Source organism: Streptococcus sp. SP1 (assembly GCF_030440005.1).
In the GTDB taxonomy this organism is placed as follows: domain Bacteria; phylum Bacillota; class Bacilli; order Lactobacillales; family Streptococcaceae; genus Streptococcus; species Streptococcus parasanguinis.
Map to the genome: position 1 here is coordinate 1 of NZ_JAQFJJ010000010.1, position 57,671 is coordinate 57,671.

The 57,671-nt window shown below is 42.1% G+C and carries 53 protein-coding genes, 1 pseudogene and 1 riboswitch (1 of these 55 running past the window's edge); of the genes and pseudogenes, 43 read left to right on the forward strand and 11 right to left on the reverse strand.

The window, feature by feature from the left end:
• Window positions 1-210 precede the first annotated feature (210 nt).
• Window positions 211-924 carry a 16S rRNA (guanine(527)-N(7))-methyltransferase RsmG gene (gene rsmG / locus PCY07_RS06300; RefSeq protein WP_301355572.1) on the reverse strand — a complete coding sequence of 238 codons (714 nt, stop codon included), beginning with the start codon at window positions 922-924 and terminating at the stop codon, window positions 211-213.
• A gap of 70 nt (window positions 925-994) precedes the next feature.
• Here rsmG and PCY07_RS06305 point away from each other — a divergent pair, with 70 nt between their 5' ends.
• Together PCY07_RS06305 and htpX are read left to right on the forward strand one after the other, a co-directional pair.
• Window positions 995-1,555: a LemA family protein gene (locus tag PCY07_RS06305; protein ID WP_301355573.1), complete on the forward strand. Its 561-nt coding sequence runs from the start codon at window positions 995-997 to the stop codon at window positions 1,553-1,555.
• 1 nt (window position 1,556) lies between these two features.
• Window positions 1,557-2,453, forward strand: a complete 897-nt coding sequence (htpX, locus tag PCY07_RS06310) for a zinc metalloprotease HtpX (RefSeq protein WP_301355574.1) — start codon at window positions 1,557-1,559, stop codon at window positions 2,451-2,453.
• 25 nt (window positions 2,454-2,478) lie between these two features.
• Here htpX and PCY07_RS06315 read toward each other — a convergent pair whose 3' ends face one another.
• The 4 genes from PCY07_RS06315 to PCY07_RS06330 all read right to left on the reverse strand — a co-directional run bounded on the left by PCY07_RS06315 (window position 2,479) and on the right by PCY07_RS06330 (window position 5,208).
• Window positions 2,479-3,696, reverse strand: coding sequence for a transporter (locus PCY07_RS06315; RefSeq protein WP_301355575.1), 1,218 nt, complete (start codon window positions 3,694-3,696; stop codon window positions 2,479-2,481).
• A complete protein-coding gene (locus tag PCY07_RS06320) occupies window positions 3,693-3,869 on the reverse strand; it encodes a hypothetical protein (protein ID WP_013904044.1) in 177 nt (58 codons plus the stop codon). Before PCY07_RS06320 ends, PCY07_RS06315 begins: the two co-directional genes overlap by 4 nt.
• Before the next feature lie 110 nt (window positions 3,870-3,979).
• Window positions 3,980-4,840 (reverse strand): helix-turn-helix domain-containing protein, encoded by an 861-nt coding sequence (locus PCY07_RS06325; protein ID WP_195412165.1) that lies wholly within the window; start codon window positions 4,838-4,840, stop codon window positions 3,980-3,982.
• Window positions 4,837-5,208 carry a DUF2200 family protein gene (locus PCY07_RS06330; protein ID WP_301355651.1) on the reverse strand — a complete coding sequence of 124 codons (372 nt, stop codon included), beginning with the start codon at window positions 5,206-5,208 and terminating at the stop codon, window positions 4,837-4,839. The genes PCY07_RS06325 and PCY07_RS06330 overlap by 4 nt, the downstream gene beginning before the upstream one ends.
• A 109-nt stretch (window positions 5,209-5,317) precedes the next feature.
• Between PCY07_RS06330 and PCY07_RS06335 the strand changes: the two genes are divergently transcribed.
• The 18 genes from PCY07_RS06335 to greA all read left to right on the forward strand — a co-directional run bounded on the left by PCY07_RS06335 (window position 5,318) and on the right by greA (window position 26,743).
• The gene (locus PCY07_RS06335; protein WP_195412166.1) at window positions 5,318-5,857 is read left to right on the forward strand and encodes a DUF177 domain-containing protein; all 540 of its coding nucleotides are present in this window, start codon (window positions 5,318-5,320) and stop codon (window positions 5,855-5,857) included.
• A gap of 124 nt (window positions 5,858-5,981) precedes the next feature.
• Window positions 5,982-7,460 (forward strand): flotillin family protein, encoded by a 1,479-nt coding sequence (locus PCY07_RS06340; RefSeq protein WP_049498391.1) that lies wholly within the window; start codon window positions 5,982-5,984, stop codon window positions 7,458-7,460.
• Between the two features lie 169 nt (window positions 7,461-7,629).
• Complete coding sequence (gene gndA / locus PCY07_RS06345) at window positions 7,630-9,054, forward strand: NADP-dependent phosphogluconate dehydrogenase (RefSeq protein WP_003017375.1); 1,425 nt, start codon at window positions 7,630-7,632, stop codon at window positions 9,052-9,054.
• Between the two features lie 9 nt (window positions 9,055-9,063).
• Window positions 9,064-9,762, forward strand: coding sequence for a response regulator transcription factor (locus PCY07_RS06350; protein ID WP_003017362.1), 699 nt, complete (start codon window positions 9,064-9,066; stop codon window positions 9,760-9,762).
• Between the two features lie 235 nt (window positions 9,763-9,997).
• Window positions 9,998-12,190: a PTS transporter subunit IIBC gene (locus PCY07_RS06355; RefSeq protein WP_041818497.1), complete on the forward strand. Its 2,193-nt coding sequence runs from the start codon at window positions 9,998-10,000 to the stop codon at window positions 12,188-12,190.
• An 85-nt stretch (window positions 12,191-12,275) separates the two neighbouring features.
• A complete protein-coding gene (locus PCY07_RS06360) occupies window positions 12,276-13,088 on the forward strand; it encodes an endonuclease/exonuclease/phosphatase family protein (RefSeq protein ID WP_301355581.1) in 813 nt (270 codons plus the stop codon).
• A gap of 162 nt (window positions 13,089-13,250) precedes the next feature.
• Complete coding sequence (gene nrdR / locus PCY07_RS06365; RefSeq protein WP_003017391.1) at window positions 13,251-13,724, forward strand: transcriptional regulator NrdR; 474 nt, start codon at window positions 13,251-13,253, stop codon at window positions 13,722-13,724.
• On the forward strand, window positions 13,725-14,903 hold the full coding sequence (locus tag PCY07_RS06370; RefSeq protein ID WP_301355584.1) for a DnaD domain protein: 1,179 nt from the start codon (window positions 13,725-13,727) through the stop codon (window positions 14,901-14,903). It abuts the gene before it with no gap.
• Window positions 14,904-15,803 carry a primosomal protein DnaI gene (dnaI, locus tag PCY07_RS06375; protein ID WP_003017387.1) on the forward strand — a complete coding sequence of 300 codons (900 nt, stop codon included), beginning with the start codon at window positions 14,904-14,906 and terminating at the stop codon, window positions 15,801-15,803.
• The gene (locus PCY07_RS06380) at window positions 15,800-16,513 is read left to right on the forward strand and encodes a nitroreductase family protein (protein WP_041826426.1); all 714 of its coding nucleotides are present in this window, start codon (window positions 15,800-15,802) and stop codon (window positions 16,511-16,513) included. The genes dnaI and PCY07_RS06380 overlap by 4 nt, the downstream gene beginning before the upstream one ends.
• A 57-nt stretch (window positions 16,514-16,570) precedes the next feature.
• Window positions 16,571-17,881 carry a ribosome biogenesis GTPase Der gene (gene der / locus PCY07_RS06385; RefSeq protein ID WP_003005632.1) on the forward strand — a complete coding sequence of 437 codons (1,311 nt, stop codon included), beginning with the start codon at window positions 16,571-16,573 and terminating at the stop codon, window positions 17,879-17,881.
• A 564-nt stretch (window positions 17,882-18,445) separates the two neighbouring features.
• Entirely contained in the window at window positions 18,446-21,544 is a 3,099-nt protein-coding gene (locus tag PCY07_RS06390) for a DEAD/DEAH box helicase (RefSeq protein WP_301355587.1), read from the forward strand.
• A 55-nt stretch (window positions 21,545-21,599) separates the two neighbouring features.
• Complete coding sequence (locus PCY07_RS06395) at window positions 21,600-22,250, forward strand: hypothetical protein (RefSeq protein WP_003017389.1); 651 nt, start codon at window positions 21,600-21,602, stop codon at window positions 22,248-22,250.
• Between the two features lie 9 nt (window positions 22,251-22,259).
• Window positions 22,260-23,594: a UDP-N-acetylmuramate--L-alanine ligase gene (gene murC, locus PCY07_RS06400; protein WP_049498395.1), complete on the forward strand. Its 1,335-nt coding sequence runs from the start codon at window positions 22,260-22,262 to the stop codon at window positions 23,592-23,594.
• 81 nt (window positions 23,595-23,675) lie between these two features.
• Window positions 23,676-24,092 (forward strand): GNAT family N-acetyltransferase, encoded by a 417-nt coding sequence (locus PCY07_RS06405; RefSeq protein WP_003017379.1) that lies wholly within the window; start codon window positions 23,676-23,678, stop codon window positions 24,090-24,092.
• A gap of 12 nt (window positions 24,093-24,104) precedes the next feature.
• Window positions 24,105-24,614 carry a GNAT family N-acetyltransferase gene (locus tag PCY07_RS06410; RefSeq protein ID WP_301355590.1) on the forward strand — a complete coding sequence of 170 codons (510 nt, stop codon included), beginning with the start codon at window positions 24,105-24,107 and terminating at the stop codon, window positions 24,612-24,614.
• Window positions 24,615-24,688: 74 nt separating this feature from the next.
• Window positions 24,689-26,203 carry an endolytic transglycosylase MltG gene (gene mltG, locus PCY07_RS06415; protein ID WP_061604296.1) on the forward strand — a complete coding sequence of 505 codons (1,515 nt, stop codon included), beginning with the start codon at window positions 24,689-24,691 and terminating at the stop codon, window positions 26,201-26,203.
• 57 nt (window positions 26,204-26,260) lie between these two features.
• Complete coding sequence (greA, locus tag PCY07_RS06420; RefSeq protein WP_003017372.1) at window positions 26,261-26,743, forward strand: transcription elongation factor GreA; 483 nt, start codon at window positions 26,261-26,263, stop codon at window positions 26,741-26,743.
• Window positions 26,744-26,903: 160 nt separating this feature from the next.
• Here the strand turns inward: greA and yidC are convergent, their stop codons facing one another.
• Window positions 26,904-27,821, reverse strand: a complete 918-nt coding sequence (gene yidC, locus PCY07_RS06425; RefSeq protein ID WP_003008377.1) for a membrane protein insertase YidC — start codon at window positions 27,819-27,821, stop codon at window positions 26,904-26,906.
• A gap of 77 nt (window positions 27,822-27,898) precedes the next feature.
• Entirely contained in the window at window positions 27,899-28,177 is a 279-nt protein-coding gene (locus PCY07_RS06430; RefSeq protein ID WP_049488447.1) for an acylphosphatase, read from the reverse strand.
• A gap of 73 nt (window positions 28,178-28,250) precedes the next feature.
• Here PCY07_RS06430 and PCY07_RS06435 point away from each other — a divergent pair, with 73 nt between their 5' ends.
• The 14 genes from PCY07_RS06435 (at window position 28,251) to yidD (ending at window position 37,694) form a co-directional block, all read left to right on the forward strand.
• Window positions 28,251-28,997 carry an RNA methyltransferase gene (locus PCY07_RS06435; protein WP_156671857.1) on the forward strand — a complete coding sequence of 249 codons (747 nt, stop codon included), beginning with the start codon at window positions 28,251-28,253 and terminating at the stop codon, window positions 28,995-28,997.
• 82 nt (window positions 28,998-29,079) lie between these two features.
• Window positions 29,080-29,571 carry an HD domain-containing protein gene (locus tag PCY07_RS06440; protein WP_049488449.1) on the forward strand — a complete coding sequence of 164 codons (492 nt, stop codon included), beginning with the start codon at window positions 29,080-29,082 and terminating at the stop codon, window positions 29,569-29,571.
• 28 nt (window positions 29,572-29,599) lie between these two features.
• Window positions 29,600-30,286, forward strand: coding sequence for a Bax inhibitor-1/YccA family protein (locus PCY07_RS06445; RefSeq protein ID WP_003008369.1), 687 nt, complete (start codon window positions 29,600-29,602; stop codon window positions 30,284-30,286).
• Between the two features lie 95 nt (window positions 30,287-30,381).
• A complete protein-coding gene (locus PCY07_RS06450; protein WP_301355594.1) occupies window positions 30,382-31,632 on the forward strand; it encodes a diaminopimelate decarboxylase in 1,251 nt (416 codons plus the stop codon).
• 55 nt (window positions 31,633-31,687) lie between these two features.
• The gene (locus tag PCY07_RS06455; RefSeq protein ID WP_003005109.1) at window positions 31,688-31,933 is read left to right on the forward strand and encodes a YneF family protein; all 246 of its coding nucleotides are present in this window, start codon (window positions 31,688-31,690) and stop codon (window positions 31,931-31,933) included.
• A gap of 77 nt (window positions 31,934-32,010) precedes the next feature.
• Window positions 32,011-32,805: a glutamate racemase gene (gene racE / locus PCY07_RS06460; RefSeq protein ID WP_301355596.1), complete on the forward strand. Its 795-nt coding sequence runs from the start codon at window positions 32,011-32,013 to the stop codon at window positions 32,803-32,805.
• The gene (locus PCY07_RS06465) at window positions 32,802-33,782 is read left to right on the forward strand and encodes a nucleoside-triphosphate diphosphatase (protein WP_301355597.1); all 981 of its coding nucleotides are present in this window, start codon (window positions 32,802-32,804) and stop codon (window positions 33,780-33,782) included. Before racE ends, PCY07_RS06465 begins: the two co-directional genes overlap by 4 nt.
• Entirely contained in the window at window positions 33,755-34,276 is a 522-nt protein-coding gene (locus tag PCY07_RS06470; RefSeq protein WP_227197673.1) for a metallophosphoesterase, read from the forward strand. The genes PCY07_RS06465 and PCY07_RS06470 overlap by 28 nt, the downstream gene beginning before the upstream one ends.
• Window positions 34,273-34,734, forward strand: coding sequence for a cyclic-di-AMP-binding protein CbpB (gene cbpB, locus PCY07_RS06475; RefSeq protein ID WP_003017357.1), 462 nt, complete (start codon window positions 34,273-34,275; stop codon window positions 34,732-34,734). The genes PCY07_RS06470 and cbpB overlap by 4 nt, the downstream gene beginning before the upstream one ends.
• The gene (gene xerD, locus PCY07_RS06480; RefSeq protein ID WP_003017353.1) at window positions 34,731-35,462 is read left to right on the forward strand and encodes a site-specific tyrosine recombinase XerD; all 732 of its coding nucleotides are present in this window, start codon (window positions 34,731-34,733) and stop codon (window positions 35,460-35,462) included. Before cbpB ends, xerD begins: the two co-directional genes overlap by 4 nt.
• Complete coding sequence (locus PCY07_RS06485; RefSeq protein WP_227197674.1) at window positions 35,462-36,181, forward strand: segregation/condensation protein A; 720 nt, start codon at window positions 35,462-35,464, stop codon at window positions 36,179-36,181. Before xerD ends, PCY07_RS06485 begins: the two co-directional genes overlap by 1 nt.
• Window positions 36,165-36,734 (forward strand): SMC-Scp complex subunit ScpB, encoded by a 570-nt coding sequence (scpB, locus tag PCY07_RS06490; RefSeq protein WP_003017403.1) that lies wholly within the window; start codon window positions 36,165-36,167, stop codon window positions 36,732-36,734. Before PCY07_RS06485 ends, scpB begins: the two co-directional genes overlap by 17 nt.
• Window positions 36,724-37,455: a pseudouridine synthase gene (locus PCY07_RS06495; RefSeq protein ID WP_003005375.1), complete on the forward strand. Its 732-nt coding sequence runs from the start codon at window positions 36,724-36,726 to the stop codon at window positions 37,453-37,455. The genes scpB and PCY07_RS06495 overlap by 11 nt, the downstream gene beginning before the upstream one ends.
• Window positions 37,452-37,694: a membrane protein insertion efficiency factor YidD gene (yidD, locus tag PCY07_RS06500; RefSeq protein ID WP_049517784.1), complete on the forward strand. Its 243-nt coding sequence runs from the start codon at window positions 37,452-37,454 to the stop codon at window positions 37,692-37,694. Before PCY07_RS06495 ends, yidD begins: the two co-directional genes overlap by 4 nt.
• A gap of 223 nt (window positions 37,695-37,917) precedes the next feature.
• On the opposite strand, the gene PCY07_RS06505 is transcribed toward yidD, so the two are convergent.
• Together PCY07_RS06505 and trkA are read right to left on the reverse strand one after the other, a co-directional pair.
• Complete coding sequence (locus PCY07_RS06505; RefSeq protein ID WP_301355602.1) at window positions 37,918-39,357, reverse strand: TrkH family potassium uptake protein; 1,440 nt, start codon at window positions 39,355-39,357, stop codon at window positions 37,918-37,920.
• 5 nt (window positions 39,358-39,362) lie between these two features.
• Window positions 39,363-40,718 (reverse strand): Trk system potassium transporter TrkA, encoded by a 1,356-nt coding sequence (gene trkA, locus PCY07_RS06510; RefSeq protein ID WP_049488467.1) that lies wholly within the window; start codon window positions 40,716-40,718, stop codon window positions 39,363-39,365.
• 333 nt (window positions 40,719-41,051) lie between these two features.
• On the opposite strand from trkA, the gene trmL reads away from it, so the two are divergent.
• From trmL to PCY07_RS06550, 8 genes are all read left to right on the forward strand, one after another.
• The gene (gene trmL / locus PCY07_RS06515; RefSeq protein ID WP_301355603.1) at window positions 41,052-41,594 is read left to right on the forward strand and encodes a tRNA (uridine(34)/cytosine(34)/5-carboxymethylaminomethyluridine(34)-2'-O)-methyltransferase TrmL; all 543 of its coding nucleotides are present in this window, start codon (window positions 41,052-41,054) and stop codon (window positions 41,592-41,594) included.
• A gap of 81 nt (window positions 41,595-41,675) precedes the next feature.
• A riboswitch (FMN riboswitch) is annotated at window positions 41,676-41,825 on the forward strand.
• 202 nt (window positions 41,826-42,027) lie between these two features.
• The gene (locus PCY07_RS06520) at window positions 42,028-42,600 is read left to right on the forward strand and encodes an ECF transporter S component (RefSeq protein ID WP_324252899.1); all 573 of its coding nucleotides are present in this window, start codon (window positions 42,028-42,030) and stop codon (window positions 42,598-42,600) included.
• Complete coding sequence (locus PCY07_RS06525) at window positions 42,590-43,240, forward strand: phosphatase PAP2 family protein (protein WP_227197989.1); 651 nt, start codon at window positions 42,590-42,592, stop codon at window positions 43,238-43,240. Before PCY07_RS06520 ends, PCY07_RS06525 begins: the two co-directional genes overlap by 11 nt.
• 53 nt (window positions 43,241-43,293) lie before the next feature.
• Entirely contained in the window at window positions 43,294-44,253 is a 960-nt protein-coding gene (locus PCY07_RS06530; RefSeq protein WP_227197990.1) for a TIGR01212 family radical SAM protein, read from the forward strand.
• Window positions 44,237-44,794, forward strand: coding sequence for a class I SAM-dependent methyltransferase (locus PCY07_RS06535; protein WP_301355607.1), 558 nt, complete (start codon window positions 44,237-44,239; stop codon window positions 44,792-44,794). Before PCY07_RS06530 ends, PCY07_RS06535 begins: the two co-directional genes overlap by 17 nt.
• The gene (locus PCY07_RS06540) at window positions 44,787-45,041 is read left to right on the forward strand and encodes a hypothetical protein (RefSeq protein WP_023918874.1); all 255 of its coding nucleotides are present in this window, start codon (window positions 44,787-44,789) and stop codon (window positions 45,039-45,041) included. Before PCY07_RS06535 ends, PCY07_RS06540 begins: the two co-directional genes overlap by 8 nt.
• Before the next feature lie 12 nt (window positions 45,042-45,053).
• Window positions 45,054-47,108, forward strand: a complete 2,055-nt coding sequence (locus PCY07_RS06545) for a sodium:proton antiporter (protein ID WP_227197994.1) — start codon at window positions 45,054-45,056, stop codon at window positions 47,106-47,108.
• A gap of 575 nt (window positions 47,109-47,683) precedes the next feature.
• A complete protein-coding gene (locus PCY07_RS06550) occupies window positions 47,684-52,477 on the forward strand; it encodes an FctA domain-containing protein (RefSeq protein ID WP_301355613.1) in 4,794 nt (1,597 codons plus the stop codon).
• Window positions 52,478-52,516: 39 nt separating this feature from the next.
• Here PCY07_RS06550 and PCY07_RS06555 read toward each other — a convergent pair.
• Window positions 52,517-53,823, reverse strand: a pseudogene (locus PCY07_RS06555) (transposase).
• Window positions 53,824-54,119: 296 nt separating this feature from the next.
• Here PCY07_RS06555 and PCY07_RS06560 point away from each other — a divergent pair.
• Complete coding sequence (locus PCY07_RS06560; RefSeq protein ID WP_301355615.1) at window positions 54,120-56,996, forward strand: Cna B-type domain-containing protein; 2,877 nt, start codon at window positions 54,120-54,122, stop codon at window positions 56,994-56,996.
• Window positions 56,997-57,047: 51 nt separating this feature from the next.
• Here the strand turns inward: PCY07_RS06560 and PCY07_RS06565 are convergent, their stop codons facing one another.
• Window positions 57,048-57,671, reverse strand: the 3' portion of a protein-coding gene (locus tag PCY07_RS06565) for an ABC transporter ATP-binding protein (RefSeq protein WP_301355617.1). It continues 189 nt past the right edge of the window; the window shows 624 of its 813 coding nt (coding positions 190-813); its start codon lies off the right edge, out of view; its stop codon occupies window positions 57,048-57,050.

Genomic DNA, 57,671 nt, shown 5'->3' on the forward strand with positions numbered 1-57,671 from the left:
AGAGTGGGACAGAAATCGGTAATTCGTTAGAATTCGATTTCGTCGTCCCACCTCCGCACAGTTGAGTAGGGCTGTAAAAGCTGATGAAATCAGCGTAGTAGAGCCCACTCAACCACTGCGTCTTGCTTGACAATCCAAAAATAATTGAGAGGCTAGGACTTTTGTCCCAGCCTCTTATTTGACTTTATCCTCTTGGCCCTTTGTATCTTACTACAATGGCCGCTTATTGGGCATGCCTGCTTTTCTTGGATATTTATTTGGGGTTTCTTTTTTCTTTTCGACAAGAGTGATATAGCGTGGATCCCCGTTTGGCAATTCATACTGTAGATTGTCTTCAACCTTACTAAATAGCAGGTTGAGGGCATTTTTTGCTTCTTCCAACTCTTCTGGAGCATTGCTGGCCTTGAGAGCGAGGAGCCGTCCTCCTACTTTCAGGTAAGGGATAGTCAGCTCAGAAAGGACCTGCATGCGAGCAACAGCGCGCGCTGTTACGAGGTCAAATTGGGCACGAAAGGCCTTGTCTTGCGCAAAGTCCTCGGCACGTCCATGGTAGAAATGAACCCCACTTAAGCCCAACTCTTCAGCCAGCAAGTGAAGGAAATTGATCCGCTTATTGAGGGAATCAATGATGGTCACATCTAGCTCAGGGAAAAGAATCTTCATAGGAAGGCTGGGGAAGCCAGCACCAGCTCCGATATCCAAGAGACGGATGGGTTGGTTTTCGATCAAACCTTGTAAAATGGGTGCGATAGAATCATAAAAATGCTTGAGATAGACTTCTTCTTTTGCAGTGATGGCAGTGAGATTAATCTTCTCATTCCATTCAACGAGGAGCTCAAAATACCGTTCGTATTGCTCTTTTTGGCGATCAGTTAATGGGAAGCCGAGATCGGCTAAACGGACATAAAATTCTTCTGGTTTCATGCTATTATTTTACCACAAAATAAGGGAAATTTGATATACTGGTAGAAAGAAATGAAAGGAATTCAATAAAATGATTTGGATTATTCTTGGGATCATTGTGGTCCTTGTGTTAATTGTAGTAGGAGTTTACAACGGTTTGGTAAAAAGCCGGATGCAAACTCGCGAAGCTTGGAGTCAAATTGACGTGCAATTGAAACGTCGGAATGACTTGATTCCAAACTTGATCGAAACAGTAAAAGGCTATGCCAAGTACGAAGGGGATACCCTTGCTAAGGTCACTCAACTTCGCCAACAAGTGGCTCAAGCTTCTTCACCTGCAGAAGCAATGGTGGCCAGTGATGCTCTTTCCCGTCAAGTGGCAGGTATCTTTGCGGTGGCTGAAAATTACCCAGACTTGAAAGCTAACACTAACTTCATGCAATTGCAAGAAGAATTGACCAACACAGAAAATAAAATTTCTTATGCTCGTCAATTGTACAACAGTGTCACAAGCAACTATAATGTGAAATTGGAAACTTTCCCAACAAACGTGATTGCTGGAATGTTTGGCTTCAAACAGGCTGAATTCCTTCAAGTGCCTGAAGAAGAAAAAGCAGTACCAAAGGTGGACTTTAGCGGATTAGGAGACTAATATGCTGTTTGACCAAATTGCAAGCAATAAAAGGAGAACCTGGATTCTCCTTATTGCTTTTTTCATACTCTTGGCTCTCATCGGAGCAGCCGTTGGCTACCTCTGGTTAGGCTCTTCCCTTGGTGGCGTCATCCTAGCTTTGATTATTGGTGGAATCTATGCCTTTAGCATGATTTTCCAATCAACTGAAGTTGTCATGCGAATGAACGGGGCGCGTGAGGTGACGGAAGAGCAAGCCCCTCAACTCTACCATATTGTACAAGATATGGCCATGGTAGCTCAAATCCCTATGCCTCGAGTTTATATTGTAGATGATCCATCCATGAATGCATTTGCGACAGGGTCTAATCCTCAAAATGCAGCCGTTGCAGCGACAACAGGTCTACTGGCTGTGATGAACCGTGAGGAATTGGAGGGAGTTATCGGACATGAAGTCAGCCATATTCGCAATTACGATATCCGCATCTCCACGATTGCAGTTGCCCTTGCCAGTGCCATTACGATGCTTTCTAGTATTGGAGGACGGTTGATGTGGTGGGGCGGTGGCCGTAGCCGGGATGATGATCGAGAAGGTAGCGGTGGTTTGGAGATTGTTATGTTGATCCTTTCCTTGCTTGCCATCGTTTTAGCGCCATTAGCAGCGACCTTGGTCCAGTTAGCCATTTCTCGTCAACGGGAGTTCCTAGCAGACGCTTCAAGTGTTGAATTGACGCGGAATCCTCAAGGGATGATCAATGCTTTGTTAAAACTAGACAATAGCGAACCAATGCAACGACATGTCGATGATGCGAGCAGTGCTCTTTTTATCAACGATCCCAAAAAAGAATCCGGTTTGCAAAAACTCTTTTATACCCACCCACCCATTGCTGAGCGGGTGGCACGTTTAAGAAAAATGTAAAAAAATCCATCCAATGGTGGATTTTTTATTTGGTTGTTAAGAGGAGGGTAGTGAAACCAAGGATGGCAAAGATCCCCCAAGCTAAGGGAAGGCTCCAGATAGCTAGACTAGAAAAGAGAGCTGTCCCAAGTGGCATGGCAAAGCTGACCATCAGTCCCAAAAAGCTAGAGGTAGAAGCTAATTTTTCAGCGGGCAATTTACTCATTAAAAGACTGGAAACTTTTGGGTTGATTTTTGCTACAAGATAACCAAGGAAAGTGATGAGTAGAAGGGAAAGGAAATCCCAGTGTACCAGAATATTTGTGAGCCCAAGCATAGTCAGCCCACCTGCTATCCACAGGAGGATATGGTGGAGCGATTGCTTGGAAAAATAGTCATGGGGTGTCAAACTAGCCCAGACCATGCTTAAAATAGTCACTGCCTCTAAAATCAAGAGCGACTGGCTAAAACTCAACTGAAAGAAGGGGGAGAGAAGCAGTTGCAGATTGTAGATACCTGAGATGGATCCCCCTAGGGCATTGATAAGAACCAATGAGAAGAGCAACTTGCCAAAGTGGTGGACCTCCTCATCTGCAAAAATACTTTTGGCGTTCTGGTACATCTCTTGGCATTCGTGTACCAAAGAATTCTTACTTTGGGGCTCAATGACTGGGTCATGTGTCAGCTGTTTTTTTCTCATCAGGAGACAAGTGGAAGACAGGAGAAAAGTCACTGCATTGATCGAAGCGACCAGAGCAAAATTTTGATGGCTGATAGCTAGCAGCCAAACTCCTAGAGCTTGTCCAGAAATCGAACAGACCATACTTAGCAGTTGGTTGAAGGAATAGGCTTCCATCAAGTCCTCATCAGCGATATTCTTTTTCATGATGGGGAGTTGCAAGCCTCCTCGATAATCGCTCAAACAATCTGAAACAATGTTTAAGAAGCAAACAATCGAAAAGGCTAGGTAACCCGGAATCTTGGTCATGAGAGCAATAAGGATGAAGAGGATGGCTTGAAGATAGCCAATGCGGATCAACCAGTTAGCTTTTTTCTTCGTGCGGTCAGCCTTCATCCCGACAAAAATGGTAAAGAGGCTAGGAATAAATACAATGAGATTGGCAATGCCAACTGCTAGGCTCGGTTGTGGCATACTGGCAGCAAAGACCACAAAGACCAGATTGTAGATGGCAGCGCCAAGGGTATTCAAAAAGCGAGAAAGACTAAGTAAGGCAAAAATTTTATTACGAGCTAAGAGTTTCATGAGCCTTCCTCCTTCACGTGATTAGTTTGTAGGACTTGTTTGATGGATCGAAAGATCTGTTTGAAGAGGTCTAGTTTCTCATCATCAGAGAGAAGAAGTTCCTGATCCTTCAGATAAACGCTGGTATGTGAGAGAAGAAAGCGGAGGAAGTGGTTTTTTAGTTTGGTCATCATGGGAAGAACCTTCTTTCTTTACTTGATGGTCCTATTGTAAACCTAAAAAGCAAGAAAAAATTAATGTTGCATATTTTCAACAAAAACTCACAGAGTAGATCTGTGAGTTTTTAGGATTTATTGATCAGTTCTTGCAGGCCCTGTTTGTAGTAGTTGGCACTGTCCTTACAATCCAGAATAGAGAGAACCTGGATGGCCTGTTCCATCTTTTCAAGACCGATTTCTTTTTCTCCCTTTCGATAGAGAAATTCTCCTTTGGCGTAGAGATAAACCGTCCGAAGGTAGGCTTCGTTCTCAGAGTAAAAGTGGTCCTTGATCAGCTGATCAAAATAGGTTGCATCTTCAAATTCATTTGAACTAATGGCGAGAAAAAAGCCATTAAGGAAAATAGAATTGATGGCAGGACGAGAGGAATCTAGGAGAAGCTTGAAATCCTCCCGTTGGACCAACTCCTCTGTGTATTGTTGATAGAGCTGACTAGAGAAAAGAGGAGAGGTCAGTGAAAATAGGCTTAACTCAAAATTTCCCCAGACCATGACAGAGAAGAGGTAGTCATAGAGGAAATCTAGTTCCTCTTGGCTAGCGGTGAGCTCTACCTCAGGATATAAGCCAAGTATTTTGGCCTTGAGAATAATGCTGGCTAAGAAGTCTTCTTTTTTCTGATGTTTCTGGTAGGCTTGCTGGTAGCTTTGGTACAAGGCTTGATCGTGTTCCAAGCTCATGTTTTCATAGTGCTCTTTCAACAATTTGGGGATAAAAGAGTGCTGATCGATCCCTGCTAGATGAGAGAACTCACTGAGACTTGTTTTGATCTGTTGAAGGGCCTGAAAAAACCGTTGCGTCGTCAGGTCATTTTCTCCTCTTTCAAATCGCGACAGCATAGAGCGCGAAAATTCGCCACCCGTAGCTTCCTCTAAAGAGATGTGGCGACTTTCACGTATTTGCCGAAAAATAGCTCCGATTTCTTTCATGAATTCTCCTTTTTTAGCTGGTATTTTTCAACCAATTTCTCAACAGTCTTTCCTTTGCTTAACCAATCAGCCAGACGATCTAAGCGGCGGATTTCCTGCATCAAAGGATCCTGAATCGTTTCAATTTGCACGCCACAAATTTTCCCAGTAATCAATGTCCGGTTGGGGTGATAGGCGGGAGCTTGTCGAAAGAAATCTTCATAACTTCCGTCACTCTTTTTCCATTCTTTTAGTTCCGCCAGAGAATAGCCTGTTAATCGCGAGGTGATTTGGTCAAGGCTTATCTCTTTTCCACCCTTTCGTAAGACTTTTTGGACTAAAGCTGTGTATACAGTTGAAAATGGTAAATCGTAAACTCTTGCCATCAGATCTCCTTCATCTTTTTTCATGATTATAACAAATTTTTGAGGAGACTTCTTGGTTGAGGGGCAGCTTCATGATATACTAGTAGTATCTAGAAGATTTGAGGACAAAAGAATGAACTTATATACACAAGAAATCCGTAAAAATCCTGAAGGACTAGCATTTGATCAAGGGTTGGATTTGTTAAAGGATCTGCAAAAGCGTAATCCAGAAATTCTTGATTTAAAGAATGTGACAGCGACAGGACGAGTAGCCTATGATACAGGCCTCTATGTCTTGGATTACCAGTTGGCCTACACCATCGTTTTGGCATCTAGCCGCAGCATGGAGCCTGTTGAGCTTCAAGAGAGCTATCCTGTAACAGAGGTGTTTGCTGAGGATGTACAGTCTGATGCAGATATCGAGGCCCTAGAGGAAGACTTGATCCTTCCAATCGAAGGTGGGAAGATTGACCTGAGTGAAAGTGTAGCGGATAATATTCTGCTCAATATTCCCCTCAAGGTTCTCACTCCAGAAGAAGAGGCTGGACAAGGTTTTATCGAAGGCAATGATTGGAAAATCCTATCCGAAGAAGAATACCAAGCCGCTCAAGCGATCAAGAAAGAAGAGAACAGTCCTTTCGCTGGTCTTCAAGGATTATTTGACGAAGAATAAGCTAGAGATTGCATTTGATAAATTTAGACATAAATACAGGTCTTTTCTTTGAGGAAAGGCCTTCTTTTGATATACTAGGATTAATAAACAACAGAGGGGAGACCTCTAAAAAAGGAGAAAAAGTATGGATACTTTATTTATTCCAGGTTGGTTGATTACTTTTGTAATCGTAGCCATTCTTGTATTGATCTTGTTGGTCAAAGGGTATGTCAACGCTAAACCCAACGAAGTCGTGGTCATTACAGGTCTTCGGAAACAACGTCACTTACGTGGGAAAGCTGGCTTTATGATTCCCTTTGTCGAACAACGCTCTTATCTTGATATTGAGCAATTCTCGACAGATGTTCGGACTTCTGAGTCTGTTCCAACACTGGACTTCATTAACGTCCGTGCCGATGCAGCTGTTAAATTAAAAATCGGTACAACCGATGAAATGATTGCCCGGGCTGCAGAAAACTTCTTGAACTGGAATACGACAGATATTTCCAATTCTGTCCAAGATGTCTTGGAAGGAAACTTGCGGGAAGTGATCGGTCAGATGGAGCTCCGTAAGATGGTCAATGACCGTCAAGAATTTGCCTCAAAAGTGCAGGACAACGTAGCACCAGACTTGGCTAAAATGGGTCTAGAAGTCATCGCCTTTACGGTTCAATCTTTCTCTGATGAAGGGGGAGTCATCGATAACCTCGGGATTGAAAATGTTGAAACCATTAAGAAAGATGCCTTGATTGCCAAAGCCAAAGCAGAACGTGAACGCAAGGAAGTTGAAGCAGAACAAGATAAATTGGCTAACGACAAACGGGTCGCTGCCGATCTTGAAATCGCGCAAAAACAAAATGAATTAAAACTCAAACAAGCAGCCCTCAAGCAAGAAGCAGATATTGCCCAAGCAAAAGCAGATGCCGCTAAAGGGATTGAGGCAGAAGTGCAACGTCGTGAACAAGAGCGCGTGGCAGCCGAAGCTAATATCATGAAACAGGAAAAAGAAGCGGAAGTCAAAGAGCGCGAAGTTAAGGTTCGTGAACAGGAATTGGATGCCAACATCCGCAAACAAGCTGAAGCTGAAAAATATGCTCGTCAACAAGCTGCAGAAGCAGAATTGATTGAACGCCAACGCAAGGCAGAAGCAGAACTCTTCGAAACACAAAAAGAAGCCGAAGCTCGGAAAGCCCAAGCCGAAGCTGAGAAATTTGCCCAATTGCAAGAGGCTGAAGCTATTGAAGCCAAAGGTCGTGCCGAGGCCGAAGCCATTCGCTTGAAACTGGAAGCCGAAGCCAAAGGTTTGGACCAAAAGGCCGAAGCGATGAAGAAAATGCAAGAAGCAGCCATTACTGAAATGGTCGTTGACAAGTTGCCTGAAATTGCGCGTGCTGTCGCAGAACCATTAACCAAGGTTGATAAGATCACCATGTACGGGGAAGGCAATGCTTCTAAGATGGTGGGCGATATCATGCAAAGTATCGACCAAGTCTCTCAAGGAGCTGGATTTGATATTCGTCAATTGCTAGCAGGAGCTCTTGGAGTTAATATGACGGTCAATAAACTCAAAGAAGGAGAACAACCGGTCATTGAAGCAGAGGAGTTAGCTTCTAAAGAAGATTAATGTCATTCATCAGGAAGTGTCTGAGAACTGTTTCTCGGGCACTTTTGTTTTTAAGATCAAATGACTTGCATGATCTTCTCCCTCTTAGAGAAGGCGGGAAGCTATTTTCTGCTTTCTTTTGAGGAGGAAAAATGGTAGAATAAAGGCAAACTATAAAGAGGAGTGTCACATGACTAAAGCAAACTTTGGTGTTGTTGGTATGGCCGTAATGGGTCGTAACCTTGCCCTTAATATCGAATCTCGTGGCTACACAGTTGCCATTTATAACCGTAGTAAAGAAAAAACAGAAGATGTAATTGCTTGCCATCCTGATAAAAACTTTGTGCCAAGCTATGATATCGAAAGCTTCGTAAACTCAATCGAAAAACCACGTCGTATCATGCTTATGGTTCAAGCAGGACCTGGTACAGACGCAACCATCCAAGCCCTTCTTCCACATTTGGATAAAGGCGATATCTTGATCGACGGAGGAAATACTTTCTATAAAGATACCATCCGTCGTAACGAAGAGTTGGCGAACTCTGGTATCAACTTTATCGGTACTGGTGTATCTGGTGGTGAAAAAGGTGCCCTTGAAGGTCCTTCTATCATGCCTGGTGGACAAAAAGAAGCATATGACTTGGTAGCTGACGTCCTTGAAGAAATCTCTGCAAAAGCGCCTGAAGATGGAAAACCATGTGTGACTTACATCGGTCCTGATGGAGCTGGTCACTACGTAAAAATGGTCCATAACGGGATCGAGTATGGTGATATGCAATTGATCGCAGAAAGCTATGACCTCATGCAACACTTGCTTGGACTTTCTGCAGAAGACATGGCTGAAATCTTTACTGAATGGAACAAGGGTGAATTGGACAGCTACTTGATCGAAATCACTGCTGATATCCTTGGACGCAAAGACGACGAAGGTCAAGATGGACCTATCGTAGACTACATCTTGGATGCTGCAGGAAACAAAGGAACTGGTAAATGGACTAGTCAATCAGCGCTTGACCTTGGTGTGCCATTGTCACTCATTACTGAGTCAGTATTTGCTCGTTACATCTCTACTTACAAAGAAGAACGTGTTCATGCAAGCAAGGTTCTTCCAAAACCAGCTGCATTCAAATTTGAAGGAGATAAGGCTGAATTGATTGAAAAAATCCGTCAAGCCCTTTACTTCTCAAAAATCATCTCATACGCACAAGGTTTTGCTCAATTGCGCGTCGCTTCTAAAGAAAACAATTGGAACTTGCCATTTGCGGACATCGCATCTATCTGGCGCGATGGATGTATCATCCGTTCTCGTTTCTTGCAAAAGATCACAGATGCATACAACCGCGATGCAGATCTTGCTAACCTTCTATTGGATGAGTACTTCTTGGATGTCACTGCTAAGTACCAACAATCAGTTCGTGATATCGTAGCTCTTGCTGTTCAAGCTGGTGTACCAGTACCAACCTTCTCAGCAGCGATTACTTATTTTGATAGCTACCGTTCAGCGGATCTTCCCGCGAACTTGATCCAAGCACAACGTGACTACTTTGGTGCTCACACATACCAACGTAAAGACAAAGAAGGTACCTTCCACTATTCTTGGTACGACGAAAAATAATCTTGCCCTATGGTCAAACGAGTTCTACTAGTAGAAAATGAGAAGCAAATCGCTCGCTTCATTGATTTGGAACTTCAAAAAGAGGGGTATCAAGTTGATGTGGTCGAAGATGGAAAAGCAGGTCTGGCGTTGATTGCTGCGACCAAATATGATCTGATCTTGTTTAATTACGATCTGTCAGATATGTCTGGTGAAAGATTCGCAGAGGAAATCAGTCGGATTCGCCCAGCTTCTGTTTTGATTGTTTTGGATAGTCGCGAAAAAATTGCTGAGCACAAAGAGAGTATTCAGCGCTTTGCCGTTTCCTATATGGTCAAACCCTTTATTATCAGCGATTTGGTAGATAAGATCACAGCCATTTTTAGAGGACGTGATTATATTGACCAACATTGTAGCCAGATGAAAATCCCAACGTCATACCGCAATTTGCGCATTGATGTGGAACACCATACCGTCTATCGTGGGAAGGACATGATTAGTTTGACCCGCAGAGAATATGACCTCCTAGCGACCCTGATGGGAAGCAAGGGAGCGGTAACACGTGAGCAGTTATTGGAGAGTGTCTGGAAGTATGAAAGTACGGGTGAAACCAATATTGTTGACGTCTATATCCGTTATCTCCGTGGGAAGATTGATCTCCCGGGCCAAAAAAGCTATATTAAAACAGTTCGTGGTATTGGCTATGCCATGCAAGATGAGTTAGAATGAAACATTCGAATCCTTTAAGGATTCGAATGTTTTTTAGTTTCAAAGAAATCGTTTGCGTTGAAAAAAGAATGAGTTTTAAAAAGAATTTGGCTTAAAAAAGATAAAAAAAGATAAAATTTGGAGAAAAAAATGAATGTAAGGCTTTACAAATTTTTAAAATATGGTATACTAGAAACAAATTAAGCGCAAACGTTTTCTTAAAACAGAGCCTTAAACAATATAAGGAGGTTGAATGATGAACAAAGGATCATTCAAAAGTTTATTTAGCTTTGAATTCTGGCAGAAGTTTGGTAAGGCCTTGATGGTCGTTATCGCTGTCATGCCAGCGGCTGGGTTGATGATTTCAATCGGGAAATCAATCCCTATGATCAACCCGAATTTATCTCCACTTGTTATTACAGGTGGGATTCTCGAACAAATCGGTTGGGGGGTTATCGGTAACCTTCACATCCTTTTTGCACTCGCTATCGGTGGTAGCTGGGCCAAAGAGCGTGCAGGGGGTGCCTTTGCAGCTGGTCTCTCTTTCATCTTGATTAACCGTATTACCGGTGCAGTTTTCGGAGTCACATCAGCAATGTTGACTGATAAGGCTGCTACAGTACACACAATTTTCGGTGGATCGATTAAAGTTGCGGACTACTTTATCAGTGTTCTTGAAGCTCCAGCTCTTAATATGGGGGTATTTGTAGGGATTATCTCAGGTTTCGTTGGAGCAACAGCCTTCAATAAATACTACAACTACCGTAAACTCCCAGAAGCCCTTTCTTTCTTCAACGGGAAACGCTTTGTACCATTCGTTGTTATCGTTCGTTCAGCCATTACAGCCTTGCTTTTAGCAGCTTTGTGGCCAGTAGTTCAATCAGGAATTAATGGATTCGGTATTTGGATTGCCAACTCACAATCAACAGCTCCAGTTTTGGCACCTTTCTTGTTCGGTACTTTGGAACGTCTTCTTTTGCCGTTTGGTCTTCACCATATGTTGACCATTCCAATCAACTATACTCAATTGGGTGGTAGTTACCAAGTTCTTACAGGTGCTGCCAAAGGAACAACTGTATTTGGACAAGATCCACTTTGGTTAGCTTGGGTAACAGACCTTGTTAACTTGAAGAAGGCAGACCCTAGCCAATATCAACACTTGCTTCATGCGTACACACCAGCTCGTTTCAAAGTTGGTCAAATGATCGGATCCTTCGGTATCTTGATGGGGGTTGTAGTTGCTATCTATCGCAATGTGGACCCAGATAAGAAAGAAAAATACAAAGGGATGCTTTTTGCAACTGCCCTTGCTACATTCTTGACAGGTGTTACGGAACCAATTGAATACATGTTCATGTTCATTGCAACACCTTTATACCTAATCTATGCCTTTGTTCAAGGAGCTGCCTTTGCAATGGCTGACTTGGTTCACCTTCGTGTCCACTCATTCGGTTCAATCGAGTTCTTGACACGTACCCCAATGGCCATCAACGCTGGTTTGGCATTAGATATCTTTAACTTTGTATGGGTAACAGTCCTATTTGCCTTTATCATGTACTTCATTGCTAACTTCATGATTAAGAAATTCAATTATGCAACTCCAGGACGTAACGGTAACTATGAACAAAATGATGATGCCCCTGCAGGAGATGGTGCAGCAGCAGGTGCTGCTACAAGCTCAGCAAGCTCACAAGTCATTAACATCATCAACCTTCTTGGTGGACGTGCCAATATCGTAGACGTTGACGCATGTATGACTCGTCTTCGTGTAACCGTTAAGGACGCTGAAAAAGTCGGAACAGAAGAACAATGGAAAGCTGAAGGTGCTATGGGTCTTGTCATGAAAGGACAAGGTGTCCAAGCGATCTACGGACCTAAAGCTGACGTATTGAAATCTGATATCCAAGACGTTCTTGATTCAGGTGAAGTCATTCCTGAAACACTTCCTAGCCAAATGACAGCAGTTCAAAAGGCTGAAGCAACCTTTAAAGGGGTAACAGATGAAGTTCACTCCGTTGCAGATGGTGAAGTGATTAACATCGAAGATGTGAAAGATCCTGTATTCTCACAAAAAATGATGGGTGACGGATTTGCGGTTGAGCCTGAAAATGGCCATATCGTTTCACCAGTTGCTGGTAAAGTTACTAGCGTCTTCCCAACCAAACATGCCCTTGGTTTGGTAACAGATAATGGTTTGGAAGTCTTGGTTCATATCGGTCTAGATACAGTTAGTCTTGAAGGAAAACCATTTGAAGTTAAAGTTACTGAAGGTCAAACAGTGGCTGCTGGAGACCTCTTGGTAGAAGCAGACCTTGATGCGATCCGTGAAGCAGGTCGTGAAACTTCAACAATTGTTGTCTTCACAAATGCAGATGCGATTAAATCTGTTAAGGTCGAACATACTGGTAAATTGGCAGCAAATGCTCCAGTTGCAACAGTAGAATTATAAGAGACGTCGGCAAAGAAAATGAGGTTGGGGCAGTGCACCCGGCCTCTTGCCGTTTCTTGATTTGGAAAGAAGGAGAAATCAGGGGATGAAATTTTTAACATTAAATTCCCATAGTTGGATGGAAGAGAATGCCCAGCAAAAATTTGAAACCCTCAAGGAACAAATTTTAGAAGCACAATATGATGTGATCTGTTTCCAAGAGGTCAATCAAGAGATGGCCTCAGAAACAGTTGAAACAGATGAGTATTATCAAGCCGCGCCATCAGCCGTGGCTATTCACAAGGATCACTTTGTTCACGTATTGGTTGAAGAGTTGGCTGCCCAAGGGCTTCACTACTATTGGACTTGGGCCTACAACCATATCGGCTATGATCACCTCAATGAAGGGGTGGCAGTTCTTTCACGTCAACCCTTGAAGGCAGATGAGATTTTGGTATCCAATATGGATGATCCAACGGACTACCATACCCGTCGAGTGGCCGTTGCTCATACGAGTGTGGATGGAAAAGAGATCGTTGTTGGCAGTGTTCATCTTTCTTGGTGGGACAAAGGTTTCCAATTTGAGTGGCCACGAATTGAAAAGTATTTTAACCAAGTAGAAAAACCCTTTATTTTAGCGGGTGATTTCAATAATCCTGCTGGCCAAGAGGGGTATGAAACGATTTTATCAAGTTCCCTAAAGCTCCAAGATAGCTTTATTGAAGCCAAAGAAACAAAGGGGACCTATACTGTTGGTCCTGGAATCGACGGTTGGACGGATAATCAGGTACCACTGCGAATTGATTACATCTTTGCAAGTCCAGAATGGGAAATTAAGCGTCTACATGTCATTTTTGATGGTCAAAATAAACCGCTTGTGAGTGATCACTATGGCTTAGAAGCTGAATTATCTCTTTAAAATCAAATGAGAGTTCTAGAATGATTTTAGTTTTAAATTGTTTTAGGACTTTTTTAATTTGTAAAAGAGGAGTGGGGACAAGGAGATCTCCTGTTCTTCTGCTTTCTTTACGATTCATTTTATGGTAAAATGAAGTGTTAAAACAGTTTAAGGAGGTAGCAAATGCGTTGTCCAAAATGTGGTGGAAGTAAGTCTAGTGTGGTGGATAGTCGACAAGCTGAAGACGGGAACACCATTCGTCGTCGTCGTGAATGCGAAGAATGCCATTATCGCTTTACTACCTACGAACGAGTGGAAGAACGGACCCTAGTGGTTGTTAAAAAGGATGGAACACGTGAGCAATTTTCTCGTGATAAAATCTTTAATGGTATTATCCGATCGGCACAAAAACGACCTGTATCCAGTGATGAAATCGAAGAAATTGTAAACCGGATCGAGCAAAAGGTTCGCAGCCAAAGTGATAATGAAATTAATAGTGAGTGTATTGGTTCTTTAGTTATGGATGAGTTAGCGGACCTTGATGAGATTACCTATGTCCGTTTTGCTAGTGTTTACCGGAGTTTCAAGGATGTCGGTGAATTAGAGACCCTCTTGAAACAAATCACGAAGGGAACCAAGAAGAAAAAGGAAAAATAGATGAAGCCCAATACTCCGTTCTCATTTTTAAAAAATAACATTCTTCCACCGGCAGGGCCTGCATTAGAGCAGTATTACCTGCCTATTTTAGAGATGGAAACCGTGACGGTCTATCGCTTTCTGCTCGCATCTTATGATCAAGGTGAAAAGAAACATCTACTTGCCCAAATCTTAAACCACATTGATATGGGGTTTCCTCAATTGTTACTTGCTTTTGATCGTTTGATTGCTATGGGATTGATCGATATCTTTGAGGAGGAAGCTGGCATCGCGATCCAGTTGCACGCTCCTCTTGAGGCGGAGCAATTCTTTTCCAATGCCGTCTATAAACGCTTGCTTGAAAAGAAAATCGGGGAAAAGGCCGTAGAGGATTTGCTCCCAGCGCGCTCTTTAGGGAGTAGAAGGCAAGTTTCCTTCTCGCAAGTCTTTGGACTAGATGCTGGGGAAGCGACTGTTGTTCCAAGTAAGAAACAGCAGTTTGATATGGAGATGTTTAAGCGAATGATGGGGCGTGATGGACTTCGTTTTGCGGATGAAGGAGAAGCAACCCTAGCCCTCTTTGCCATCGCAGAAGAGCAGCAATGGACCTGGTATGAAACCTATCTTTTAGCCAAAGAAACAGCTGTAGACCGGATTGTCTCTCCAAAGAGAATGAAGCAAAAGTTGGCTCAGGCTAGCCAGGAACGACCACGTATGTCCTATAGCCGTCAGGAAGAAACTATTCTGAGGGAAGCTAAGGCAAAATCCAGCTTACAATTTCTAGCGGAGATTAAGAAGGCGCGCAATGCGACCATTACGCAGAGCGAACGCAAGACTTTATCCAAGTTAGCTGATCTAGGCTTACTAGATGAGGTGATCAATATTATCTTATTGTTGACCTTTAACAAGACCCAGTCTGCTAATCTCAATGAAAAGTATGCTTTGAAGGTAGGAAATGATTTTTCTTATCAAGGGGTCAACAGTGCAGAACTAGCGATTTTAAAAGTTCGAGAACGCCAGGAGCAAGCTAAGGCTCAAGGAAACAAGGGGACGAGTCCTACATCAGCCAATGGCAAGCACAGCAATGTTCCCAAGTGGAGTCAACCAAATTATCAAAATCAGACCAGTCAAGCAGAAAAGGTGGATCTTGCTAAAGAGAAACAACGCCTGTTAGAAAAACTGAATCAAGGAGGTGAGTAGATGGAAAGTGTAGGTCAAACCATGTCTCACATGAACCGTGCACGTCAATTTAACTATGAGGATTTGGTCGCACAGATCTTGGCAGATCAAGAAGTTGCTGCCTTTATTAAGGACCAGTCTTTGTCTGAGCAAGAAATTCGACGTAGTATTTCAAAATTTAATCAATACATTAGTGAACGCAATCGTTTCTTATTGGGAGATTCGGATTATATTGCCAAAGGTTATAAGCCCATCCTCACCATGAATGAAGGCTATGCGGATGTCGCTTATGAGGAAACGCCAGAGTTAATCGAAGCCCAAAAACGAGCTGCAATCAACCAACGTCTTAACTTGATCAATCTCCCTTCGACCTTGAAAGAAGCGAGTCTAGCCAAGGTAGAGCTCGATGATAAAGGACGTTTCGAGGCTTTTGAAGAATTAGCCAATTTTGTGGCCAACTATCCTGAATATCAAAAGGGGATCTACCTCTATGGTGATTTCGGAGTAGGAAAGAGCTACATGATGGCAGCTTTGGCTCATGATTTATCCGAAAAGCGCCAGGCCTCAACTACCCTACTTCATTTCCCAAGTTTTGCTATCGATGTCAAAAATGCAATCAGTTCGGGCTTGGTCAAAGAAACCGTCGATCAGGTGAAAAAAGCCGAAATTTTAATTCTTGATGATATCGGTGCGGAACAGATGTCAGCCTGGGTGCGAGATGAAATTTTACAGGTGATTCTGCAACACCGGATGCAGGAAAATCTCCCAACCTTCTTTACTTCTAACTTTAATTTTGAAGAGTTGGAGCGTCATTTTGCGGTTTCGCGCAATGGAGATGAAACATGGCAGGCCAAACGTGTCATGGAGCGCGTGAAATTTTTAGCCAAGGAAATCCATTTGGAAGGAGTGAATCGCCGATGAATGAAACCATCCGTTTAATGAAATCTCATTTTTCTGTTCGCCGTTTTAAGGAAGAAGCCATCAAAGAAGCTGACCTCAAGGAAATCTTATCAGCTGGGCAGATGGCATCAAGTTGGAAAAACTTTCAGTCTTATTCTGTGATTGTGGTCAAAAGCAAGGAAAAGAAAGAAGCTCTTTACGACTTGCTTCCTCAAGAAGCGATTCGCCAATCAGACGTCTTTCTTCTCTTTGTTGGTGATTTAAACCGCGCTGAAAAAGCTGTCAAACTCCATGAGCAGGATTTCCATCCTGAAGGGGTGGACAACTTACTGATCACCTCAGTGGATGCGGCTCTAGCAGCTCAAAATACGCTATTGGCAGCTGAAAGTCTCGGCTATGGTGGAGTGATTATCGGCATGTTGCGCTACTGTTCAGAAGAAGTCTCAGAACTCTTCCGTCTGCCAGACTATACCTACCCTGTTTTTGGGATTGCTCTCGGAGTACCCAACCAGCAACATGCAGTGAAACCACGCTTGCCATTGGAGCAGGTTGCTTTTGAAGAAGAATACCAAGAACAAGACCTATCAGTTGTGACTGCCTATGACAAGGTTCAGGCAGATTATGCTGGAGCGCGTGTAACAGACAGCTGGAGCGAGCGCCTTGCAGCTCAATTTGGTCAACCTGAACAAGAAGAGACCAAAAAACTACTAGAAAAACACAAACTATTATGAAATGAAGAGAGGCGTTCTTGAACCGAAATCTCGCCTTTCATTAGAAAAGAGGAAATCATGGCCCTACCAACTATTGCGATTGTAGGCCGTCCCAATGTCGGAAAATCTACACTCTTTAACCGGATTGCCGGTGAGCGGATTTCCATCGTTGAGGATGTAGAAGGAGTCACTCGTGACCGCATTTATGCAACAGCTGAGTGGTTGAATCGAAAATTTAGTATCATTGATACAGGGGGGATTGATGACGTAGATGCCCCATTTATGGAGCAAATCAAGCATCAGGCAGAAATTGCCATGGACGAAGCAGATGTGATCGTCTTTGTTGTTTCTGGAAAAGAAGGGATCACGGATGCGGATGAATATGTCACTCGTATCTTGTATAAGACTCATAAACCGGTCATTCTTGCAGTCAACAAGGTGGATAACCCAGAGATGCGCAATGATATCTATGACTTTTATGCCTTGGGACTGGGTGAACCATTACCGGTATCCTCTGTCCACGGGATCGGAACTGGGGATGTACTTGATGCCATCATTGAAAATCTTCCGAATGAAACAGAAGAAGAAAATCCAGATATCATCAAATTTAGCTTGATTGGTCGCCCAAATGTTGGGAAATCAAGCTTGATCAATGCGATCCTAGGAGAAGACCGGGTCATCGCAAGCCCTGTTGCTGGAACCACACGGGATGCCATCGATACCCATTTTACCGATGCAGATGGCCAAGAATTTACCATGATCGATACAGCTGGTATGCGCAAATCTGGTAAAATCTATGAAAACACTGAGAAATATTCTGTCATGCGTGCCATGCGTGCCATCGACCGTTCAGATGTGGTTTTGATGGTCATTAATGCCGAAGAAGGGATTCGGGAGTATGACAAGCGGATCGCTGGCTTTGCTCATGAAGCTGGTAAAGGTATGATCATTGTTGTCAACAAATGGGATACCATTGAAAAAGACAACCATACCATGAAGCAGTGGGAAGATGACATTCGTGATCAATTCCAATACCTTTCATATGCGCCGATTGTCTTTGTCTCTGCCTTGACCAAACAACGCTTGCACAAGTTGCCAGAGATGATCAAACAGATTAGTGAGAGTCAAAATACACGGATTCCTTCAGCTGTCTTGAACGATGTGATTATGGATGCCATTGCCATTAATCCAACGCCGACCGACAAAGGAAAACGCCTCAAGATCTTCTATGCGACACAAGTGGCAACCAAGCCGCCAACTTTTGTGGTCTTTGTTAACGAAGAAGAACTGATGCACTTCTCATACCTCCGTTTCTTGGAGAACCAAATTCGCAAGGCCTTTGTTTTTGAAGGAACTCCAATCCATTTGATTGCGCGAAAACGGAAGTAGGGAATACGAGACAAATGGATCAAAGTGGAGAAGGATATTTCAAATGATAAAATGCTCATTCTTCCATCTATGAAAACAACTAAAAGTAGCGCATAAGCGTTGCTTTTTTTAATAAGCTGGTAAAATGAAGTAGAGGATAGTCAGATGCGTAGTATCATCGTCCGGATATGCTTTATTCCTTAGCTTTTTTTAAGGTTGAGAAGAGTAAACTCATGAACATCATGAGAGCTTTAGGTTTGTGTACTTATTATTTAAAATCTATCTGTATCTCTTGTTTCTCGGTTCGATCGTAAGCTTGGAGCTCTTGATCCTATTGCTGGGGATTTTATTAAAAAATAAGGTCATGTTTTTTCTTTTCTCTATGAGCAATCGGGATTTTGCTATTCCCTTTGTTTAGCTATTTGATCAAACAGTTAACAGATAAATATTAGGGATAGCTGTTTGAACTGAGAGTGTTACGAAATCAGGTGAAAAACGGGCTAAAATCCTTTCAAGATGATAACTATTTTTTCTAATTTATTCTTAAATATGGTATAATAAAGGGATTAATCTAAGGTGGTAAACATGGCAAAATTAATTCCTGGGAAGGTTCGTTCACAAGGGAGCCTTCTCTATGAAGCTGGGAAAGTTTCCCTTCAGGAAGTAAAAGAAAAATACCTATATTTTCGGGTGGAAGAAGAAAGCTTGCGTTACAGTTTGGATGACGATGCCGTTTTTTGTAGCTGTGCTTTCTTTCAAAAGAAAAAATTCTGTACGCATCTGGCAGCTGTGGAAGCTTTTTTGAAGAATGATGACAGTGGGAAAGCAGCTCTTGCAAGTCTTGAAGAAGATGCCACTGTGACAGAGGAAACTCAGGAGAAGGTATCTTTTGGAAGTTTGTTTTTAGACCAGGTCCTTCCAAAAATCGAAAAGAAAGAAACTCGCTATGTCTTATCAACTGTTGGGCAGGAGGATGAATACTCTGGTCAATTCTTGTGGACTCTTCGCATTCGTCGCTTGCCAGACGAGCGCTCTTATGTGATCAGAGATGTGCTAGCTTTTTTGCAGACTCTTCAGAAAGAAGGACACTTTGCAATTGGCAAAAGTTATTATGAACCCATTTCTTACTTAGAATTTGATGAGGCTAGTCAGGATGTGATTAATTTCCTACAAGGCTTGGTCACAGATGGTGGATCGAAAGAGCAAGATTTCTTTCCCAATGCTGGGCGCCATCTTTATTTTCCACCGACTCTCTTTGAAGAAGCTGTGGAATTACTGATGAATTTGGATTCCTTCCTCTTGCAATATAGCTTGTATGATTTTCAAGAAGTCCATTTTCGGGATGTCCATGAGGAGGAAGAGCTCTTTCATTTTCAGGTGGAAGACCATGGTGATTTTTACGAATTGATCATTACGGAGCCACAAGTGAAGGTTGTCGAGTCTGCTGTTTACCTGTTTCGAAATGGTGTCTTCTATCACCTGACGCCCCAACAGCGGACCCTATGGAAGGCCATCCAAGATCTTCCGATGGATCAGGATCGCAAAAAACGTCTGCATTTTGATCCAACGGACCAAACAAAGCTTTCTTATAGTTTAAATGAGTTCAAAAAACTGGGGAAAATAACGGCTCCGACCAGCTTTTTAATCCACGATTTCACTCCAGAATTTCATTTTGATCTAGCACAGGACCAGACTGTTCTACTGGACGTGGTCTTTCAATACCAGGATCGTGCGGTGACCACGCGTGAGGAACTCCTCAATCTTCCTTATTCCAGTGATTTCGATAAGGAGCAAGAAGTCTTTTCAACCATGCTAGCAGCAGGTTTTACAGACGACTTTTCTTCCCAAAGAAGTCCTTTATCAAGTGAGCAAATCTATCCATTCTTTCACCAACAGATCCCGACTTTTGAAGCCTTAGGAGAGGTTACCCTCTCTGATAGCCTTTTAGATCTTTATCAAGTGGAGCGTCCAAAAATTGATGTTAAAACCAATGGCAGTCTACTGGAGATCGGTTTTGACTTTGAAAGTGTGGATCCAGCTGAAGTGGACCAGGTTCTCAAAGCTTTGGTGGGGCAAGAAGATTATTTTGTCAGCCATACAGGGAAGGTCCTTGTTTTTGATGAAGAAACCAAGAAGATCAGTCGGGCCTTGGCAGATCTGCGAGCTAAAATGAGCAAGGGTGGGAAACTACATGCTCGCCGGATTGCTGCTTATCAGCTATCTGATTTGTTGGCAGATCAAGACAATGTTCATTTTTCAGATGAATTTCGAAATTTGGCTCATGATCTGACTCATCCAGAAGATTACCACCTCCCTCAGATGACAATCCAAGCGACCCTGAGGGATTACCAAGAAATAGGGGTCAAATGGTTCTCCATGCTAAATCATTATGGTTTTGGCGGTATTTTAGCGGATGATATGGGGCTTGGGAAAACCCTGCAGACTATTTCATTTTTAACGAGTGTCTCTAAAACTGAAACTAAAATCTTGATTCTAGCACCGTCCAGTCTCATCTACAACTGGAAACAAGAATTTTCAAAATTCGCTCCTCAGATGGAAGTGGCAGTCGTCTACGGTCTCAAGCAACACCGAGATGAACTCATCGCAACCAATCCACAGGTGGTTATCACTAGTTACGCTTCTTTCCGGCAAGATGTGGAGGAATACCAGAAAAATCAGTATGAGTACTTGATTTTAGATGAAGCCCAGGTCATGAAAAATGCCCAAACCAAGATTGCCCAACACTTACGTGGCTTTGAAGTTCCGCATGTGTTTGCCCTATCTGGAACACCGATTGAAAATCATGTGGGAGAACTCTGGTCTATTTTTCAAATTGTACTTCCAGGGCTGTTTCCGGCTAAAAAAGAATTTCTAAAATTGAGTCCTGAGACCATTGCGCGTTTTGTCAAACCTTTCGTCATGAGACGGAAAAAAGATGAAGTGCTCCAAGAATTACCGGACTTAATTGAAACAACCTACCACAATGAGTTGGATGAAAGTCAAAAAACGATCTATTTGGCTCAATTAAAACAAATTCAAGATCGGGTTCGAACCTCTAGTGAGGAAGAACTAAATCGGAGCAAGGTGGAAATTCTCTCGGGTCTCATGCGTCTTCGCCAAATCTGTGATACCCCCGCCCTCTTTATGGAAGACTATCAGGGAGATAGTGGGAAATTGGAGAGTCTTCGAGATCTTTTGGGTCAAATCAAGGATGGCGAACACCGGGTTTTGATCTTCTCTCAATTTAGAGGCATGCTGGATATCCTAGAGCAGGAAATTGACCAGCTTGGCATGACCTCCTTTAAAATTACGGGTTCCACTCCCGCTAAAGATCGTCAAGAAATGACCAATGCCTTTAATGCAGGTGAGCGCCATGCTTTTCTCATTTCTCTGAAGGCTGGAGGGGTCGGATTAAACCTCACTGGTGCCGATACGGTCATCTTAGTCGATTTGTGGTGGAATCCTGCAGTGGAAGACCAGGCTATTGGACGTGCCCATCGAATGGGACAGGAACAAAATGTTGAAGTTTACCGCATGATTACTCGTGGTACGATTGAAGAGAAAATCCAAGAACTGCAAGCTTCCAAAAGACACTTGGTCTCAACGATTTTAGATGGAACGGAAACACGATCCAGCTTATCGGTTGAGGAAATTCGTGAGATTCTTGGAATTCCGTCAGAATAGCTTGAAAAATTCTGTGAATAGTTTATAATTAATGGAGTGTCGAAAGGAAGAAAGCATGACAGAAAAATATTTTCCTCAAGTAGGGGATAATGAGTTGATGTTAACAGAGATGCCCCACATGAACCTGTATGATGAAACAGATTTGATTAGTAACATTACAGGCGACTATGTGGATAAAAATTATTTGGAATGGCAACCGATTGCTGAAAACACCAAACCTAAGCATCCTTACCATCAACCACTAGAAGAGCCCCTACCGAAAAGACGGCCAGTAAGAAAACCTGATTTTAAAGAGCCGATTGATAAAAAAAGCCCTGCCAATCGTTATGCAGAGGAAGCGAGAGAGCGTGCGCGTGAGGATCTGAAAAAGAAACGCACAGCACCCTATCTGACAACGGATCCAGCAGCTACTACAAGTAAGCGGAAAAAACCGTTTATTTCAGAACGGAAACCTGGTCAGCCAACGGCTCCCTTCCAAAAGGAAAACCCGGGTGAATTATTGAAATACAGCAAACGATTGCGACAAGATCAGTTGATCCTTGCAGAGTTCGAATCTGCAGGAGAACCAGAAGTGGCAGAACCGACTGAAAAGAAAAACAATTATGATTTCTTAAAGACTAGCCAAATATACAATAAAGATCAGCACAAGTTGAAACCACAGCCAATCAAACAAGAATTGGATTTAACCCATCTAGATCAAGAATAAGGAGAAAACATGTCTAATACATACCATTTTATTGGAATTAAAGGAGCTGGGATGAGTGCTTTAGCTCTCATGCTTCATCAAATGGGACATACGGTTCAAGGGTCAGATGTTGAGAAGTATTACTTTACGCAACGTGGCTTGGAACAGGCAGGAATTCAAATTTATCCATTTGATGTGAAAAATTTGGAAGGCGACAAGGTCCTCATTGCCGGGAATGCTTTCCGTCCAGATAACAATGTGGAAATCGCTTATGCAGATGAGCATGGCCTAACCTATAAACGCTACCATGAATTCCTTGGTGAATTTATGCGTGACTTCGTCAGTATGGGGGTTGCCGGAGCACACGGAAAAACCTCTACAACAGGGATGCTTTCGCACGTCTTATCAAATATCACTGATACCAGTTATTTGATTGGTGACGGGACAGGTCGTGGCTCTGCGGCAGCCAAATACTTTGTCTTTGAATCAGATGAGTATGAACGCCACTTTATGCCTTACCATCCTGAATACAGCATCATCACCAATATTGACTTCGACCATCCAGACTATTTCACGAGCTTGGAAGATGTCTTTAATGCCTTTAACGATTATGCTAAACAAATCAGCAAAGGACTCTTCATTTATGGAGAAGACAAAGAATTGCGTCGGATTACCTCATCAGCACCAATTTATTACTATGGTTTTGATAAGGAGACGAACGATTTTGTGGCAAGCAACCTGCTTCGTTCAACGACTGGTTCAACCTTCAACGTTCATTTCCGTGGAGAAGACTTGGGGCAATTCCATATCCCAACATTTGGTCGTCACAACATCATGAATGCCACAGCTGTTATTGGCTTGCTTTACATTGCAGGATTTGACTTAGATTTGGTCCGCGAGCATTTGAAGACCTTTGCCGGCGTAAAACGTCGCTTCACTGAAAAAGTAGTCAATGGAACAGTCATCATCGATGACTTTGCGCACCATCCAACGGAAATTATTGCAACCTTGGATGCGGCCCGTCAAAAATACCCAAGTAAAGAGATTGTGGCTATTTTCCAACCACATACCTTTACACGGACCATTGCCTTGTTAGATGAATTTGCAGAAGCCTTGAATCAAGCAGATGCTGTTTACTTGGCACAGATCTATGGTTCTGCACGGGAAGTCGATCACGGCGATGTGAAAGTTGAAGATTTGGAAGCAAAAATTGTCAAACGTTCAGCGATTATTACAGCTGAGAATGTTTCTCCTCTTCTTGACCATGATAATGCGGTCTATGTCTTTATGGGAGCTGGAGATATTCAAACCTATGAATACTCATTTGAGCGATTATTATCTAGTTTGACACATAGTGTACAATAAGAGATGATTGAGTCTGGAATCGATTGGTTCCAGACTCAAATTTATCTGTCCACTGAAGGAGTATGAGATGAGGAAAGCAGGATGATAATTCGATCAATCACCCCAGCTGATCAAGAACAGTTGCTGTTGCTAGAAGAAGAACTTCATGACAATGAAGGAAAGGAGCACAGAGCCATTCTTGAGGAAGCGCTAGGTTCGAAGGAAGCCATTTCTTTGCTTGCAGAGCAGGCGGGGGATGCTGTGGCTTACTTGTTGGCGACAGAAGACCAGCCTTTAAAAGGAAACCTAATCGTATTGCGATTAGCAGTGAGACCGGCCTTTCAAGGTCAAGGTTATGGTTCTATTTTAATCGCTGCTTTAAAGGATCTAGCTGTTCAAAAGGAAAAGGAAGCCATTTGGATCGATTGTTCAGAAGACTTACTATCTTATTTTTCCCAGCAAGGATTTCGAGATGAAGCTGAGTCTGATCGAGGTATCCATATGGTTTGGGAACGATAGAAGGAGTAAATGATGAAAGAAAAGATTCACATTAGACAGGCAGAGCTGCAGGATTTGGATGCCATCGAGCGCATTGAGCTTGAAAATTTCTCAGAAGAAGAAGCGATTGCGCGTGAGATTTTAAAAGATCACATTGAAAAGATCCAAACGACTTTTCTAGTAGCCGAGTGCGAGGGTCAGATTTTAGGCTATTTAGAAGGACCTGTTAGACCGGAGCGCTATTTGATCGATTCCTCTTTTTCAGAGGTTGAAGATCTAAGTCATTTAGAAAAGGGCTTTATTTCCATTACGAGTCTATCCATTGCTAAAGAAGCCCAAGGACTTGGAGTGGGAACCCTTTTGCTTGAAGCGATGAAAGCGATTGTGATTAAGGAGGGCCGTCAAGGAATCAATTTGACCTGTCATGATTATTTGATTCCTTATTATGAAAAGCAAGGATTTACCAATGAGGGTCTTTCAGAATCCCAATATGCGGGCGAAGTTTGGTACAATCTGGTCTGGGAAAATGAAAACCTTAATTAAATAGGTGTTTTGAAGAAGAAGGGCGATTTGTATTGCTTTTCTAAATCTTTTAAGATATAATATTAAGGATTATGATGAGGGAGGTCAATTATTTGACTGATAAATCACAAGACAGTGAGAAGTTATTAAGCTTCAAAGAGCAGATCCTCAGAGACTTAGAAGAGGCCAATGAGCAACTTCTAAAGATCGAAAAAGAGTATGATCTACCTGATCGAAGCATTGAAACCCCTTCTTCACTGAAAGAGGAGGAGGAAGCAACATCACCTCCAAAAGTAGAAGAATCTGTGTTGGCTCCCAAAGAAGAACCAGTGGAGCCAGTAAAGGCGACTCCTGCTGTGGAAGAACAGAGCGAGCTTACAAAGCCTGCTAAAAAAGAACCAAGTCAGGAACCAGTAGAGAAAAGCTTATCGCGCTCTTCTCGTAACCAACGTCAACAAAAACAAAAGAAACAAAATAAAATCGCTAAACGAATTGTGCAGACAGTAGTCAGCCTTTTGTTGATTGTGATCGTTGCTACTGGGATCTTTGCAGTAACCTATATCCATTCAGCTGTCAAACCAATGGATAAAAATGCAACAGAATTCGTAACGGTTGAGATTCCGGCAGGTTCAAGTAATCGTGAGATTGGCGCGATCCTTGAGAAAAAAGGGCTCGTGAAAAATGGCCAGTTCTTTAACTACTATACCAAGTTCAAGAATTATAGCAATTTCAAATCCGGTTATTTCAACTTGCAAAAGAGCATGGATCTAGAAACCATCATCCAAAAACTGCAAGAAGAGGGAACCAAAACTCCTCAGGCTCCAGTTCTTGGAAAGGTCACGATTCCAGAAGGCTATACGATTGATCAGATTGCGACGGCTATCACCGCCGATGTCTCCACTAAGAAGGCAGGCAAGACTCCATTTAAGAAAGAAGATTTCTTGAAGGCTGTCCAAGACGATGCCTTTATTGAGAAGATGGTGGCCAAATATCCTAAGCTCTTGGCGAGTCTTCCAAGTAAGGATTCTGGTGTTCGCTACCGTTTAGAAGGTTATCTCTTCCCAGCTACCTATAACTATGGGAAAGATACCACAGTGAAAGAGATGATCGATCAGATGCTTGCGGCAATGGATCAAAACTTAACCCCATACTATGAAACGCTTGAGAGCAAGAACATCAATGTAAACGAAGTATTGACTCTTGCTTCCTTGGTTGAAAAAGAAGGGGCGACGGATCAGGACCGCAAAGATATCGCGAGTGTCTTCTATAACCGCTTGAACCAAGACATGCCTTTGCAAAGTAATATTGCAATTCTTTATGCAGAAGGGAAACTTGGTCAAAAGACGACCTTAAAAGAAGATGCAACGATCGATACAGAGCTGGATTCCCCTTATAATATTTATAAGAATACCGGCTTGATGCCTGGCCCAGTGGATAACCCTGGAGTATCAGCGATCGAAGCGGCGGTGAACCCAAGTAAGACCGATTACTTGTATTTTGTCGCAAATGTCGAAAATGGTGAAGTTTTCTTCGCTAAGACATACGAAGAACACAATAAAAATGTTGAAGAACACGTCAATAGCAAATTGACACAAGCAAGTTCAAACTAGAAAAAGCATGTGGCGCGTCCACAGCTTTTTCATTCAAATAATAGAAAGAGAAGAATAATGGCAGAAAAAACATACCCAATGACCCTAGCAGAAAAAGAAAAATTGGAACAAGAATTAGAAGAATTGAAATTGGTCCGTCGACCTGAAGTGGTGGAACGGATTAAAATCGCTCGTTCATATGGTGACCTCTCAGAAAACTCTGAGTATGAAGCAGCAAAAGATGAACAAGCTTTTGTTGAAGGTCAAATCTCTAGCTTGGAAACAAAAATCCGTTATGCAGAAATCGTTGATAGTGATGCTGTTGCAGTAGACGAAGTTGCGATCGGAAAAACTGTTACAGTCCAAGAAGTTGGCGAAACAGATGAGGAAGTATACAGCATCGTCGGTTCAGCAGGGGCAGATGCCTTTGCTGGCAAGATCTCTAACGAAAGCCCAATTGGTCAAGCATTGATTGGTAAGAAGACAGGTGATGTTGTCACTGTTGAGACACCAGCTGGAAGCTACCAAGTGAAAATTTTGAACGTAGAAAAAACAGCGTAACTATAAAAAGCAGGCTCTCCAAGAGGGCCTATTTTTTTGTGCTCTTAATCTCCTTGTGAGGCTGAAAATTCTACGTTGACTGACTGAACGGTATCAAAAAAGCACTTGAACCCTTTGGTTCAAGTGCTGCTCTATTTTCGCTAGAATTTAGTAGTTTGTACTACTTTCTATTGCGTTGTTTTCCTGCATTGCGGTTGTTTTTTGGTTTGTGTTGGATTTGTGTCGTCGCAGTTGGTGTGACATCTTTTTTCACGCGGTGACTAGTCGCTTTTGGAGGATTGTTTTTGTATTCCTCAGCGACCCGTTTGCGAAGATTTGGACGAATCAAGTAGTTGATCACAAATTGTTGGATAATTTGGATCACCCCACCGACTACCCAGTAAAGAGTCACTCCAGCTGAAGAGATCAATGAGAAGACACCGATCATAATCGGACTCATCAGTGATGCTTTACGCATGCTTTCCTTTTGGGTTTCATCTTCAATTCCATGAAGAGAAAGCATACTTTGGATATAGTAAAGAACCGCAACGATAGCCGTCAAGAGCAAGCTTGGTTTGCCAAGAGCAATGCCAAGGAAGCTACTATCTGCTACCCCTTTGGTGTGTTGAGCTGCAAAGAAAAGAGCTGAGAAGAATGGCATTTGGATCAAGAGCGGCAAACACCCAACTCCACCAAACATGCTGACTCCATTTTCACGTTGAGCAGCCATTAATTCCTGTTGCGCCAATAGCTTTTCTTCTTGTGTGCTAGCGTTCTTCATGCGCTCTTGGATTGGCCCAAGGATAGGTTTTAAGTAGTTCATCTTTTCAGATTGGTAGGTTGCCTTCCATGATTGGTACAAACCAAGTGGCAAGATGATTAAACGCACGATCAAGGTGACGATAATAATCCCGATCCCAAAGCCCAAGCCAAGGTTGTTTGCAAAGAATTTGATGGCTTCGCCCATTGGACGGCCAAGAAGATTCCAGATCAATCCAGTCGGATTTCCGGTTTTTCGATCGACACTCACGCATCCTGACAAGAAGACAAGCGAAGCTAGTCCCATCGATGCAAGTAATGCAAGTTTATTTTTTTTCACAAATAGTTCCTTCTTTTTTTTAATGTTACCTTTCTATTCTACTGTTTTTTTTGAAAATACACAATAGTTCTCTAGTCTTAATTTGCAATTCTGAAGTCTGTATAGTTTTCAAAGTTTGCGAGCGTAACATCTAAATAAGTCACATGCGCAAAAGGCGTAGGACCTTTGCGAATTTCTTGGATGAATTTGGCCATTTGGCTACTAGACTCTGCCTGGGCCAGAATGCCAACCGTTCCGTCGTCATTATTCCAGACACGGCCAGTAATCCCACCGATCTCTAAAGCAAGACTGTACACTCCCCAGCGAAAGCCAACCCCTTGAACCCGTCCTTGGGCAATCATTTTTACCTTTTGCATGTACGACCTCCTTGACTCGAAGAAATCTATCTGAGGCATGATTTCTTCTTTTTCTTTGTGCTATAATAGTTCTATGAATATTATAACGTCTAAATCAAATAATGTAATCAAAAATGCTAAAAAATTACATCAAAAAAAATACCGGACAGATTCTTATCTCATTGAAGGCTGGCATCTGTTTGAAGAGGCAGTAGAAAATCATGCGAAGATTCGGCAGGTCTTTGTTTTAGAAGCCTATTTAGACCGGGTAGAGGACATCCAAAAAGTCACCGTCGTGACTCCGGAGATCTTAAGTCTCTTGGTAGATTCGAAGACTCCGCAAGGGATTGTCGCAGAGATCGCTCTGGAGCAGCCAGAACTTCCGGATCAGCTACAAGGACGCTTCCTCTATTTGGAGGATGTACAGGATCCTGGCAATGTAGGGACTATGATTCGAACAGCAGATGCAGCTGGCTTTGATGGCGTCATGCTATCGAAAGCCTCCGCAGATCTATACAGTCTCAAGACCCTTCGATCCATGCAGGGCAGTCATTTCCATATTCCTATCTGGAAACTGGATCGGGAAGAACTATTGGAGCGAGCTGCACAATCACATCTAGCAGTTCTCGCAACGACGCTTTCAGAAGCTTCCATTGACTACCGTCAGCTTCCTCAGACCGATCAGTTTATCCTTGTTATGGGCAATGAAGGAAATGGCATCAGCCAGGAAATGGCGGCACAAGCAGACCAGCTGGTTCATATTCCCATGCCAGGTCGGGCAGAGAGTTTGAATGTTGCAGTGGCAGCAGGAATTTTGATGTTTTCTTTAAGGAAATTTTGAGAAAAAGCAGTATACTTAACCTGTAAGAAGAAGTTGATGGAGGTCTTATTGGGAGAGCCAATCAACGAAAGGTGGTTATCTTATGCAATATCATCGTGACAAAGAATACATGGCCTATGTGGGCCATCTAATCCAGCATCCTAAGGTTCAAAAATTAGCTGACATTCCCCACCATATTCATTCCAATCGTTTGGAGCATTCCATTCATGTTAGCTATACTAGTTATAAATTGGCAAAAAAATTTGGCTGGGATGCCAAAAGTACGGCTCGGGGCGGGCTCTTACATGACCTCTTTTACTATGATTGGCGCGAGACCAAGTTTACCAAGAGTCACGCCTGGATCCATCCCCGCATTGCCGTGAGAAATGCGCGAAAGATTACAGATCTCAATGCCAAGGAAGAAGACATCATTATTAAACACATGTGGGGAGCTACCCTTGCTCCGCCTCGCTACAAAGAATCTTTTGTGGTGACGATGGTGGATAAATACTGGGCTGTTAAGGAAGCTTCAGAACCATGGCGTAAAAAGATGGCCAAAAGGAGATTTTTTCATCGAAAAATGTTAAAATCGTAGTAAACAAATTTGAAAGGAACTTGTTTATATGTATAATGATTCAGTAATCCAAGAACAAAGTGGATTGAATGCTTTTTATAACAAAATCTATTCCTTAGTGGGGATCGGTGTAGGGATTTCAGCCCTTGTGTCTGGTCTTATGATGACAGTCTTTCAAGACTTCTTCGTTCAAATCTTAACAACAGCACCAATGGTATACTACGCAGCAGTCGTTGTAGAATTGATCTTGGTCTTTGTTGCAAGTGGGAAGGCTGTTAAAAATAGCCCGTCTGCTCTTCCGATCTTCTTGATCTACTCAGCTTTGAATGGCTTTACCTTGAGCTTTATCATTGCTCGCTACATGCAAGCGACTGTCTATAAGGCTTTCTTGGTCAGTGCCTTGATGTTTATTGTCATGGGAGCTATCGGACGCGTCGTGAAAAAAGACCTGTCTGGTATGGGACGTGCCTTGATGGGAGTCTTGATCGGTGTGATCATCGCTTCTGTTGTGAACATGTTCTTGAGAAGTTCTGGAATGGACTATATCTTGAGTATTATCTCTGTCTTCCTCTTTGCAGGATTGACAGCTTGGGATAACCAAAAGATTCGCTATGTCTATGATCAAACAAATGGTCAACCTGCTACAGGCTGGGCAGTAGCGATGGCTTTGGAACTTTATCTTGACTTTATCAACCTCTTTATCAGCCTTCTTCGTATTTTCGGAAGAAACGACTAATCAAAGAGAGACTGAGCTGGGGCAGTTGCCTCGGCTTTTTTTGTCTTCCGACTTGTGCTATACTAATAGTGACTAAAGAATAGAAATGAGAGCTCATGAAAACACCTTTTGTAACCCGTGAACAATTAGAAAGTCTGACCCAAGAATTCCCTACCCCTTTCCATCTCTATGATGAAGCAGGAATTCGTGAAACGGCTCGTGCCCTCCATCAAGCTTTTGCTTGGAATGAAGGATTTAAGGAATACTTTGCCATCAAGGCGACTCCTAATCCATCGATCCTAAAAATTTTGCAAGAAGAGGGCTGTGGAGTCGACACCGCCAGCTATGTGGAATTGTTAATGGCAGATAAACTCGGCTTTAGTGGGAAAGAGATTATGTTTTCTTCTAACAACACGCCAGCTGATGAATTTGTCTATGCTAGAGAATTAGGGGCAACTATCAATCTGGATGCCTATGAAGACATTGCTTTCTTGAAGTCTGTGACTAGCATCCCCAAGGTCATTTCTTGCCGCTATAATCCTGGTGGAGTTTTTGAACTGGGAACCGATATTATGGACAATCCTGAAGAAGCCAAGTTTGGCATGACCAAGGAGCAATTGATCCAAGCCTTTATTGAGTTGAAAGAACTAGGTGTGGAAGAGTTTGGCATTCACGCTTTATTGGCTTCTAATACAGTATCCAACGACTACTATCCAGAGCTAGCGCGTCAACTTTTTGAATTGGCAGTGGAAGTCGTCGAGAAAACAGGTGTCCACTTGGGCTTCATCAACCTCTCTGGTGGAGTTGGGGTTAATTACAAACCAGAACAAGAACCAAATGATATTGCCATTATTGGGGAAGGCGTGCACCGCGTTTTTGATGAGATTCTCAAACCGGCAGGACTTGGTCATGTGAAAATCTATACCGAGCTTGGTCGCTTTATGCTGGCTTCACACGGCCTCTTGGTAACCAGAGTCACTCATAAAAAGAAAACCTATCGAACCTATGTGGGCGTCGATGCTTCAGCTGTGAACCTTCTTAGACCGGCTATGTACGGTGCTTATCACCATATCACCAATATGGATCGTCCAGAGGAACCGACTGAAGTGGTCGATGTCGTGGGAAGTCTCTGTGAAAATAACGATAAATTTGCGAAACAACGAGAACTACCCGTGACGGAGATTGGAGATTTGCTCGTGATCCATGACACTGGAGCCCATGGATTTTCAATGGGCTATCAGTACAATGCTAAGTTGCGTTCAGCAGAAGTTTTGCTTCAAGAAGATGGGCAGGCCCGTTTAATTCGTCGAGCAGAAAAACCAGAAGATTATCTTGCGACACTCTACGGCTTTGACATTGAAAAATAAGCGATTGTCTGATATAATGATAGTTATGTAAAAATAATGGATCGGAGAAAATTGTATGAATCTCTTTTTAGGAATTTTGTTGATTATTTTAGCTTTCTTTGGTGGGATGGTTGCAGGAATGTTCTTGCTTCGTCGTCAATTTGAAAAAGAATTTGCATCAAACCCACGTTTGAATGTTGAAGCAGTTCGTACGCTTTTAGGTGCCAGTGGCCAACGTCCAAGCGAAGCAAAAGTTCAACAAGTCTATCGCCAAATTGTGAACCAACAAAAATCAGCAATGGCGAAAAACAAGAAAAAATAAGAGTGGGGCAATCTCACGCTAATAAATGAGAGGGGCTTGGAGGAATTTCTTAGTCCCTCCTTTTGGAAGGAAGAGATATGGATAACCGACCGATTGGTTTTTTAGATTCTGGAGTAGGGGGCCTGACTGTTGTCCGCGAATTGCTCCGTCAGCTTCCTCACGAAGATGTCGTCTATATTGGAGATTCAGCGCGTGCACCTTATGGCCCTAGACCAGCAGACCAAATTCGCGAGTATACTTGGCAGATGGTGAACTTCCTTCTGACCAAAAATGTCAAGATGATTGTCTTAGCCTGTAATACAGCGACGGCAGTTGTTTGGGAAGAAGTCAAGGAGAAACTTGATATTCCCGTTTTAGGAGTGATTTTACCCGGAGCTTCTGCAGCCATTAAATCGACGACCCATCAAAAAATTGGGGTCATTGGGACGCCGATGACGGTTTCTTCTGGAATTTATAAAGAGAAGATTCAAAGTCTGGCACCAGACATGGAAGTCAGCAGTTTAGCTTGTCCCAAGTTTGTTCCTTTAGTGGAATCAAACGAGTTGGCATCCAGTTTGACCAAAAAGGTGGTTTACGAAACCCTAAAACCACTAGTTGGAAAGGTTGATACCTTAGTCTTGGGATGCACCCATTATCCCCTTTTAAAACCGATCATTCAAAATGTTATGGGACTGGATGTCAAATTGATTGATAGTGGGGCAGAGTGTGTTCGGGATATTTCCGTCTTATTAAACTATTTTGAGCTCAATAAGAGTCGCGAACTCTTAGAGCAGACCCACCGCTTTTATACCACTGCAAATGCCAATAGCTTTGCAGCGATTGCCGAAAAATGGCTAGAACGTTCAGTGAATGTGGAGCATGTAAATTTATGAGTGACAAACTATTTGAATACAAAGATCCCCAAGATTGGTATATTGCCCAATGGGGAGAAGATGCAGACTACAACCAATTTAGTCAAGTGCCTGCGGAAGCTTCCACTCTGTTAGATCAGCTGGAACTTCTCTTTGCCAAGGATCCTGAAGGATTCCCTCTCAATCTATCGGTGATGCGCTATGGTTCAGCCTTTCGTTTTCTGACCTTTTTGATCGAAATTTTGAATGAAGTCAAGGGAAGAGCTTTTGAGATCGTACAGCGTCAAGGAGCCTTGCTCTTGGTTGAAAAAGGGAAATTGCTCTATTTGCATTTGCCAAGTGATGGGGTGGATTTGGAAGCCTTCTTGGGTCAAGACAAGGTCAAAGATACGATTCTTATTGCGACTCGAAATGAGGGAAAAACCAAAGAATTCCGTAATATGTTTGAAAAGCTAGGCTTTGAAGTGGAAAACCTCAATCAATACCCAGAGCTTCCAGAAGTTGAAGAAACAGGGATGACCTTTGAAGAGAATGCCCGCCTAAAAGCTGAAACGATTGCAGAGCTAACTGGGAAAACAGTCTTAGCGGATGATTCAGGTTTGAAGGTGGATATCTTGGGAGGCTTACCTGGAGTTTGGTCAGCTCGCTTTGCGGGAGTAGGTGCGACAGATGCAGAGAATAATGCGAAATTGTTGCACGAATTGGCCATGGTCTTTGATTTGAAAGATCGTTCAGCCCAGTTTCATACGACCTTGGTGGTTGCAAGACCAGGTAAGGAAAGCCTAGTGGTGGAAGCAGATTGGCCAGGGTATATTAATTTTGAGCCAAAAGGGGAACACGGCTTTGGCTATGACCCTCTCTTCTTAGTTGGGGAAACGGGCCGTGCTGCTGCTGAATTAACGCTAGAAGAAAAAAATACACAATCACATCGTGCTTTAGCTGTTAAAAAGTTATTGGAGGTATTTCCATCATGGCAAAGCAAACAATCATCGTTATGAGTGACTCGCATGGAGACCGCTCCATTGTTGAAGCTATTAAAGAAAAATACCTAGGTAAGGTCGATGGGATCTTTCACAATGGGGATTCTGAGCTAAAAAGTGACGATCCTGTCTGGGAAGGGATCCACGTTGTCCAAGGAAATATGGATTTTTATGATGGCTATCCGGAACGCTTGGTGACCCAACTAGGGCCAACACGGATCATCCAGACCCACGGCCATCTCTTCCAGATCAATTTTAGTTTTCAAAAATTGGATCTGTGGGCTCAAGAGGAAGAAGCAGATATCTGTCTATACGGCCACCTTCATATCCCAGATGCTTGGAAGGAAGGAAGAACCCTCTTTGTGAATCCTGGATCTGTTAGCCAACCTCGTGGTTTGATTCGAGAGTGTTTGTATGCCAAGATAGAGATTACCGATTCGAACTTCAAGGTAGAGTATTATACGCGAGATCATGAGTTGTACCCTGAATTGACAAAGGAGTTTAGCAGATGATAGCAAAGGAATTTGAACGTTTCTTGCTGGCGCAGGAAGAGACGTTCTTAACTCCTGCCAAAAATTTAGCGGTCTTGATTGATACCCACAATGTAGACCATGCGGTCTTGCTGTTGAGCCAGATTAGCTATAGTCGCATCCCGGTAGTGACGGATGAACGCAAGTTTGTGGGGACGATCTCCCTAACGGATATTCTATCTTATCAATTGAAACACGAGATTCCTGAGGAGGCTTTTGCTTCGATGGATATCGTAGACGTTGCAAAGAAGGAGGTTGGGGTCATCGGCTTAGACTTCAATTTGACAGAAGTCCTTCACAAGTTGGTGGATGACTCCTTCTTATCAGTGGTGGATGAAGAAGGTTATTTCCAAGGGATTATTACGCGGAAATCGATCCTCAAAGCCATCAATTCGCTGATGCATAATTTTTCAAATGAATACGAGATGATTCCAAAATGAAAGAATTTATTGCAAGTTTTATTGATCAAAAAGAACTAAGTGAAAATTCTCAGTCAGCCTATTTCTATGATTTGGACCAATTTGTTGAATCAATTCATGGAAAAGTGACGCCGACAAATTTGAGAATTTACCAAGCTTCGATTAAAGATTTTAAACCGGCGGTTCAAAAACGAAAATTATCCGCTGTTAACCAATTTTTATATTATTTGTATCAAGAACGCTTTATTTCTGAATACCATCGTTTGGTCTTGCCTAAAATTCAACCGGCCAAGACCCATGATCGTGAATTGTTGGATCTAACCCATTTTTGGGAAGAATCAACCAACCCTCAGGGACGCTTGATGGCCTTGTTGATTCTGGAGATGGGCTTATTGCCAAGTGAGATCCTCCAAGTCAAGGTCGAAGATATTCAGCTGGACTTTCATGTCATTCGAGTGGGCAAAGATGGCCAAAAACGGGTTTTAAAAGTTCCAGAGCCTTTACTGGATGAGTTGCAGCTCTTCCTCGATGGTGTCTATCTCTTTGATAATAAAGGAAAATCATACTCTCGTCAGTGGGGATTCCGACAGTTAGAAGCCTTCTTGATCGAAAAAGGCAACCAAGACCTTTCGGCACAATCAATTCGTGAGCAGTATATTTTGAAACAACGTGAACTCGGTGTGGATCTCTTTAGTATTGCGCGTGAATTGGGCCTAAAAACCATGGTGACATTAGAAAAATATAAATAATGGATATTAAAATTAAAGATTTTGAAGGGCCTTTGGACCTCTTGCTCCACTTGGTCTCTAAATACCAGATGGATATCTATGAGGTCCCCTTGATTAAGGTGATCGAACAGTATCTGGCTTATCTGGCGACTCTCCAGGCTATGAAATTAGAGGTAGCAGGGGAATACATGCTGATGGCGAGTCAACTAACCCTGATCAAGAGTCGAAGACTTCTTCCTAAGGTCGCAGAGGAGATGGATGAAGCAGAGGATCTAGAGCAGGACCTCCTTTCTCAATTGGAAGAGTACCGTACTTACAAGCAATTAGGAGAGTTGATGGCCTCACAGCACGAGGAACGTGCCCTCTATTATTCAAAACCAAAGATGGAATTGATTTATGACGATACCGAATTACTTCATGATCGCACCACGGTGGATCTCTTCTTGGCTTTCTCAAAACTATTGACCAAGAAAAAAGAAGAATTCCGCCAGAACCATACAACCATTGTAAAGGATGAATACAAGATTGAGGATCTGATGGACCAGTTGCGTCACCGATTCCACGAGCGCTCACAAGTTCTCTTGCAGGACTTGTTTCTAGAAGCAGCGGATCTCCAAGAGGTCATTACCCTATTTCTTGCAACCCTTGAGTTGATCAAGATTCAAGAGGTCACAGTGGTACAAGATAGGGTTTTTGGAGAAATTTACTTAAATAGGATTGAACATGAGCAAATTAGCTGAAATTGAAGCACTCTTATTTGTAGCGGGTGAAGAAGGGATTACTGCCAGACAAATCGCAGATCTTCTCTCTTTACCCCCAACAGGTGTGGTGCAAAGTTTAGAAAAATTGGCCCAAAAATACCAGGAGGATACAGATACCAGTCTGTGTTTGATGGAGACAGCTTCCCGTTATAAATTGGTGACAAAGGCAGACTACGCTTCGGTTTTACGAGACTATTCTAGAACGCCTATGAACCAGAGCTTGTCTCGGGCTGCCCTTGAAACCTTGTCAATCATTGCTTATAAGCAACCGATCACCCGCGTGGAGGTCGATGATATTCGAGGCGTCAATTCCAGTGGTGCTATTACCAAACTACTTTCATTTGATCTGATCCGCGAAGATGGGAAAAAAGAAGTCCTCGGGCGTCCTAATTTGTATGTCACGACGGAGTATTTTTTGGATTATATGGGGATCAATCATTTGGAGGAATTGCCAAAGGTTGAAGAAGTGGACATCGATCCAGAAGAAGGTCAATTATTTTCAGAGAGAACAGAGGAACTAGATGAGAATTAACAAATATATTGCACATGCAGGCGTGGCTAGTCGTCGCAAGGCCGAAGAACTGATCAAGCAAGGCTTGGTGACGGTCAATGGCCAAGTTGTGCGTGAATTAGCGACCATCATTAAAACCGGTGATCAGGTTGAAGTAGAAGGGACTCCAATCTATAACGAAGAAAAGGTCTACTATCTTTTAAATAAGCCACGTGGCGTCATCTCTAGTGTATCGGATGATAAAGGACGGACAACAGTCGTTGACCTTTTATCTCAAGTACCAGAGCGCATCTATCCAGTGGGACGTTTGGACTGGGATACGTCTGGTGTCTTGATTTTGACCAATGATGGTGATTTTACAGATGAGATGATTCACCCTCGAAATGAAATTGATAAGGTCTATGTGGCGCGTGTCAAAGGGATTGCCAATAAGGAAAACTTACGTCCCTTGACGCGAGGGGTGACCATTGATGGAAAGAAAACCAAGCCAGCGACTTACGAGATCTTAAAAGTGGATGTCGAAAAGAATCGTTCAGTGGTTCAGTTGACCATTCATGAAGGGCGTAACCACCAGGTTAAAAAGATGTTTGAAGCTGTGGGACTTTTAGTGGATAAACTCTCCCGGACCCAGTTTGGGAATTTGGACGTCTCAGGACTACGTCCGGGTGAATACCGTCGCTTGAATAAAAAAGAAATCAGCCAGCTGCACAATCTAGCAGTAACTAAATCTAAAAAAGCATGAAAATAATCCTGATTGCGCTGGTCAGAGGCTATCAAAAATGGATCTCTCCCTTATTTCCGCCTTCTTGTCGCTTTCAACCGACTTGTTCCAATTATATGATCCAAGCGATTGAACGTTTTGGTGTGAAAGGTGTCTTGGTGGGGATTGCAAGGATTCTACGTTGCCATCCTGGAAGCCAGGCGGGACCAGACCCCTTGCCAGACCATTTTAGTCTGAAGCGAAATGAAGAATCAAAATAGGACGATCGCAAATAAACAGAAACGAGGCTGGGACAAAAGTCCTAGCCTCTCAATTATTTTTGGATTGTCGAGCAAGACGCAGTGGTTGAGTGGGCTCTACTACGCTGATTTCATCAGCTTTTACAGCCTTACTCAACTGTGCGGAGGTGGGACGACGAAATCGAATTCTAACGAATTACCGATTTCTGTCCCACTCTCGTTGATTTTGTACTAGAGTTGTCTATCAGCGTTTAGACCATGTTTTAGGGAGGAAGAGTAGAATCATTGGATAGATTTCAAGCCGTCCGGCAATCATGGCTAAGGAAAGTAACAGTTTTGAAATCGGACTAAAGATGGAGAAGGTTTGACCTGTTCCAATCATAGGTCCAATGTTGTTGAAACAACTAAAGACAGCGCTGACAACCGTCATGAAGTTATTATTATCTAGACTGACTACAAAGAGCAAGCCGATCGTGATAAAACTGTATATTGTAAAGTACTTGAGGATCTGATGCTGTGTATCCTTATCCAATACCGTATCATTGACATGCAAGGTCAGAACGCGATTCGGAGACAAGGTCGAAAGAACCTGATTTTTTGCGATTCGCCATAAGGTCAAGCACCGAATGACTTTAAGCCCCCCAGCGGTCGATCCAGCAGAACCACCGATGACCATCAGCATCAAGAGGATGAACTGTGAAAAGAGAGGCCATTTTTCCGTCGTTCCATAACCAAAACCGGTGGTGGTGATGATATTGGAAACTTGGAAGAAGGAAATCTCAAAACTCTTAGCGACATTGGCATAGAGATGAAGGACATTGTAAGCGATCAAGACACTGGACACGAGGACGATCGTGATATAGGTCCGCAATTCCTCATCTTTAAAGAAGGCTTTGAATTTTCGGATCATGAGGAAGTAGTAGAGGTTAAAGTTAACCCCGAAGACTAAAACCCCGATGCTGACCAAATAGGTGATCAAACTACTATTGTAGTGGGCAATTCCGTCGTTAAAAACGGTAAAGCCCCCGGTTCCAGCCGTCCCCATGGCGATGACAAAACTATCATAAAGGGGCATGCCGGCAAGGAAATAAAGAACCACAAAGAGGAAGAACAAGCCCAAGTACAAGAAGTAGAGGATTTGAGCTGTGTTTTTTAATTTGGAAACGACCTTCCCAAAAACTGGACCAGGAACTTCGGCCTTCATGACTTCGAGGTGGCTGTTCTTGTTATTGTCCATAATGGCAAGGGCAAAGACCAATACTCCCATCCCCCCAATCAAATGGGTGAAACTGCGCCAAAAGAGGAGGGAGTGGCTGAGGACACCCACATCATCTAATATCGTTGCCCCTGTTGTTGTAAAGCCTGAGCTGACTTCAAAGAAGGCATCGATAATGTTGGGGATTTGTCCCGAAAAGACAAAGGGAAGGGCACCAAAGAAGGACCAGAGGATCCAACAGAGGGCTACAATCAGGACTCCTTCTTTAGCATAGATGTGAAAATCCTTTGGTTTGTGAAAACTACCAAGTAGCCCCAGCCCAAGTAAGATGGCCACAGTTGCCCCAATTGAGACAAAAACCTTGGCAGGTTCCTGATAGATGGCAGCGACCACTAAGGGAACGATCAGGAGAGCTGCCTCGATTAAGAGGAGCTTGGACAAGAGGTAACGAATCATGCTTCTATTCATCAGGCTTACCTCTCAACTAAATCATAGATTTTAGTGACATTTTGAATCAAGGTGGTCACGACAATCCGATCTCCTACCATCAAACGGTCATCTCCATTAGGGAAAATAGCCTTACCATCTCGAATAATGGCAGCGATTAAGACGCCTTTTTTCAATTTCAATTCAGAGAGGGGATATTGGGTTAGTTTATTGTCTTCCTTAATTTGGAACTGCAAGGTTTCAATCCGGCCGTTTGCAACATGGTGCAAAGCTTCTAGGTTTGAGAACTGTGCATTATAGCGCCCGCGAATAAAGTGCATAATGGTGTCTACGGCAATGCGTTTTGGCGTAACGATACTGGTCATATCCTGATCGCCAATGATCTCCAACAGACTAGTTCGGTTAACCTTGGTAATGTTCTTTTTGACTCCGACAGAATCCAAGAACATGGAGGTGATGATGTTTTCTTCATCGACCCCTGTCAAAGTAGCCACAGCATCGAAGTTATTGGCACTCTCTTCTAAAAGAATGTCTTTAGCGGTTCCGTCTCCATGGACGACATAGAGATCAGGAAATTCTTGACTAAAGAATTCCGCCCGCTCGCGATTGACTTCTAAGACCTTGAGATCGATCTTGCGACGCACATCTTGAAGAATATTGAGTAGGTAGTAGGCAATTTTCCCAGCACCAATGATCATCATGCTCTTAATGACCTGAGGGCGAACATTGTTGTGGAAGAGAACGACCTCGATCCGATTACCTGTTACGAAAATCTTGTCTTGAGGTTGTAAGACAAAGTCTCCGTTTGGAATGGTGAGTTCGTTGCCACGCTCGATTGCACAAACAATGACATTTCCGTATTTCTTTCGGAATTGGGATAGACTCATATTGCAGAGATTGCTATCTGGCTTGATCTTAAATTCCATCAAGGCTACCCGACCATTGGCAAAATGTTCCACAGAAAGGGCATTTGGGAAGTCAATGATATTGGCAATATAACGAGCTGTCAGCAATTCCGGATTGACAACTAGGGAGAAGCCCAAGATATTTTTTTCCTTGAAGTAGGAATTGGAATATTCCGGATTCCGTACCCGAACGATGGTCTCTTTGGCTCCCATTTTTTTAGCCAAAACAGCGGAGACCATATTCACTTCATCGTACTCGGTCATGGAAATGAAGATATCGCAGTTTTCAACATCCGCTTGCTCCAAGATCTTGAAGTTCGCCCCATTTCCTAAAATTCCAATGATATCAAATCGTTTGGTAATATGGTTAAGAACGGATTCGTCTTTTTCGATCAAAATAACATCGTGGTTTTCAGCAACGAGAGAACGACAAAGGGCAGTTCCGACCTTTCCTCCACCAACAACAATAATTTTCATAGAATACCTCCAGAGTATGCTTCTATCATACTCTATTTTCAAGAAAAATTCATCTTTTTTAAGGATTTTCTGGTGGAATTTTGAGAAGCTAAGAACAAGTAGGAAAAATTGGCAAAAGAGTAGAATGAGGAGGGATTGAAAACTTTGATAAAGTTTCTTAAAAAAATCTAAAAAAACTATTGACAGGAGCTTCAAAAGTGATATACTTAGAAAGTACCTTCGTTGATTTACCTCAAACCTGTTGTGAGTTAAGTTAATGAAGCTGTAACCACGCTGTTTGCTGAGCTTGACTCCGGGCAGTGTGGCTATTTTTTTATCAGAAAGAGATCGAGTATGAATATTGAAGAACTGGACTACCAAGAGTCAGCAGCTCAAAACCACATCGTCTTGTTCCAACCTCAGATTCCACAAAATACGGGAAATATTGCACGGACTTGTGCGGCGACCAATTCCCCCTTACATATCATTCGCCCCATGGCTTTTCCGATCGATGATCGCAAAATGAAGCGAGCAGGACTCGATTATTGGGACAAGCTGGATGTTCGCTTTTATGATAGTCTAGAAGAGTTTATGGAAGCTGCGCGCGACGGTCAGGTGCACCTAGTGTCCAAGTTTGCAAATCAGACCTATTCGGACGTTTCTTATCAGGATGGGAAGTCCCATTATTTCTTGTTTGGACGCGAGGATAAAGGATTGCCGGAAGAATTTATGCGCCAGCACGAAGAGAAGGCTATTCGCATTCCGATGAATGACGAGCATGTCCGTAGTTTAAATGTCTCCAATACTGTCTGCATGATTGTCTATGAGGCTCTCCGCCAGCAGGGATTCAAAGGGCTTGAGTTGAGCCATCGGTATGAACAAGACAAGCTCAAATAGCCGATAATAATTAAAAACCCGAACGATGTAATCCATGACGTTACAAAAACTTGCCTAGGCAAGTTTTTTTTGTTATCATAAAAGGGTCTTCAGGGCAGGGTGTAATTCCCGACCGGCGGTGACTTTTACTAGGAAATGTTCTTTTCCATACTCTAAAAGAAGTCCGCGAGCGCAAGCTGATGTGGTGTGACTCCACAACCGACAGTATAGTCTGGATGGGAGAAGACGAGAGACGAATAGACTGACAGCTATTCTGATCTGTTTAGAGCTGATGCATGGGAATAGTACGTTGGAGTCTAAGACTGACTAACGGCATGTTTCGATGGAGACCAGCTAAAGTAACTAGAATAGTTTCTAGTTTAAGCTTTGTTTAAATAGTTTAGAGTAGAATGATGGGGTAGACGTCTTTCCAGCTTCTCTAATTTTTAAAAAATTGGAGGAACCTGTTATGACAAATACACGTAAACTGACCCTAGTGGCTGTTTTATCCGCTTTATCTTTTATTTTGATGTTCTATCAATTTTCTTTCTTGATAGATTTCTTCAAAATTGATTTGAGTATCATCGCCATTTTGTTGGCCTTGGTCCTATTGGATTTTAAAAGTGCCGTTTGGGTGACCTTGATCCGATCTGTCCTTAAATTAGCCCTTAATAATAAGGGGCTTGAGACCTTAATCGGATTACCAATCAATATCATTGGAGTTCTTGTTTTTGTTCTTGCTTTTGCATGGATTTGGAACAAAGAACGGACCCATGGTCGATTTGTCCTGGCAACGATTGTTGGAACGATCAGCTTGAGTATCACGATGGTATTGGTGAACTATGTCTATGCAATCCCTTTGTATGCTCGTTTTATGAACTATGATATTTCGAAAACACTAGGGCTTGTCCACTATTTAGCCGCAATGGTTGCACCGTTTAACCTGATCGAAGGGGTGATTTGGGCCATCGCATTTGGGTTGATCTATACCTTATTGCAACCGATTTTGAAAAAATATGAAAAATAAACAACAACATTGGGCGAAGGCAAGCTTCGCCCTTCTCATTTTTGTCATTCTTGGGTATGTGATTCGCTTTTACCCGCAACAATTAACAGGCTTTGATAGCACGATTCAATCTGCTATTCGAGGCGATCTGCCTGCAACACTGACGGCCTTCTTTACCAAGGTGACCCACGTCATGGATACCAAGATCATTGTCATCTGGGTAGGTCTTTTGCTGGCGGTCTTTGCCTATAAGAAATGGTACAGTGAAGCTCTTTTTCTAGGGAGCAATCTGGTATTGACTGGTCTTTTGGTTCTTCTTCTAAAGAATATCTACCAGAGACCGAGACCAAGTATTCTTCATCTAGTAGAGGAAAAGGGCTTTTCTTTCCCGAGTGGTCATTCACTGGCATCTACCCTTGTTTTGGGAAGTTTGATCATCATAATCGGCCAACATGTAAAACATAAAACAGCCCGCTATTGCCTTCAAGGCTTGCTGGTTCTGGGAATCGTGATCATTGTGGTTTCCCGCGTTTATGTCGGGGTCCACTACCCATCAGACGTTCTAGGCAGTATGATTTTGGGTCTTGCTGTCTTACAGTTTGAGTATCCCTTGTATGATCGCTTGCGGTTTCAATGGCGCTTTACAGGCAAGCAAAAATAACTAACAAATAGGAGTTGAACTCGCGTTTTGAGTTCGACTCTTTTTTTGCTATAATGAAGGGTATGAAATCCTACAATACCTTGAATGATTATTATCGAACCTTATTTGGAGAAAAGACCTTTAAAGTCCCTATTGATGCAGGCTTTGATTGTCCCAATCGAGACGGAACAGTCGCCCATGGTGGCTGTACTTTTTGTACGGTCTCGGGTTCAGGAGATGCCATTGTGGCCCCAGAAGCTCCGATTCGAGAACAGTTTTACAAAGAGATTGATTTTATGCATCGGAAATGGCCAGATGTGAAGAAGTACTTGGTCTATTTTCAAAATTTCACCAATACCCACGATAAAGTGGAAGTCATTCGAGAGCGGTATGAACAGGCCATCAATGAACCAGGAGTGGTAGGAATCAACATTGGTACGCGTCCGGATTGTTTACCAGATGAGACCTTGGCCTACCTAGCAGAGCTGACAGAGCGCATGCATGTGACGATTGAGTTGGGTCTTCAGACGACTTATGAGGTGACTTCTGAATTGATCAATCGGGCCCATAGTTATGATCTCTATGTTGAAACAGTCAAGCGTATTCGCAAACAGGTGCCCAAGGCAGAGATCGTCTCCCATTTGATCAATGGCCTTCCTGGGGAGACGCATGAGATGATGGTGGAAAATGTTCGCCGTTGTGTGACCGATAATGAAATTGATGGCATCAAGTTACACCTCTTGCATTTGATGACCAATACACGGATGCAACGGGACTATCATGAAGGACGACTTCAACTCATGAGCCAGGAGGAGTATGTCAAGGTCATCTGTGACCAGTTGGAGATCATCCCCAAACACATTGTCATCCACCGGATTACAGGGGACGCCCCACGGGATATGTTGATTGGCCCTATGTGGAGCCTCAACAAATGGGAAGTCCTAAACGCTATTGAAACTGAAATGCGTCGGCGTGGAAGTACCCAAGGATGTAAGCTAGAAGAAAAGGAGACTGCTGATGCTTCGACCACTTGAAATGGCCCATCAATTTTTAGCAGAAGTCATCACCAAAGAAGATGTGGTGGTGGATGCGACCATGGGAAATGGACATGATACGGCCTTTTTAGCCCAACTAACAGGCCAGGTCTATGCCTTTGATATTCAAGAACAAGCACTTGTAAATACCCAAGAACGATTGGAAAAGTTGGGTCTTCAACATGTCCGGTTGATTTTGGATGGCCACCAGCATGTGGACAAATATGTGGAGACACTAAAAGCAGCTATTTTTAATCTGGGGTATCTGCCATCTGCAGATAAGTCGGTCATTACTCTTCCTGCTACCACGATTGAAGCGATGGAAAAAATCTGTGCTCGCCTAGAAAAAGGTGGGCGAATGGCTATTATGATCTATTATGGTCATGAGGGAGGAGACATCGAGCGTGATGCAGTGCTGGACTTTGTCAGTCAGCTCCCTCAAAAAGACTATACAGCGACCATCTACCGGACACTGAATCAAGTGAATCAGCCACCGTTTTTGGTCATGATCGAAAAATTAGAAAGCTACCGTCATGGATAAAGAATATTTAAAGAATAAAATCGAAGGATTGAGACATCATTTTGTCGAATCAACCATCCACGAGCGTGCAATAGGTTTTTATGATGAAGCTCATATGACCAAAAAGATGCTCAAAATAAAAAAGAAATTGGTTTCGCTTGAGATGGAACGGTGCCAAAAGAAGATTGAGCACAAGGATGTAACCAAGACAGACCAAAAGATTGCGGAGTTAAAACAGCAATTTGAGACCTGCTGCCAAGAACGCTAAGGAGGGAGTGATATGGAACTACTCCTTTATGCAGTGATCTTTTCGATGATTTTGATCGTCTCAAATGCCACCAATAAACTTGTGCCAAGCCTTCCTCTGCCCTTGATTCAAATTTTACTAGGGATTGGTTGGGCCCTCTTTGTGCCAGAAGAAAATTTTCATCTGGATACCGAGCTCTTTCTGGCGCTGGTCATTGGCCCTCTCTTATTTCGAGAGGCAGAAGAAGCAGATATTACTTCCGTCTTAAAGCACTGGCGGGTCATCCTCTATTTGATTTTTCCAGTGATTTTTATCTCAACCATTAGTTTGGGCTGGGCAGCTCACTCCTTATGGCTGAGCCTTCCTTTAGCAGCCTGTATGGCAGTAGGGGCAGCCCTTGGGCCTACAGACTTAGTAGCCTTTGCTTCTCTGTCTGAGCGATTTACCTTTCCAAAGCGGGTTTCGAATATCTTAAAAGGCGAAGGGTTACTAAATGATGCCTCAGGTCTAGTTGCCTTTCGAGTGGCCTTGGCAGCCCTTGCGACCGGAAGTTTCTCCCTTGGAGAGGCAGGGATTTCCTTAGGAATCTCCATTATTGGAGGATTTGCAGTGGGGATCTTGACGGCCTTTGTGAACCGTTGGTTGCAAACCTTGCTCTTGAGTGTTCGCGCCAGTGATATTGCCAGTGAATTGTTATTAGAACTGAGCCTCCCTTTGTTGACCTTCTTCCTAGCAGAAGAACTCCATGTCTCTGGTATCATTGCAGTAGTTGTGTCAGGGATCCTAAAAGCCAGTCGCTTTAAGCATATTACCCTCCTTGAAGCGCGGGTAGACACTGTGAGTCATACTGTCTGGAATACGGTCAACTTTATCTTAAATGGGTCGGTCTTTGTCATCTTAGGAATGGAATTGGAAATGATCGCCAAGCCCATCTTAAGTAGTCCCATTTACAATAATCTTCTTTTAGTTCTTTCTGTCTTTCTTTTGACAGCCTTGCTCTTTTTGATTCGTTTTGTCATGGTTTACCTCTTTTATTGGTTCCGAACGGTTCGACTAAAAAAATCGTTGAGAAATTATCTAAAGGATGCCTTATTGCTGACCTTTTCGGGTGTGAAGGGAACGGTTTCGATTGCGACGATTCTTTTGATTCCAACCAAGATCGAAAAAGAATACCCTATCCTACTCTTTTTGGTGGCAGGAGTTACCCTTGTTAGCTTTATTGCAGGCTTAGTGGTACTTCCAAAATTATCAGAAGACAAGGAAGAAACCAATGACTACCTGATGCAGATCGCGATTTTAAATGATGTTGTCATGGAATTAGAAGCAGATCTAAAGAATAGTAAGCACAAGGGCCCTTTGTATGCGGCGATTGATAACTACCATGGTCGCATAGAAAACTTGATTCTAGGCCAAGAAAACAGGCTCATTCAAAAGGATTGGGAACAGTTGAAGCTCCTGATTTTGAGTATTGAAAGTGACGGCTTGGAACAGGCTTATGAAGAAGGGAAGATTCGAGAGCGGGGCTACCGTGTCTACCAACGCTATCTTCACAATATGGAACAACGTGTCAATCGCAATCTTTCGTATCGTCTAACCTATTACTTCTTGGTGTCTTTCCGTCTCTTGCGTTTATTAGTTCATGAGATCTTAACTTTTGGGTCTGGCTTGCGAAACTGGTTGACCCGAGAAGACAGCAAGTTAGAGGCCATTGATTATGACCAGATTGCAGCCCTCTATCTGGCTAATACAGAAATCATCATCGAAAGTTTGGAAGACCTCAAAGGAGTTTATAGGAGCAGTTTGATCTCTTTTCTACAAGAATCTCGTCTGAGAGAGACGGCCATTATTACTAGTGGAGCCTTTGTGGAGCGGGTTATTAATCGCGTGAAACCGAATAATATCGATGAAATGTTGAGAGGCTATTATTTGGAGCGTAAGATTATTTTTGAATATGAAGCGCAACACCTGATTACCGCCAAGCAAGCACGCCGTATGCGACAAAATGTCAATGAATTAGAAAGTTATTCCTTAAGAGAAAGTGCTAATACTCTCCCATATGATATGATCGAGTATGCACGGAATCGATAGTTCTTTATAAGAAAATTCCTCGTTTTTGCAAGGATTAATTCTTTTAGTGGACTGTTTGAGTCATCGTAGATATGAGATACTCGGTTCGTCCATTAGCTCCTTTTCTGATATAAAAAAGAAAATGAGGACCTAAGTAATTTGCTTCTCAAGCTCTATCTACTGGTTCAAGGTAGCCCATTGAACAATCAACTGTTTTGATAACTATATATTAAAGGTTGGACATTTTGCCCTTCCTTTTTTCTATTTGGAAAATAAATATTGTAACTTTCAAATGAGTTTCACAAAAATTCACAATGCAGGATTTTAGGGGAGCTTTTTCGACAAAAGTGGCAATAAAGTATTGAACTTTTATTTTAAATGTACTATAACCGAGGTGGATAGCAGAGTATATAGGCTCTTTGTCAACTGTAGTGGGTGAAGAAAAGCGGCTCTTTGTCAATTGTAGATATTTGTAATATTTTCATAAATTTTCCACGTGTTGAAAATAATTGAAGAAATTTTTAAATATTTGCCTATGGAAGCGAAAGGTGGTACAATTTAAACAAAATATTAACACTAACTGGGAAGAAAAAAGCATGAAAAATATATTTTCCGACTCTAAAGAACGTTTTTCTATTAGAAAGTACACTATCGGGGTTGCTTCTGTGTTGTTATCAACACTGGTATTTGTGGAAGGAAACGTTTATGCGGACGAAGTGAAGAATAATACAGATTCACAAACTTCAGTTGTCGCACAAGAGAATCAAGGCGAGAGACACAAGGAATCTGGTCTTGAAGCAAATGAAGTTGTAACGCAAGCTAGCACTAGTGTTACGCCGAGTGAATCAGCCCTTCCAACTTCACAAGATAGTGCCGAAGCCCCTGCACATGTGGTTAAAGGGGAAAAGACTGAAAAACAATCAAATGAAGTTGCAACACCAGCTAGCACTAGTGTTGCACCAGCTGAGTCAGCTTCTCCAACTTCAAAAGCCAGTGCCGAAGGCTCTGTGCCTGTAGCTAGCGAGAAAAAAACTGAATCACAACCTACAACTAGGTCAAGACGGTCTAAAAGAGAATTGCCTTCATCAGGTGGTACAACAACTTATGAAAAAACAGGTGACACAATTACTGTGAAAAATCCTAATGTTGAAGTAAACTTTCCAAATGGGAACAGTCTATATGCTCCTGCAGAAACAGTCATTCATATGGAACTACCTGATGAATTAGAGATAAAACAAAATGATAAAGTCGTTGTCGATATTCCCGATGCAATTAGAATTCCTACGAGTTTGCATTATGATGTAACTGGTCCTAGTGGTGAAGTAATTGGTAATGCTTTTCTAGACTCTATCAGTAATAAAGTGATAACTACTTTTACAGATTACTATGAGAAAAACAAAATTGCGAAACAATTTACCTTAACCTTTAGTACCGGTTGGAAATCATATGTTAAACCAAATGTTCCAACAGAACTCAATTTTAGTGGACGAAAAATTACAGTAACAGTAGGTCCGGAGAGTGCTCCTGTACCGGTAGAAAAAACAAAGGTAACAAAATATGGTGAAGCGGTAACTGGTCATCCTGAACTAATCAGATGGACTATCCGTCTAAACTCAGGTAGTTTGGTAGCTCCTCAAGTTTTGACAAATTACCAACTAATTGATACGCTTCCAGATGACCAAGTCCTAGTTCAAGATGGGGATCCTGTTTTGGATGAATTTGATACTAAAACGAAAGAAACGTGGCGTTTAGGACTTGCGACATCTATTCCTTCAGATAATGTAGATTTATGGAACGGTAAAGCTCTTAGAGCTGAAAGAGTTCAGTCAATTTCTCCATGGGTTTCCAAAGGTAATGCGATTCAATTATTGGAAAATATCAAAGAAAGCCCAACTGGTTTTTCTTTCAAGATAGCGCAATTGAATGAGCTTGTTTATGTTCGCTATATGACGCGATTAAAAAATGTACCTGATACCAATGAGGAGTTACAAGAAAAACACGGTAATAATATCAAAATCACTTACAACTCTGGTGAAGAACAAAGTTACCAAGCAACTTTTGCATTTAAAGCAGGTGGTTCAGGTTCAGCTTCAAAGGCAAAACAACCAGCAAGGGTTGATTTAGCGTTTACAAAACGTCTTGAAGGAAGAAAGTTAAAGGCTGGTGAATTCACATTTAACCTAATTGATCAAAGTGGTAATGTGGTTGATACACAAAAGAATGATAGTTTTGGACATATTACCTTCATTCCACAGTTATTTAACCATGCTGGTATTTATCACTATACGGTTGAAGAAGTGCCAGGTACGGAAGCAGGTATTAACTACGATGCAATGAAAGCAGAAGTGAGTATCACAGTAGATGAAGATGGTAATTCGTACATAGCTCATACAATTATGCCAACGGATACCGAATTTAATAACACCTACACTCCTTCCCCAGTAAAAGTAGGCCTAGAATTTAACAAAGTCCTTTCAAATGGTAATCTAAATGTGGGTGATTTCAGCTTTACACTGACTGGTGATAACAATGTTAATGAAACTGTTACTAACAAAGCTGATGGGAAAATTACTTTCAGTGACTTATCATTTGATCATGTTGGTGTTTTCAACTACACAGTAAAAGAGGTGAAGGGTGATAAGCCAGATGTAGACTACGATGATATGACGATTGCGGTGAAAGTAACTGTATCGAAAGATGAGGAAACAGGTCTATTAATAGCAAAAACAGAGATGACCTCAACAGGTGGCGAAGCAACTGGTACAGATGACAAGACCTTTAACAACTATGCGGTAGCGCCAGTGACAGCGCAATTTGACTTTAGTAAAGTCTTGTTAGGACGCACTCTAAAAGATGGCGAGTTCAGTTTTGTCTTGAAAGATACGACTGGTAAAGTACTTCAAACGAAGACCAATGATGCTTCAGGTAAAGTAGCCTTTGATGCGCTCACATATAAGAATAATGAAGTTGGCGTGCATAAGTACACTGTAGAAGAAGTAGCAGGTTCAGAAGCAGGAATGAGTTATGACCCAATGAAGGCAGAGGTAACAGTTACTGTCACGAAAGATGGTCATACACTTACAGCGACCAAAGCTCTTCCAACAGATACCGAATTTAATAATGCTTTCACACCGGCGGCAACCAGTGCCCAATTCAAGTTCACGAAGAAACTTGAAGGCAAAGCCCTTGTGGCAGATGCCTTCACCTTCGAGTTGCTAGAAAACGGTCAAGTGCTTCAAACGAAGAAGAATGGGGCAGACGGCACGATCCAATTTGACGCTATTTCATATGATAAAGAAGGTACACATACCTACACTGTTCGTGAAGTAGCCGGAACAGATACAGATATTGACTACGATACTATGAACGCCGAAGTGACAGTTAAGGTCACTAAGAACGCAGCCACAGGTATCTTGACAGCCAATGTTGTAATGCCAGCGGATAGCGAGTTTAACAACTATGCGGTAGCCCCAGTGACAGCGCAATTTGACTTTAGTAAAGTTCTTTCCGGACGCACTCTAAAAGATGGCGAGTTCAGTTTTGTCTTGAAAGATACGACTGGTAAAGTACTTCAAACGAAGACCAATGATGCTTCAGGTAAAGTAGCCTTTGATGCGCTCACATATAAGAATAATGAAGTTGGCGTGCATAAGTACACTGTAGAAGAAGTAGCAGGTTCAGAAGCAGGAATGAGTTATGACCCAATGAAGGCAGAGGTAACAGTTACTGTCACGAAAGATGGTCATACCCTTACAGCGACCAAAGCTCTTCCAACAGATACCGAATTTAATAATGCTTTCACACCGGCGGCAACCAGTGCCCAATTCAAGTTCACGAAGAAACTTGAAGGCAAAGCCCTAGAGGCAGATGCTTTCAGCTTCGAGTTGCTTGAAAATGGTCAAGTTCTCCAAACGAAGAAGAATGGGGCAGACGGCACGATCCAATTTGACGCTATTTCATATGATAAAGAGGGTACACATACCTACACTGTTCGTGAAGTAGCCGGAACAGATACAGATATTGATTACGATACTATGAACGCCGAAGTGACAGTTAAGGTCACAAAAGACGCAACAACTGGTATCTTGACAGCCAATGTTGTTATGCCAGCGGATAGCGAGTTTAACAACTATGCGGTAGCCCCAGTGACAGCGCAATTTGACTTTAGTAAAGTCTTGGCAGGACGTGCCCTTAAAGATGGTGAGTTCAGCTTCGTCTTGAAAGATGAGAATGGTACGGTTCTTCAAACGAAGACTAATGGTGTCGATGGTAAAGTTTCATTCGATGCGCTCACATACAAGAACAAGGAAGTAGGTGTTCACAAGTATACAGTAGAAGAAGTCGCTGGCTCAGAAGCAGGAATGAGTTATGACACAATGAAGGCAGAGGTTACAGTGACTGTAACGAAAGATGGTCATACCCTTACAGCCACCAAAGCACTTCCAACAGATACAGAGTTCAATAATACCTTCACACCAGGTGCGACAAGAGCACAATTCAATTTCACTAAGAAATTGGAAGGAAAAACGCTTGAAGCCGATGCCTTCACCTTTGAATTGCTTGAAAATGGCACTGTCATTCAAACGAAGAAGAATGACGTTCATGGAAATATCCAATTTGATGCGATCTCATACGCAACAGAAGGAACTCATACTTACACTGTTCGTGAAGTAGTCGGAGCAGATACAGACATCGACTATGATAGTATGACTATCGCAGTTAAAGTTACTGTTACTAAAGATATTACTACAGGTCTTTTAAGTGCTAAGACTGAAATGATTGCATCGGGAGGTGAAGCAACTGGTACAGATGACACAATTTTCAATAACTACTTTGTAGCTCCAGTTAAAGCACAGTTTAATTTCACTAAGAAACTTGATGGTCGTGCCTTGAAGGCTGGTGAGTTTAGTTTTATTCTGAAGGACGAAAAAGGAAATGTGATTGAAACTGTAAGCAATGATGCTGAAGGTAAGATCAAGTTTTCAGCTCTTGAGTTCAAACGTGGTCAAGAAGGTACTTATATCTATCACGTAGAAGAAGTGAAAGGTACAGATGCTGGAGTTGAGTACGATAAGATGGTAGCGACTGTTGGAGTTACTGTAACTAAAGATGGTAAAGTGTTGACTCTTACTTCACAAATGCCTGAAGATACTGAGTTTAACAATAAGGTAATACCGCCAACACCGCCAACACCGCCAACACCGCCAACACCGCCAACACCGCCAACACCGCCAACACCGCCAACACCGGTAACACCAGAAAAACCTAAAGGTCGTGAGTTGCCAAACACTGGTGAACAATCTAAATCTGGAGTTGCCGCACTTGGTGCTGCACTTGGTCTTGTAGGTCTAGGTTTGGTTGCGAAACGTAAAAAAGAAGATGAAGCTTAATATCTGGCTCTTTGTCAACTGTAGTTGGTTGATGAAAAGTTATAACCTGGAGAGGACCAACTTGGTTTTCTCCTTTTTGATGTTCAAAGCAATGAGGATTCTAGTTTTAAAGTTTTCAAAGTTTCGGAAGCTAAAAGCATTGCACTTGATGACTTTGATAAGATTATTGGTAGCTTCTAGTTTTGCATTTGAGTAGGGCAGTTCCAGTGCGTTCATGATCTTGTCTTTGTCTTTCAAAAAGGTCTTAAAAACAGTTTGAAAAATAGGATTTACACAAGAAATCGCTTCTTCAATAAGATCAAAGAAATGGTTAGCTTGTTTCTCTTGAAAATGAAAGAGTAATAGTTGATAGAGGTCGTAGTGCTGTCTAAGTTCTTGAGAGTATGAAAGAAGCTTTTCTACAATCTCTTTATTGGTCAAGTGTGAGCGAAAAGTAGGGCGATAAAAACGTTTAACACGGAGTTTACGGCTATCCTGTTGAATGAGTTTCCAGTAACGTTTCAGTACCTTATATTCGTGCGATTTCCGATCAAGTTGATTCATGATTTGGATGCGAAGACGGTTCATAGCACGACTTAGATGTTGTACAATGTGAAAACGATCCAGAACGATTTTAGCGTTTGGGAGTGAAACAGTCTGGGGGACTGTTTCAGCCTGAGCCTTGAAATTCGAAAGCGAAGTTTTCTGGCAATATCGTAGTAGGGGCTAAACATGTCCATGGTAATGATTTTCACATGGTTTCTCACCTGTCTAGAATAGCGAAGGAAATGATTGCGAATAGTTACTTGAGTCCGCCCATTCAGGATAGTTATGATCTTTCTGGAATCAAAATCCTGTGCAATGAAGCTCATCTTACCCTTCTTGAAACTGTATACATCCCAAGACATGTGAGTTGGAAGGTAGTTGAGATCAGTCTTGAATTTGAATTCTTTCAATTTACGAATGACTGTCGAAGTAGAGACAGATAGACTTTCTGCGATAGTCGTCATAGGGACTTTCTCGATTAATTTTTGAGTACTTTTCTGGTTGACGATCGCTGAGATTTGGTGATTCTTTTTGACTAAGGAGGTCTCTGATACAGCCATTTCCCCACAGACTTTACAACGAAAACGACGTTTTCTCAATCGAATGAGACTCTTGTATCCTGCACATTCGAGGTAGGGAATTTTAGATTCTTTTTGAAAGTCATATTTAGCCATTTGTCCTTGACAGTTGTGACATTTAGGGGCAGGATAATCGAGCTTAGCGATGACTTCTTTATGCGTTCCAGCATCAAGATAATCCAAGATTTTGATGTTCTTGCCTTTAATTCCGAGTAAGTTTGTGATAAAATTTAATTGTTCCATAAGATTCTTTCTAATGATGGTTTGGTCACTTTTCATTATAGGTCTTATGGGACTTTTTTTCTACAACAAAATAGGCTCCATAATTCCTATGGTGGTTTTACCCACTACAGAAATTATAGAGCCACATTTTGCCCTTCCTTTTTTCTATTTGGAAAATAAATATTGTAACTTTCAAATGAGTTTCACTAAAATTCCAAGGCTATAGATTTCAAGGGAATATTTTTGATAAAAAACAGCGATAAAGTATTGACTTTTATTTTAAATGTACTATAATCGAGGTGGATAGCAGAGTATATATGGATATATTTTTTAATTTATTCGGTATTCGATCCATTGTTTTTTTGGGGATTATCTCAAGTGGGAAAGGAAATTTTATGAAACGGTTAAAGGAAACAAAAAAATGGCCTGCTAAATGGATACATCTAGCAAGTCTATTCATTCTGGTCTCTTCAATGTTTGCGATGCCAGTAGGTATATTGGCAGAGACCACCACCACGTCTTCTTCTAGTACAGAGGCCGTACTAGCAAGTGAAGCTTTAAGTAATAGTAATGATCCTGTTTCTGGAACTCTATCAACATCGGGAGAAGATAGAGTCGCGGCAGTCAATACTCCAAAAGCAGTTGATGATGTGATTACAAGTGTGAAATATACTAATAATGAAGGAGGACTTTTAAATTGGTCATTAGAACCATGGGCGACTTTTCGAATTGATGCCACACTAAAACTTCCAAATCATCAAGTTAAAGCTGGAGATACAACAACTATTGCGGTTCCAACAGATTTGATCATTAATAGTCAGGATTTTGAAGTATTAGATGGGAAAGGTCAGGTTGCTGCATCTGCAAAAGTAGACAAAGATAGAAAGAAAATAGTTCTTACCTATACTGATTATGTGGAACATAACTCTGATATCACAGGAAATATTTTTTTCTATGTTCGTATAGATCATAAGTTAGTACCAAATGCAAAAGAAATTCCAATCAATTTGATTGTAGAGAACAAAGTGGTTCAAACCACACCACCTCAACCTCCCGTTAAATATATCGGTATAGCACAACCCCAAAATTATCCAATATCGAAGGTAGGCTCTATCAATCGTGATACCAATGATCCGATTATAAATTATACAATTGGAGTCAATCGTAAACCAACCAATATTAAAAATGCAATTATACGGGATACACTACAATTCTCTAATGCGCAATATGATCGCAATTCGTTTATTGTTGAGAAGGGGCAATGGCTGTGGGAAAGTGGTGATTGGGTCTTTAAAAATGCCCAATCTGTACCATATGAGATTGCATTTCCTTCTGATAAAACATTTGAAATAAAATTAGGGGATATTTCAGAGAATGACTCCTATCGTATTCGTTATAATGTAAAACTAAACTATTCACCAAAAGATGGTGAAAAATTTGATAATAAAGTTACCCTAAATGGTTATCAAATTGAAGAGAGTAGAGCTCAATCAAAAGTATTATGGCAAATTCCTGGAGGACGATTAGATGGCTATATTTATAGCATCAAACTCCATAAGCAAAATAATAATGGTGATCCTTTACAGGGGGCTCAATTTAAGATCACGCGTGTATCGAATAACCAAACGATTACGCATACCGAAAATGGTCAAGAGTCAGAAATATTTACAAGCGATGCCAATGGTGACTTGATTGTTTCAGGCCTTTTAAGAGATAATTACACGGTGACCGAGGTTGTAGCTCCTAATGGCTATCAATTGTTGAAAGACCCTGTATCTATCTCAGAAAATGATTTTAGTCCAGAAAATTCCCAATATGATGTAAATAGTAGAGTATTGACACTGACTATTTCTAATGAAAAGGCTAATCATCGTCAACTTAAGGTGACAAAAAAATGGAACGATAAGGATAACCAATATAAGAATCGACCAAGCTCTATTACAGTTAAGTTATTAAAAGATGGAGTTGAGGTAGAAGGCAAGACATTAGAATTGAATGCTGATAACCAATGGAGTGGTATTTTTACGGAATTGGATGAGACAGGAACATACTCTGTAGAAGAAGTAGGAGTACCAGGTTATATTTCAACTGTTGAAGCTACCAATAATGAAGACATGGAACATATCGTCCTTGTGAATACTTTGGAAACGATAGAAGTATCTGGTAGTAAGATATGGAAGGATGACAATAATCGAGATGGAAAACGTCCGAAAGAAATTACAGTAAATCTACTTGCAAATGGTGTGAAGATTGATCAAACAACAGTCAAATCGGATAAAGACGGTCACTGGAACTATCAGTTCAAAGATCTTCCAAAATATGAAAACGGTCAAGTAGTGGATTATTCGATCTCGGAAGAAGGTGTCCCTGACTATGAAACAAGTGTAGAGGGGTATAATCTCACAAATACCTATACACCAGAAGTAGTCTCTGTTCCATTTACAAAAATTTGGAAAGATTTTGATAATCAAGATGGTGTACGTCCGAACTTTATTATTGTTAACTTACTTGCGAATGGAAAGAAGGTTGAGAGCAGAACTGTAACAGCTACCACAGCTTGGACAGGTAGCTTTGATCATCTTCCAAAATATGAAAATGGTCGAGAAATTGTCTACACCCTTGAGGAAGAAAAGGTGTCAGATTATTCTGCAAGTATTGACCAAGTTAACTATATCTTGACCAATACCTATGTACCGGGTCAGACGCATCTCACTGTAACTAAATATTGGGATGATGAAAATAACAAGGATGGAATTCGGCCTAAGACGATCAAGGTACAACTATATGCAAATGGTCAAAAGAGTGGAGCTGTAGTTGAGTTAAGTGAAGCCAATAAATGGACCTATACTTTTTCAAATCTCCCTGAGAATTCTAAAGGAAAAGCGATTTCCTATACGGTTCGTGAAGTGGAAGTACCTCAAGGTTATGTAGTGACAGAAACGGTACAAGATGGAAATAATATCGTTCTAACCAATAGTCATAAGCCAACTACCCCACCTACAACACCGAATATACCTAAAAAAACAGAGAGTCCAAAAAAACCAGGGAAACCAGAGAAAACTAGCAAGTCTACCTCTAAGAAATTCCTTCCAGAAACTGGTACAAAGATCATGATAGCTTTGGAAATTCTAGGGTTATTCTTGCTCGGTGTAGCGTTCATACTGATAGTAAGGTCATCTAGAAAAGATATTTAAAGATTTAAAAAGTGCTAAGCTCATTTGTCTTAGCACTATTTTGTTATAGGATTATTTAGATTCATTGTCTTTGTCATTCCTGATATCTGGTTTAACAAAAAGTCGCTCATCTCCAAGATCAATAAGGGATACTGGTGCTTGATAAAACTTGCTAAGGACATGAGGAGTTAGGATGTTTTCCTTTGGTCCTTGCTCGACCACTCGGCCATGTTTGAGTAGGAGAACATGGGTCATGTCTTTTGTAATTTCCTCTGCATGGTGGGTGACGTAGATCATGGTTGGCGCGTGATCCAGTTGTTTGATATGATGGATCTGACGGAGTAGTTTTTCTCTGGCAAAGAGATCCAATCCACTTGAAGCTTCGTCGAAAATGATCAGATCTGGCTGGTCCATGAGGCTTCGTGCAATGAGGACGGTCTGCTTTTCTCCCTGGGAGAGTTCACGGTATTTGCGGCCGATCAAAGAGCTAGCTCCAATTGAAGTTAGCATATCCCGTGCCCAATTCAGTTCGTCCTCCCCGTATGCAACATATAAAATACTACTCTTGTATTGACCAGTTAGGACAATTTGTTCTGTCAAAAGATGCTCTGGCAGTCTTTCTGAAATAAAGGAGCTAACGATCCCAATACGCTTACGCAACTCAGGAATGCCTCCTTCTCCAAAGCGGGTTCCAAG

Excerpts from the sequence above, each read along its gene's own strand:
- rsmG (WP_301355572.1), bottom strand. The coding sequence starts at position 924 with ATGAAACCAGAAGAATTTTATGTCCGTTTAGCCGATCTCGGCTTCCCA.
- PCY07_RS06305 (WP_301355573.1), top strand. The coding sequence starts at position 995 with ATGATTTGGATTATTCTTGGGATCATTGTGGTCCTTGTGTTAATTGTA.
- htpX (WP_301355574.1), top strand. The coding sequence starts at position 1,557 with ATGCTGTTTGACCAAATTGCAAGCAATAAAAGGAGAACCTGGATTCTC.
- PCY07_RS06315 (WP_301355575.1), bottom strand. The coding sequence starts at position 3,696 with ATGAAACTCTTAGCTCGTAATAAAATTTTTGCCTTACTTAGTCTTTCT.
- PCY07_RS06320 (WP_013904044.1), bottom strand. The coding sequence starts at position 3,869 with ATGATGACCAAACTAAAAAACCACTTCCTCCGCTTTCTTCTCTCACAT.
- PCY07_RS06325 (WP_195412165.1), bottom strand. The coding sequence starts at position 4,840 with ATGAAAGAAATCGGAGCTATTTTTCGGCAAATACGTGAAAGTCGCCAC.
- PCY07_RS06335 (WP_195412166.1), top strand. The coding sequence starts at position 5,318 with ATGAACTTATATACACAAGAAATCCGTAAAAATCCTGAAGGACTAGCA.
- PCY07_RS06340 (WP_049498391.1), top strand. The coding sequence starts at position 5,982 with ATGGATACTTTATTTATTCCAGGTTGGTTGATTACTTTTGTAATCGTA.
- gndA (WP_003017375.1), top strand. The coding sequence starts at position 7,630 with ATGACTAAAGCAAACTTTGGTGTTGTTGGTATGGCCGTAATGGGTCGT.
- PCY07_RS06350 (WP_003017362.1), top strand. The coding sequence starts at position 9,064 with ATGGTCAAACGAGTTCTACTAGTAGAAAATGAGAAGCAAATCGCTCGC.
- PCY07_RS06355 (WP_041818497.1), top strand. The coding sequence starts at position 9,998 with ATGAACAAAGGATCATTCAAAAGTTTATTTAGCTTTGAATTCTGGCAG.
- PCY07_RS06360 (WP_301355581.1), top strand. The coding sequence starts at position 12,276 with ATGAAATTTTTAACATTAAATTCCCATAGTTGGATGGAAGAGAATGCC.
- nrdR (WP_003017391.1), top strand. The coding sequence starts at position 13,251 with ATGCGTTGTCCAAAATGTGGTGGAAGTAAGTCTAGTGTGGTGGATAGT.
- PCY07_RS06370 (WP_301355584.1), top strand. The coding sequence starts at position 13,725 with ATGAAGCCCAATACTCCGTTCTCATTTTTAAAAAATAACATTCTTCCA.
- dnaI (WP_003017387.1), top strand. The coding sequence starts at position 14,904 with ATGGAAAGTGTAGGTCAAACCATGTCTCACATGAACCGTGCACGTCAA.
- PCY07_RS06380 (WP_041826426.1), top strand. The coding sequence starts at position 15,800 with ATGAATGAAACCATCCGTTTAATGAAATCTCATTTTTCTGTTCGCCGT.
- der (WP_003005632.1), top strand. The coding sequence starts at position 16,571 with ATGGCCCTACCAACTATTGCGATTGTAGGCCGTCCCAATGTCGGAAAA.
- PCY07_RS06390 (WP_301355587.1), top strand. The coding sequence starts at position 18,446 with ATGGCAAAATTAATTCCTGGGAAGGTTCGTTCACAAGGGAGCCTTCTC.
- PCY07_RS06395 (WP_003017389.1), top strand. The coding sequence starts at position 21,600 with ATGACAGAAAAATATTTTCCTCAAGTAGGGGATAATGAGTTGATGTTA.
- murC (WP_049498395.1), top strand. The coding sequence starts at position 22,260 with ATGTCTAATACATACCATTTTATTGGAATTAAAGGAGCTGGGATGAGT.
- PCY07_RS06405 (WP_003017379.1), top strand. The coding sequence starts at position 23,676 with ATGATAATTCGATCAATCACCCCAGCTGATCAAGAACAGTTGCTGTTG.
- PCY07_RS06410 (WP_301355590.1), top strand. The coding sequence starts at position 24,105 with ATGAAAGAAAAGATTCACATTAGACAGGCAGAGCTGCAGGATTTGGAT.
- mltG (WP_061604296.1), top strand. The coding sequence starts at position 24,689 with ATGAGGGAGGTCAATTATTTGACTGATAAATCACAAGACAGTGAGAAG.
- greA (WP_003017372.1), top strand. The coding sequence starts at position 26,261 with ATGGCAGAAAAAACATACCCAATGACCCTAGCAGAAAAAGAAAAATTG.
- PCY07_RS06430 (WP_049488447.1), bottom strand. The coding sequence starts at position 28,177 with ATGCAAAAGGTAAAAATGATTGCCCAAGGACGGGTTCAAGGGGTTGGC.
- PCY07_RS06435 (WP_156671857.1), top strand. The coding sequence starts at position 28,251 with ATGAATATTATAACGTCTAAATCAAATAATGTAATCAAAAATGCTAAA.
- PCY07_RS06440 (WP_049488449.1), top strand. The coding sequence starts at position 29,080 with ATGCAATATCATCGTGACAAAGAATACATGGCCTATGTGGGCCATCTA.
- PCY07_RS06445 (WP_003008369.1), top strand. The coding sequence starts at position 29,600 with ATGTATAATGATTCAGTAATCCAAGAACAAAGTGGATTGAATGCTTTT.
- PCY07_RS06450 (WP_301355594.1), top strand. The coding sequence starts at position 30,382 with ATGAAAACACCTTTTGTAACCCGTGAACAATTAGAAAGTCTGACCCAA.
- PCY07_RS06455 (WP_003005109.1), top strand. The coding sequence starts at position 31,688 with ATGAATCTCTTTTTAGGAATTTTGTTGATTATTTTAGCTTTCTTTGGT.
- racE (WP_301355596.1), top strand. The coding sequence starts at position 32,011 with ATGGATAACCGACCGATTGGTTTTTTAGATTCTGGAGTAGGGGGCCTG.
- PCY07_RS06465 (WP_301355597.1), top strand. The coding sequence starts at position 32,802 with ATGAGTGACAAACTATTTGAATACAAAGATCCCCAAGATTGGTATATT.
- PCY07_RS06470 (WP_227197673.1), top strand. The coding sequence starts at position 33,755 with ATGGCAAAGCAAACAATCATCGTTATGAGTGACTCGCATGGAGACCGC.
- cbpB (WP_003017357.1), top strand. The coding sequence starts at position 34,273 with ATGATAGCAAAGGAATTTGAACGTTTCTTGCTGGCGCAGGAAGAGACG.
- xerD (WP_003017353.1), top strand. The coding sequence starts at position 34,731 with ATGAAAGAATTTATTGCAAGTTTTATTGATCAAAAAGAACTAAGTGAA.
- PCY07_RS06485 (WP_227197674.1), top strand. The coding sequence starts at position 35,462 with ATGGATATTAAAATTAAAGATTTTGAAGGGCCTTTGGACCTCTTGCTC.
- scpB (WP_003017403.1), top strand. The coding sequence starts at position 36,165 with ATGAGCAAATTAGCTGAAATTGAAGCACTCTTATTTGTAGCGGGTGAA.
- PCY07_RS06495 (WP_003005375.1), top strand. The coding sequence starts at position 36,724 with ATGAGAATTAACAAATATATTGCACATGCAGGCGTGGCTAGTCGTCGC.
- yidD (WP_049517784.1), top strand. The coding sequence starts at position 37,452 with ATGAAAATAATCCTGATTGCGCTGGTCAGAGGCTATCAAAAATGGATC.
- PCY07_RS06505 (WP_301355602.1), bottom strand. The coding sequence starts at position 39,357 with ATGAATAGAAGCATGATTCGTTACCTCTTGTCCAAGCTCCTCTTAATC.
- trkA (WP_049488467.1), bottom strand. The coding sequence starts at position 40,718 with ATGAAAATTATTGTTGTTGGTGGAGGAAAGGTCGGAACTGCCCTTTGT.
- trmL (WP_301355603.1), top strand. The coding sequence starts at position 41,052 with ATGAATATTGAAGAACTGGACTACCAAGAGTCAGCAGCTCAAAACCAC.
- PCY07_RS06525 (WP_227197989.1), top strand. The coding sequence starts at position 42,590 with ATGAAAAATAAACAACAACATTGGGCGAAGGCAAGCTTCGCCCTTCTC.
- PCY07_RS06530 (WP_227197990.1), top strand. The coding sequence starts at position 43,294 with ATGAAGGGTATGAAATCCTACAATACCTTGAATGATTATTATCGAACC.
- PCY07_RS06535 (WP_301355607.1), top strand. The coding sequence starts at position 44,237 with ATGCTTCGACCACTTGAAATGGCCCATCAATTTTTAGCAGAAGTCATC.
- PCY07_RS06540 (WP_023918874.1), top strand. The coding sequence starts at position 44,787 with ATGGATAAAGAATATTTAAAGAATAAAATCGAAGGATTGAGACATCAT.
- PCY07_RS06545 (WP_227197994.1), top strand. The coding sequence starts at position 45,054 with ATGGAACTACTCCTTTATGCAGTGATCTTTTCGATGATTTTGATCGTC.
- PCY07_RS06550 (WP_301355613.1), top strand. The coding sequence starts at position 47,684 with ATGAAAAATATATTTTCCGACTCTAAAGAACGTTTTTCTATTAGAAAG.
- PCY07_RS06560 (WP_301355615.1), top strand. The coding sequence starts at position 54,120 with ATGGATATATTTTTTAATTTATTCGGTATTCGATCCATTGTTTTTTTG.